This window comes from Acidovorax sp. LjRoot204 (assembly GCF_056175785.1).
Genome location: NZ_JBGFFF010000024.1, coordinates 1 through 40515 on the forward strand (window position 1 = coordinate 1; position 40515 = coordinate 40515).

A 40515-nucleotide genomic window follows, 5' to 3' on the forward strand; every position below is an offset into this window, starting at 1 on the left:
CGCCAGCGCAGAGCGAGTTCCACGGCGCACCCCGCAACCGCCCCGCCGCAGGTTTGCCCCGTCGCACAGCGAAGGGGTCGCAGACTGGGGGTCGCCTTTCTTTTGGGTACTTTTCTTTGGCGAAGCAAAGAAAAGTACCTCGCCCGCCGGGGCGACTCCCGGCCTCCGCCTTCAACAAAGGCATGCCACCCAATCAGCGCACAAGAACCAACACTACAAAATCAATAGCTACCAGCCCATATCCTACTAGCGCATCCAGCCAACAACAACCCAAACCATCAATCCCCCACCTCCAACCTGCGCCCATACTGCACCAGGCTCGTCTGCTTCAACGCCTTCATCATCACCTTCGCCGCCGGCGACAACAGCCGGTCCGACCGCGTGATGATTCCGAACGCATCCATATGGCACGGCATCGCCAGCGGCAACACCGTCACGATCCCATGCGCCGCGTAATAGCGCGCCACATCCTCCGCCACCACCGCAATCATGTCGCTCTGCTGCAGCATGCGMGTGATGAASAGCAGSGCCGATGTCTCCACCGTGTGCAGCGGCGGCGCCAGCCCGTCCTGCTGGAACATCAGGTCAAACCGGTGCCGCAACACGCTGCCCGCCGGCGGCACGATCCAGCTGGCCGAGACCACGTCGCGCAGCGTCAACCCGCTCATGCTCGACAGCGGGTGGCCCGGGCGCGTCATGGCGCAAACCAGCTCCTCCGTCAGCGACTCATAACGCAGGTTCTCCTTGTCGTGCTCCTCGTACAAGCGGCCCACCACGATGTCGAGCTTGCCCTGCTCCAGCCGCTCCAGCAGCACGGGGCTGGTTTCGATGTCCAGCGAAATGCGCAGGCTGGGGTGCTCCTGCTTGACCTGTGCCACGGCGGCGGGCAACAGGCTCAGGCCCGGTGAGGTGATGGCGCCAATGCCCACCTGGCCGTAGTGCCCGCGCTTGAGCGCACCGATCTCGTCGTGCGCCTGGTTCAGGTTGGCCAGGGCCATGCGCGCGTGGCGGATCATCGTTTCGCCATACCAGGTGGGTCGCATGCCGCGCGGCAGGCGGTCAAACAGCGACACCTCCAGCACATCCTCCAGGTCCTTGAGCAGCTTGGAGGCGGCCGGCTGGGTCATGCTGAGCACCTGGGCGGCGCGGTGGATGTTGCCCTCTTCGGCCAGGGCCACCAGCAGCAGCAGTTGGCGCGTCTTGAGGCGGGCGCGGATGAACCAGTGGTTGTAGGTGCTCATGGAAGGGGGACGAGAAAAGGGAGGGGTTTTCCAGAATGCAAAGAACGATATGTATTTTGTCTAAAAAACGATTGGATTGATATCGAAACCTTCCATAGACTTCGCCGCAACTGCAACAAAGGCCTCTCTCCATGAAGCTCGGCGACCTCCAGCTCAGCCCCCGGCACCTGATCAACGGCCGGTGGGAAATCGGCACCACCACCGGCATCAGCACCAATCCGTCGGACACCCGCGAGGTGGTGGCCGAATACGCCCGCGCCGACCGCAACCAGACCGAGCTGGCCGTGCGCGCTGCGGCCGACGCCCTGCCCACCTGGAGCCAGAGCACACCCCAACGCCGCGCCGACGTGCTGGACATGATCGGCAGCGAGCTGCTGGCACGCAAGGACGAGCTGGGTGCGCTGCTGGCGCGGGAAGAAGGCAAGACGCTGCCTGAAGGCATCGCCGAGGTGGCGCGCGGCGGGCAGATCTTCAAGTTTTTTGCGGGCGAGGCGCTGCGCATCCAGGGCGAACTACTCGCCTCGGTGCGCCAAGGCGTGCAGGTGGACGTAACCCGGGAGCCCGTGGGCGTGGTGGGCATCATCGCGCCGTGGAACTTCCCGTTCGCCATCCCGGCCTGGAAGATCGCCCCGGCCCTGGCCTACGGAAACACCGTGGTGTTCAAGCCCGCCGAGCTGGTGCCCGCCTGCGGTTGGGCGCTGGCCGAAATCATCAGCCGCAGCGGCCTGCCCGCCGGTGCCTTCAACCTCGTCATGGGCAGCGGCCGCGAGGTGGGCCAGRCGCTGGTGGACCACCCGCTGGTCAACGCGCTGAGCTTCACCGGATCAGTCGCCACGGGCGACCGCATCCTGCGCGCCGCCAGCCAGCGCCGCGCCAAGGTGCAACTGGAGATGGGCGGCAAGAACCCGCTCATCGTGCTGGCCGACGCCGACCTGGACCAGGCGGTGGACTGCGCGCTGCAGGGCTCGTATTTCTCCACCGGCCAGCGCTGCACCGCATCGAGCCGCCTCATCGTCGAGGCCGAGGTGCACGACGCCTTTGTGGCGCGCCTGCGCAACCGGCTGGCCAGCCTGAAGGTGGGCCACGCGCTGGAGCGTGGCACCGAGATGGGCCCGGTGGTGGACGACAACCAGCTGGCACAGAACCTGGACTACATCGACATTGCGCGCAATGAGGGAGCGGAGCATGTCTGGGGTGGCGAGCGCCTGGAGCGCCCCACCCCAGGCCATTACATGAGCCCCGCCCYCTTTCTGGCCCGCCCCGAGCACCGCGTGGCGCGCGAAGAAATCTTTGGCCCCGTGGCCTGCGTGCTGCGGGCTGACGACTACGAGCACGCACTGGCCTTGGCCAACGACACGCCCTTTGGCCTGTGTGCGGGCATCTGCACCACGTCGCTCAAGCGCGCCATGCACTTCAAGCGCCACGCTGCCGTGGGCATGACCATGGTGAACCTGCCCACGGCGGGTGTGGACTTCCATGTGCCGTTTGGCGGCCGCAAGGAATCCAGCTACGGCGCCCGCGAGCAGGGGCGCTACGCCGCCGAGTTCTACACCATGGTCAAGACGGGCTACATGCTGGCCTAAGAAGGTGGGAAGGAACCCAACATGCCCGCTCATGTCGCCAGAACACTCCCGCTCGTCGTTGCAAATGCTCGCCATAGCCCGAGCTATGACTGCGCTTTGCGCCTAGAGCGGAAGCGTTTTGGCAACCTGCTCTGGCACGCTGGATCCCTTCCCACCTTCTGAACCATCCTTTATCGCATCGCTGCTTTTCCATCCCGCAACCGTCGTCAACCAACCATTACAGACAGGAGACAAGATGATGAAAATGAACCGCCGCACCGTTGCTGCCGCCTTGGCCAGCGTGCCCGTGGCCGCCCTGCTGCCCGGCGCCGCCTGGGCGCAAAAGCCCCTCGTGCTGGGCTTCAGCCAGGTGGGGGCCGAGAGTGAATGGCGCACCGCCAACACCGAGTCGATCAAGTCAGCAGCCAAAGAGGCCGGCATCGAGCTGAAGTTCTCGGACGCGCAGCAAAAGCAGGAGAACCAGATCAAGGCCATCCGCTCGTTCATCGCACAGAAGGTGGATGTGATTGCATTCTCGCCCGTGGTGGAGTCGGGCTGGGAACCCGTGCTGCGCGAGGCCAAGGCCGCCAAGATCCCCGTGGTGCTGACCGACCGCGCGGTGAACACCAAGGACACGTCGCTGTATGTGACCTTCATGGGCTCGGACTTTGTGGAAGAAGGCCGCAAGGCCGGCCGCTGGCTGGTGGAGAAGATGAAGGACCAGAAGGGCGAGGTCAACATCGTCGAGCTGCAAGGCACCGTGGGCTCGGCCCCTGCCATCGACCGCAAGAAGGGCTTTGAAGAAGTCATCAAGGCCGACCCCAAGTTCAAGATCATCCGCAGCCAGACCGGCGACTTCACCCGTGCCAAGGGCAAGGAAGTGATGGAAGCCTTCCTGAAGGCCGAGGGCAAGAAGATCAACGTGCTCTACGCGCACAACGACGACATGGCGATTGGCGCCATCCAGGCCATCGAAGAGGCCGGCATGAAGCCTGCCAAGGACATCGTGATCATCTCCATCGACGCCGTGAAGGGCGCCTTCGAGGCCATGATCGCCGGCAAGCTCAACGTGAGCGTGGAATGCAGCCCCCTGCTGGGCCCGCAGCTGATGAGCGCCGTCAAGGACATCAAGGCTGGCAAGGCCGTTCCCAAGCGCATCGTGACCGAAGAAGGCATCTTCCCGATGGAAGTGGCGGCGAAGGAAATGCCTAACCGCAAGTATTAACCCCCTGAGGCGGTGCGCGCCTTCCCCCTTTCTCTCGCATCGCTGCGCGATGCGGGAAGGGGGACGCCACCGGCCCGGCGGGGCGGCCCTTGGGCGGTGGCTCTGGCACTGGGCCACGACAGTTTCGTAAGGCTGTGACGCATCCAAGCGGCAATCAAATCAAAACAACATCAGGAGACAGACTCAAATGAAGCGTGCAATTTTCAAGGCCGTGCTGGCCACCGTGGCACTGGCTGCCATTGGCGCCACGTCCGTGGCATCGGCCCAGGACAAGGGCACCATCGGCATCTCGATGCCCACCAAGTCCTCGGCGCGCTKGATTGCCGATGGCGACAACATGGTCAAGGTGCTCAAGGACCGGGGCTACAAGACCGACCTGCAGTACGCCGAAGACGACATCCCCAACCAGCTCGCGCAGATCGAGAACATGATCACCAAGGGTGCCAAGGTGCTGGTGATCGCGTCGATTGACGGCACAACGCTGTCCAAGGCGCTGCAAAACGCGGCCGACAAGGGCGTGAAGGTCATTGCGTACGACCGTCTCATCAAGGGCTCGAAGAACGTGGACTACTACGCCACGTTCGACAACTTCCAGGTCGGCGTGCTGCAGGCCACCTCCATCGTGGACAAGCTGGGCCTCAAGCAAGGCAAGGGCCCGTTCAACATTGAACTGTTCGGCGGCTCGCCGGACGACAACAACGCCTTCTTCTTCTACGACGGCGCCATGAGCGTGCTGCAGCCCTACATCGACAGCGGCAAGCTGGTGGTGCGCAGCAAGCAGACCGGCATGAACAAGGTGGGCACGCTGCGCTGGGATGGCTCGGTGGCCCAGGCGCGCATGGACAACCTGCTGTCGGCCTACTACGGCAAGGACAAGGTGCATGCGGTGCTGTCGCCCTATGACGGCATCTCCATCGGCATTCTGTCCTCCCTCAAGGGCGTGGGCTACTGCACCGCCCAGCAGCCCTGCCCCGTGGTCAGCGGCCAGGACGCTGAGGTGCCTTCCATCAAGTCCATCCTCAAGGGCGAGCAGTCTTCCACTGTGTTCAAGGACACCCGCGAGCTGGCCAAGGTGGCCGCCAACATGGTGGACGCCGTACTGACGGGCAAGCAGCCCGAGATCAACGACACCAAGACCTACAACAACGGCGTGAAGGTGGTGCCCTCGTACCTGCTCAAGCCGGTGGCGGTGGACTCCTCCAATTGGAACGCGGTGTTGGTCGGCAGTGGGTACTACAAAGAGTCTCAGATCAAGTGAGCACGAGCGGCTTCTGCATGTAGAGCCGCCGCCTGCGAATGCTGCTGGGGCAGCGCAGGCGGCCTGCAACCGGGATGGGGCCCAAGGCCCCACCAACAGACTGAGAGACCATGCTTCTTGAAATGCGGAACATCCGCAAAACCTTCCCCGGCGTGGTGGCGCTGAACCAGGTCAACCTGCAGGTGCAGGCCGGGGAGATCCATGCCATCGTCGGCGAAAACGGGGCGGGCAAATCCACGTTGATGAAGGTGCTGTCGGGTGTGTACCCACACGGCAGCTACAGCGGCCAGATCCTGTTCGACGGGCAGGAGCGCGAGTTTGCGGGCATCCGCGACAGCGAGCACCTGGGCATCATCATCATTCACCAGGAGCTGGCGCTGGTGCCGCTGCTGTCGATTGCCGAGAACATCTTCCTTGGCAACGAAACCGCGCGGCACGGCGTCATTGACTGGATGGCCGCACACAGCCGCGCACAGGCGCTGCTGCACAAGGTGGGCCTGCGCGAGTCGCCTGACACACCGGTGGGCCAGCTGGGTGTGGGCAAGCAGCAGCTGGTGGAGATTGCCAAGGCGCTGTCGCGCAAGGTGCGCCTGCTGATCCTGGACGAGCCCACCGCCAGCCTGAACGAAAACGACAGCCAGGCCCTGCTGGACCTGCTGCTGGAGCTGAAAGCCCAGGGCATCACCTGCATCCTGATCTCGCACAAGCTCAACGAAATCTCACGCGTGGCCGATGCCATCACCGTGCTGCGCGATGGCAGCACCGTGCAGATGCTGGACTGCCGCGAAGGCCCGGTGAGCGAAGACCGCGTGATCCAGGCCATGGTGGGCCGCAAGATGAGCGACCGCTACCCCCAGCGCCAGCCACAAGTGGGCGACATTGTTTTTGAGGTGCGCAACTGGCGCGCCCACCACCCGCAGCGCAGCGACCGCGAGCACCTCAAGGGCATCGACCTGAATGTGCGGCGCGGCGAGATTGTGGGCATTGCGGGCCTGATGGGCGCAGGCCGCACCGAGCTGGCCATGAGCATCTTCGGCCGCTCGTGGGGCCAGCGCATCAGCGGCGAAGTGCGGCTGCACGGCCAGCCCATCGACGTGAGCACGGTGGAAAAGGCCGTGCGCCACGGACTGGCCTATGTGACCGAAGACCGCAAGGGCAATGGCCTGGTGCTGAACGAAGACATCCAGTTCAACACCTCGCTGGCCAACCTGCCGGGCGTGTCGTTCGCCAGCGTGATCGACAGCGGTCAGGAACACCGCGTGGCACAGGACTACCGCGAGAAGCTGCGCATCCGCTGCTCGGGCGTGGACCAGAAGACGCTGAATCTGTCGGGCGGCAACCAGCAAAAAGTGGTGCTGAGCAAATGGCTGTTCACCAGCCCCGAAGTGCTCATCCTCGACGAGCCCACGCGCGGCATCGACGTGGGCGCCAAGTAYGAGATCTACACCCTCATCGMCCAGCTGGCGGSCGAGGGCAAATGCGTGATCGTGATCTCCTCCGAAATGCCCGAGCTGCTGGGCATCACGGACCGCATCTATGTGATGAACGAAGGCCGCTTTGTGGCCGAGATGCCAACTTCAGATGCCTCGCAAGAAAAGATCATGCGAGCCATCGTGAGTGCCCCCCCTGAGGCGCTTCGCGCCATCCCCCCCAAGGGGGACGCCGCCCGTGCGGCGGGGCGGCCCTTGCACGGCGGCCGCGCGTAGCTGCAGCGCCCCTCTTCAGCGCCTGATGAACCGCACAACGCATTGAACTGATGACCGAAATGAGCCAGACCACCCATCCCCCCGCCAGCACGCTGGCCGACGGCAACCCGACAACTGCGGCGCGTCACGACAAGTCGCTGCTGCAGCACCTGCAGCACAACCTGCGCGAATACGGCATGTTGATCACGCTGGTGGCCATCATGGCCTTTTTCCAGTACATGACCGAGGGCACGCTGATGCAGCCCTTGAACCTGACCAACCTGGTGCTGCAGAACAGCTATATCGTCATCATGGCGCTGGGCATGCTGCTGGTCATCGTGGCCGGGCACATCGACCTGTCGGTGGGGTCGGTGTGTGGCTTCATCGGCGCACTGGCAGCGGTGCTGATGGTCGAATACAACTGGCACTTTGTGCCCGCCACGCTGGTGTGCCTGCTGTGCGGCGGCCTCATCGGCGCCATTCAAGGCGGGTTTGTGGCCTTCTCGCGCATCCCCTCGTTCATCGTCACGTTGGCGGGCATGCTGGTGTTCAAGGGCCTGGCGCTGGCGCTGCTGGCTGGTCAGTCGGTGGGGCCGTTCCCCTCGGCGTTCCAGATGCTCAGCTCGGGTTTTATCCCCGACCTGTTCAGTGTGGAGGGGCTGCGCCTGACCTCGCTGCTGCTGGGCGCGGCCGTGGCAGCGGCCCTGGCCGTGGGCGGCCTGCGCCAGCGCGCCAACCGGCTGCGCCACGGCGTGCAGACAGAGCCTGCGGGTCTGTTCATCGCACGCACGGTGGTGTTTGGCGGGTTGCTGGTGTACTTCAGCTACCTGCTCGCCTCGTACAAGGGCCTGCCCAACGTGCTCATCGTGATGGCGCTGCTGATCGTGCTGTTCGACTTTGTCACCAGCCGCACCACCGTCGGCCGCCGCATCTATGCCATGGGCGGCAACGAGAAGGCGGCCAAGCTCTCGGGCATCAAGACCGAGCGGCTCACRCTGTATGCCTTCATCAACATGGGCGTGTTGGCAGCCCTGGCCGGGCTGGTGTTTGCGGCGCGGCTGAACACCGCCACGCCCAAGGCGGGCCTGGGTTTTGAGCTGGACGTGATTGCTGCCTGCTTCATCGGCGGCGCATCGGCATCGGGCGGCGTGGGCAAGGTGATGGGCGCGGTCATCGGCGCCTTTGTGATGGGCGTGATGAACAACGGCATGTCCATCCTGGGCATCGGCATCGACTACCAGCAGGTCATCAAGGGCGTCGTGCTGCTGGCCGCCGTGCTCGTGGATGTCTACAACAAGAACAAGGCATGACGGTTTCCATGGACGCATCCACCGTTCACGCCCCCGCTGCCGCGCCTGTGCTGCAGCTTTCGGGCATCCACAAGCAGTTTGCGGGCATCACCGTGCTGCGCGATGTGCAGCTCAACCTCTACCCCGGCGAGATCCATGCGCTGATGGGGCAGAACGGTGCGGGCAAGTCCACGCTGATCAAGGTGCTGACGGGCGTGCTGGAGGCCAGCGGCGGGCAGATGCGGCTGGGCGGAAAAGCGGTGTGGCCGGACTCGCCGCTGGCGGCGCAGCGCCTGGGCATCAGCACSGTSTACCAGGAGGTCAACCTSTGCCCSAACCTCTCGGTGGCCGAGAACRTSTTTGCGGGCCGCTAYCCGCGCTGCGGCRYSGCGCAGGGYTTTCGCATCGACTGGGCCACGCTGCACCAGCGCGCCCGCGATCTGGTGGCGCGCATCGGCCTGCAGATCGACGTGACGCGCCTGCTGTCGAACTACCCCGTGGCCGTGCAACAGCTGGTGGCGATTGCGCGCGCACTCAGCATCGAATCGCGTGTGTTGATCCTGGATGAGCCCACCTCCAGCCTGGACGACGACGAAGTGCAAAAGCTCTTCGAGGTGCTGCGGCGCCTGCGCAGCGAGGGACTGGCCATCGTTTTTGTGACGCATTTCCTGAACCAGGTGTATGCCGTGTCCGACCGCATCTCCGTGCTGCGCAACGGCAGCTGGGTCGGCGAGTGGCTGGCCAAAGACCTGGGGCCACAGGCGCTGATCGCCGCCATGCTGGGCCGCGACCTGGCCGCAGCGTCGGAGCAACCCGCACCAGCGCCCTCCGTGGACAGCCGTCAAGCCACGCTGCTGCAAGCCGAGGGCCTGGGACAAGACACGCAATTGCAGCCGCTGGACCTGCAGATCCGCGCGGGCGAGGTGGTGGGCCTGGCGGGCTTGCTGGGATCGGGCCGCACCGAGCTGGCGCGCCTGCTGTTCGGCCTGGAGCAGCCTGACCGGGGCGCGCTGCGCATCGACGGGCAGGTGGTGAAGTTTGCCAACCCCATGGATGCGATCCGCCATGGCCTGGCCCTGTGCCCCGAAGAGCGCAAGACCGACGGCATCGTGGCGGAACTGTCGGTGCGCGAGAACATTGCGCTGGCGCTGCAGGCCCGCATGGGCGTGGGCCAATTCCTCTCGCGCGCCGAGCAGACGGCGCTGGCCGAACGCTATGTGAAGCTGCTGGGYATCAAGACCGMGAGYGTGGAMAMSCCCATCGGCYTGCTCTCGGGYGGCAACCAGCAAAARGCCATSMTYGCGCGCTGGMTSGCSAYCGAGCCGCGMCTGYTGATCCTSGACGARCCCACGCGCGGCATCGACGTGGCSGCCAAGCAGGAAATCATGGAMSAGATCCTGCGCCTGGCCCAGGGCGGCATGGCCGTTCTGTTCATCTCTTCCGAAATGAGCGAGGTGGTGCGCGTGGCGCACCGCATCGTGGTGCTCCGCGACCGCCACAAGGTGGGTGAGCTGCCTGCGGGCAGCAGCGAAGACGCCGTCTACGAACTCATCGCCGCAGAACATGCTTGAACGTCCCTCCTCTCCTTCCCTTTTTGCCGCGCTGATGCGACACCGCTTGGCGTGGCCCGCCGTCACGTTGCTGCTCCTGCTGGCCATCAATACGGCTTTCAACGCCAGTTTTCTACACATCGAATGGCGCGATGGGCACCTGTACGGCAGCCTCATCGACATACTGAACCGCGCSGCRCCGCTGGTGCTGGTKTCGCTGGGCATGACGCTGGTGATTGCCACACGCGGCATCGATATTTCGGTGGGCGCGACGGTGGCCATTGCAGCGGCCGTGGCAGCGTGGCTGATCGGCGGCTCGGTGTCGGGCACCGAGAGCCGGTTTCCACTGCCCGTCGCCATCCTGGGCGCCATCGGCGTGGCGCTGCTGTGCGGGCTGTGGAATGGCGTGCTGGTCGCCAAGGTGGGCATGCAGCCCATCATTGCCACACTGATCCTCATGGTGGCGGGCCGSGGCRTTGCSCAGCTCATCRCCGACGGGCAGATCATCACCATCTACTACAMGCCCTACTTCTTCATGGGCGGTGGGTACCTGGCAGGGCTGCCGTTCTCKSTGTTCRTMGTGGCCGCRGTSTTCGTGSTGCTSTACCTSGCCATCACGCGCACGGCGCTSGGSCTKTTCATCCAGGCAGTGGGCATCAACCCCACCGCGGCGCGGGTAGCGGGCGTGCAGGCGGGGCGGCTTATCGTGGCGGCCTATGTGTTCTGCGGCGTGTGCGCGGGCATTGCGGGGCTGCTGATCAGCTCCAACGTGAAGAGCGCGGATGGCAACAACGCTGGGCAGCTGCTGGAGCTGGACGCCATCCTGGCCGTCACGCTGGGTGGCACCGCCCTCACCGGAGGCCGCTTCAGCCTGGTGGGCAGCGTGATTGGTGCGCTCATCATCCAGACGCTGACCTACGCCATCTACTCGCTGGGCGTGCCGCCCGAGATCAACCTGGTGGTGAAGGCCGTGGTGGTGTTCATCGTGATGCTGCTGCAGTCGCCCGAGTTCCGGGCGCAAGTCGGCGCCCTGGCACGCCGCCCCGGCGCGGGAGCTTTGCCATGAGCGCCGTACCCAAAACCGCAGGCTTCGGCACCGTGAACCACCCTGCCCCACAGGCCACCGCCGCGCGCGCGCGGTTCAACCCCAAGTACCTGCCGCTGGCAGCCACCATCTCGCTGTTCGTGGCCATGGCCACGCTGGGTTCGGTGCTGTACACCGGGTTCTTCTCGGCCCAGGTGTTCCTCAACCTGCTGATCGACAACGCCTTCCTSATCRTCGTGGCSGTGGGCATGACSTTCGTGATYCTKTCGGGCGGCATCGACCTCTCGGTSGGCTCGGTGGTGGCGCTGACCACCATGGTGCTGGCCGCGCTGGTGGAACACCGGGGCTGGAACCCGATGGTCGCCATCCCGCTGGTGTTGCTGATGGGCACGGCATTTGGCGCGTTCATGGGTTTCCTCATCGAGCGCTTTCGGCTTCAGCCCTTCATCGTCACGCTGGCAGGCATGTTCCTGGCGCGGGGGCTGTGCTACCTGATCAGCATCGACTCCATCAGCATCACCCACGAGGGCTACTCCGAGCTGGCCCAGTGGCGCCTGCCGCTGTGGGAAGGCGCATCCCTATCGCTGGGGGCGCTCATCGCCATCGCCGTGCTGCTGGTTGCCCTGTTTGTGGCGCACTGCACGCCGTTTGGCCGCAGCGTGTATGCGGTGGGCGGCAGCGAGCACTCGGCTGTGCTCATGGGCCTGCCGGTGCGCCGTACGCTGATTGGCGTGTACACGCTGTCGGGCTTTTGCTCGGCACTGGCGGGCGTGGTGTTCACGTTCTACATGCTGTCGGGCTATGGCCTGCATGCCGTGGGCATGGAGCTGGATGCGATTGCCGCAGTGGTCATTGGCGGCACGCTGCTCACGGGYGGCGTSGGCTATGTGGCGGGCACGCTGTTYGGCGTGCTSATGCTCGGRATCATCCAGACCCTGATTTCCTTCGACGGCACGCTCAGCTCCTGGTGGACACGCATCGTCGTTGGTGTGCTGCTGTTCGCTTTCTGTCTGCTGCAGCGGCTGCTTTCGCGCCGCTCGGGCAAGGCCCGTTGACTCTTCATTTTTCCTCTTTCTCTCGCACCCCACCATGACCACCCCCAAGCGCAAACTCCGCTCCGCCGAATGGTTCGGCACGGCCGACAAGAACGGCTTCATGTACCGCAGCTGGATGAAGAACCAGGGCATCCCCGACCACGCGTTCGACGGCCGCCCCGTGATCGGCATCTGCAACACCTGGTCCGAGCTGACGCCATGCAACGCCCACTTTCGCAAGATCGCCGAGCATGTGAAGCGCGGCATCTACGAGGCGGGCGGCTTTCCGGTGGAGTTCCCGGTTTTCTCCAACGGCGAATCCAACCTGCGACCCACSGCCATGCTCACGCGCAACCTKGCSAGCATGGAYGTGGAAGARGCCATYCGCGGCAACCCSRTCGAYGCGGTSGTGCTGCTSRYGGGCTGCGACAARACCACGCCYGCRYTGCTGATGGGCGCSGCSAGCTGCGAYRTSCCSGCCATCGTGGTCACSGGCGGGCCCATGCTCAACGGCAAGCTCGACGGCAAGGACATCGGCTCGGGCACGGCCGTGTGGCRSYTGCACGAGTCRCTSAARGCCGGCGAGATCAACSWRCACCAGTTCYTCKCGGCCGARGSCGGCATGTCACGYTCSGCCGGCACCTGCAACACCATGGGCACGGCCAGCACCATGGCCTGCATGGCCGAGTCGCTGGGCACTTCGCTGCCGCACAACGCTGCCATCCCGGCCGTGGACTCGCGCCGGTATGTACTAGCCCACATGTCGGGCAAACGGATCGTTGAAATGGCGCACGAAGGGCTCACGCTCTCCAAAATTCTCACTCGCGAAGCCTTCGAGAACGCTATCCGCACCAACGCCGCCATCGGCGGCTCCACCAACGCGGTCATCCACCTCAAGGCCATCGCAGGCCGCATCGGCGTACAGCTGGACCTGGAGGACTGGACGCGCATTGGCCGTGGTACGCCCACGCTGGTAGACCTGCAGCCCTCGGGCCGCTTCCTGATGGAAGAGTTCTACTACGCGGGCGGCCTGCCCGCCGTGCTGCGCCGCCTGGGCGAGAACGGCCTGCTGCCCCACCCCAACGCACTCACCGTCAACGGCAAGAGCCTGTGGGACAACGTGCGCGAAGCGCCCCAATACAACGACGAGGTGATCCGCCCGATCAACAACCCGCTGATTGCCGACGGGGGCATCTGCATCCTGCGCGGCAACCTGGCGCCGCGTGGCGCGGTGCTCAAGCCCTCCGCCGCCTCGCCCGAACTGCTCAAGCACCGGGGCCGCGCCGTGGTGTTCGAGAACCTGGAGCACTACAAGGAACGCATCGTCGATGAAAACCTGGACATCGACGCAAGCTGCGTGATGGTGCTCAAGAACTGCGGCCCCAAGGGCTACCCCGGCATGGCCGAGGTGGGCAACATGGGCCTGCCGCCCAAGCTGCTGCGCCAGGGCGTGAAGGACATGGTGCGCATCTCCGACGCCCGCATGAGCGGCACCGCCTACGGCACCGTGGTGCTGCACGTGGCGCCCGAGGCGGCAGCCGGTGGCCCCCTGGCTGCCGTGCGCGATGGCGACTTCATTGAGCTGGACTGCGAGAACGGCCGCCTGCACCTGGACATCAGCGACGAGGAACTGGCCGCACGCTTGGCCGCATTGGCTGGCACGGACAACGGCGGACGCGGCGGCTACCAGCGGCTGTATGTGGACCACGTACTGCAGGCGGACGATGGTTGCGACTTTGACTTCTTGGTCGGCTGCCGGGGGGCTGCTGTGCCCCGCCACTCGCATTGATGTGCCCCACTGAGGCGCTCGTCACAGTCAATTGCTACAGATTCAATAGCTACCAGCGCCTATTCAACTAGCGCTAGAGGCATATTTCACTCAAATTCTTACCCGCACCGCCATGCCAGCCACCCATTCCCTCCAGAACCCTCGCTACCGCGGCATCTTCCCCGTGGTGCCCACCACGTTCCATGAAGACGGCCGCCTCGATCTCGACAGCCAGAAGCGCTGCCTCGACTTCATGATCGACGCCGGTGTGGACGGCGTGTGCATCCTGGCCAACTTCTCCGAGCAGTTCTCGCTGTCCGATGCCGAGCGCGAAGTCCTCACCCGCACATCGCTGGAGCACGTGGCGGGCCGCGTGCCGGTCATCGTCACCACCACCCACTACGGCACCCGCGTGTGCGCCGGGCGCAGCCGCGCCGCGCAGGACATGGGTGCGGCCATGGTGATGGTCATGCCGCCTTACCACGGTGCCACTTTCCGCGTGCCCGAGGCGCAGATTTACGAGTTCTATGCCCGCGTGTCGGATGCGATCCGCATTCCGATTATGGTGCAGGACGCGCCCGCCAGCGGCACCGTGCTTTCGGCCCCCTTCCTGGCGCGCATGGCGCAAGAGATTGAAAACCTGGCCTATTTCAAGATCGAAGTGCCCGGCGCCGCCAGCAAGCTGCGCGAACTGGTCCGCCTGGGCGGCGACGCCATTGAAGGCCCCTGGGACGGCGAAGAAGCCATCACCCTGCTGGCCGACCTGGACGCGGGCGCCACGGGCGCGATGACGGGCGGCGCCTTCCCCGACGGCATCCGCCCCATCATCGAGGCGCACCGCCAGGGCGACATGGACCAGGCGTTTGCGCTCTACCAGCGCTGGCTGCCCCTCATCAACCACGAGAACCGCCAGGGCGGCATCCTCACGGCCAAGGCCCTGATGAAAGAAGGCGGCGTGATCGCCTGCGAGGCGGGCCGCCACCCCTTCCCGGCCATGCACCACGATGTGCGGCGCGGCCTGATCGACATCGCACGGCGGCTGGACCCGCTGGTGCTGCGCTGGGCGCGTTAAGCAAGACACCCATGGTGCCTGCACGTTATCTGGTGCCCGCTGAAGCGGGCCTTATCGCCCTGGACTGGGGCACGAGCGCATTGCGGGCCTTCCGCATGGGCGCGCATGGCGAGATGCTGGAGACGCGGCACCGCCCCTGGGGCATCATGAACCTGCCACCCGCCACCGCGAGCGTGGCAGACGGCGAGCCCGGCGCCGCGTTTGAACGCGCACTGCAAGACACCTGCGGAGACTGGCTGGCCGCCACACCTGGCCTGCCCCTGCTGGCCTGCGGCATGGTGGGCAGCGCCCAGGGCTGGCGCGAGGCCAAGTACCTGCCGACGCCCACCTCGCTCGATGCACTGGCGCGGGGCCTGACGCTGGTGGAGCGGCGCGACGGCCCGCCGCTGCACATCGTGCCGGGCCTGTTGCAGCAGGGCGCGCTGCCCAACGTGATGCGCGGCGAAGAAACCCAGGTGCTGGGCGTGCTGGCGGGCCTTGCGCTGCCTGCGGATGCGCCCGTGCTCATAGGCCTGCCCGGTACGCACAGCAAATGGGTGCTGGCGCGCCAGGGGCGCATCGAGCAGTTCCACACCTTCATGACCGGCGAGTTGTTTGCGGCCCTGCGCGGCCACACGATTCTGGGCAAGACCATGCAGGCCGCAGCGGCACCCGACGACGATGCCTTTGCGCGCGGGCTGGAGGTGGCGCGGGGCAGCGATGCCGCGCTGGGACTGCTCTCGCACATCTTCAGCACCCGCACGCTGGGGCTGACCGGCGCGCTGGCGCCTACCGCGCAAGCGGACTACCTCTCGGGCCTGCTGATCGGGCACGAGGTGGCGAGCCTGAGCCGCGCACAGGATCAAACCCCAACAACACCACAAACGCTGGTGCTATGCGGCGAGCCCGACCTGTGCCGCCGCTACGCCGTCGCGCTGCAGACCCATGGCTTTGCCGCACCCACCATCGCCTCGCAGGCCACGGCCACCGGGCTGTGGCAGATCGCGCTGGCGGCAGGGCTGGTCGTTGCGCCCGCACCCTCCCCCTCACACCCCTTCACCGCCGGGAGCCTGGCTGCATGAACCCCATCGACAAAGCCCTGTTCCACATCCTGCAGCGCTGCGGACTCATCGCCATCCTGCGGGGCGTGCAGCCGCACGAGGTGGTGGCCATCGGCCACGCGCTGTACGACGCAGGGTTTCGCATCATCGAAGTGCCACTCAACTCGCCCGAGCCGCTGGCCAGCATCCGCGCGCTGCGCGATGCACTGCCCGCCGACTGCCTCGTGGGCGCAGGCACCGTGCTCTCCATCGATGCCGTGGCCGATGTGGCGGCAGCCGGCGGGCAGATCATCGTCATGCCCCACAGCGACCCCGATGTGATCCGGGCCGCCCGCGCTGCCGGCATGGCCTGCGCGCCAGGCGTGGCCACGCTGACCGAGGCCTATGCCGCGCTGGCAGCGGGCGCCAACATGCTCAAGCTCTTCCCTGCCGAGGCGCTGCCGCCCCATGTGCTCAAGGCCTGGCGCGCCGTCATCACGCCGCCCATGGCGCTGGTGCCCGTGGGCGGCATCGTGCCCGAGAGCATCGCGCCCTATGCCGCCGCTGGCGCCAGCGGCTTTGGCCTGGGCTCGGCCCTGTACCGGCCCGGCGACCAGGCCCCCGAAGTCGCGCACAAGGCGGCAGCGTTTGCGCGGGCGTGGCAGGCGTCCTTTGGCACCGCGCCCGCCACGGCCTGAACCGCCCCCCCACTCGTTCCAGCCAATCCAGCACTTCTGAACCGACTGCCCATCCCCCATGAAGATCACCCGACTCACCACGTTCATCGTCCCGCCGCGCTGGTGCTTCCTCAAAATCGAAACGGACGAAGGCATCACTGGCTGGGGTGAGCCCGTGCTGGAAGGCCGCGCGCACACCGTGGCCGCTGCGGTCGATGAACTGGCTGACTACCTCATTGGCAAAGACCCACGCCACATCGAAGACCATTGGACCGTGCTGTACCGGGGCGGCTTTTACCGGGGCGGCGGCGTGCACATGAGCGCACTGGCCGGGATCGACCAGGCCCTGTGGGACATCAAGGGCAAGGCGTTGGGCGTGCCCGTGTCCGAGCTGCTGGGTGGCAATGTGCGCAGCCACATCAAGGTCTACAGCTGGATTGGCGGAGACCGCCCCAGCGAGACGGCCGCCGCTGCCCAGGCCGCCGTGGCGCGCGGCTTCACGGCCGTGAAGATGAACGGCACCGAAGAGGTGCAGTACGTGGACAGCTACGACAAGGTGGAGCGTTGCCTTCAAAACGTGGCCGCAGTGCGTGAGGCCGTGGGGCCGAATGTGGGGATTGGCGTGGACTTTCAYGGCCGCGTGCACCGGCCCATGGCCAAGGTGCTGGTCAAGGAGCTGGAGCCCTACAAGCTCATGTTCATCGAAGAGCCTGTGCTGAGCGAACACGAAGAGGCGCTGAAGGAAATCGCCCGCATCTCCTCCACCCCCATCGCCCTGGGCGAGCGCCTGTACTCGCGCTGGGACTTCAAGCGCGTGCTGCAAGGCGGCTATGCGGACATCATCCAGCCCGACCCCTCGCACGCAGGCGGCATCACCGAGACCCGCAAGATCGCCAGCATGGCCGAGGCCTACGACGTGGCCCTGGCCCTGCACTGCCCGCTGGGCCCGATTGCCCTGGCGGCCAACCTGCAGCTGKATGCGGTTTGCTACAACGCCTTCATCCAGGAGCAGAGCCTGGGCATCCACTACAACCAGGCCAACGACCTGATGGACTATGTGTCCAACCCCGGGGTGTTTGCGTACCAGGACGGGATGGTCGCCATCCCCACCGGGCCGGGGCTAGGGATTGAGGTGAACGAAGACTATGTGCGCGAGCGGGCGCAGGAGGGGCACCGATGGAGGAACCCGGTGTGRCGGCACCGGGATGGGAGTTTTGCGGAGTGGTGAGGTGGTTGGGCGCCTTGTTATTGATGCGGCGCGGTTTACTCCAGAGTATCGATGGCGCTGTACCTCAGCTTGCCCAGGGCTTCGGCAGCCTCGGCTCGAACGGGGCTCATGAATGGATTGCGCCAGATCAACAGGCCAGAAGCAGTCGCCCAGTTTCATCTTTCGAACGCTTGCTGGTACGGGGATGACTCTGTCAGCTCAGAGAAAGTCAGAGCGGTTTGGGCAAATCACAGGCTGCAAAAAACGCCACACGAGCTTCATCAAGCACCTCGACAAGCTCGTCTGCAACAAACTGTCTGCTTCCGATTTCAAGCAAACCTTCGCCTTGCAACACGTGTGCCAGCCGGTAAGCCCGCTCTAACAAGGCTGCAGCCTCAAGCAACTCCTTTTGTCCGCTCATACTGTGTCAGTGTGCCTGGATCAGATTGGCAGCACCCAATCCGAGGAACACCATAAAAAGTGCCTTCTGGAAGACGGGGCCGACAAGGCGGCTACGTAGCAGCTCACCAAGCTTGAGCCCGCAAAATGCGCCGATCAATGCTCCACCGACTGCAATAGCAACAGACGACGAGATCAACCCCAAAGGGGCGGACATCTGCACTTTCACGGCGAGCGACAGAGTGGCCACGGTGAATGAAAGGCCCAGCGCTTGCACCATCTCGTCCTTGCCCAGCCGCAGCGTCTGCAAGTAGGGAACCCAGGGCAATACGAAGACGGCCGTGAGTGCCGTCACGAACCCGGTGGCCGCGCCTGTCGGCAGGCTGAGCCATTTGCTGGTGAGCGAAAGATCGGGCAGCTGAGGTCGCCACAAGCCCCAGATGCCATAGGCCATGAGAATCACGCCCAGCCAGCCCTTGGTCGTTTGTGCGGAAACGGCGTCCCCGAGACCGGGCGCGCTCACAGTCACGATCGCGATTGCCAGCCAACCGGGCCACAGCCGGGATACCAGCGAGCGCAGGTGAGGGCCACGGCATTGCGCGATATTGGTTGCCAGCGAGGGTATGACCAACAGTGCGGCGGCTTGCACAGGGGGCATCCACAGCCCGAGCAAGCTCACGGCTACTGTAGGCAGCCCCATGCCGGTGACGCCCTTCACACCACCGGCCAGAACGAAAACAACGACCACCATCAAGAGCTGCAATATGTCCATGCCCCATGGTGTGTGCATGGCCCAAGTGCTGTCCATCGGATAGCAGTGAACAGATCCTTCGCGTATTCCGTAGGATGGCGGTCATGAGTACCCCTAAGCGCCGCACCACGGATTACCGCGTTGATCCGTTTGACCTGCACCTCTTTGCCGCCGTGATGGAGCATGGAACCATCACTGCCGCTGCTTCGTCCGTGAATCTGTCGTTGGCTGCGGCCAGCGCTCGCCTCAAGGGTCTTGAAGACGCGACCGGTTCGCGGTTGTTGGAGCGGTCCAAATCGGGCGCAATACCCACCGATGCGGGACGCGCTCTGCTGCGCCATGCCAACCGCGTGCTGGCTGAGCTCGAATCGCTGCATGTAGAGATGGCGAGCTTTGGTCATGGATTGCGCGGGACCGTTCGGCTGCTGTGCAACACAGCCGCTATGTCCGAGAGCCTTCCGCGCACGATTGGCCAATTCTTGGTGAAGACCCCTGATCTTGATGTGGACGTGCAAGAGCTTTCGAGCGAGGCGGTCGTAGAGGCATTGCGCCGTGGCACCGCCGACCTGGGCATCGTCGCCGATTACGTCGACACCTCTGGGCTGCTTGTGCAGCCATGGGTCGATGACCGTCTGGTGGCACTCTTGCCAAAGCGCTGGTCTTTGGGCCGCCGCCGCTCCGTGGCGTATGGCGAATTGCTAGAGCATCCCTTTGTGGGTTTGGCCCGGGAGAGTGGACTCAGCCGCTTTCTGGCAGCACAGGCCAGTCGCAGTGGCCGGGTCCCGCGCCATCGGGTGCGTCTGGGCGGATTTGACGCTGTCGCGCAATTGGTAGCCGAAGGCGTGGGAGTGGCGGTCATGTCCGAGAGCGCGGCTGCGCGCTTTGCCAAGTCAGGCACCCAGATCCTAGGGCTATCTGATGCTTGGTCTCGGAGAAAGCTGCTCGTTTGCATGACCCCGGCAGGCAGCGAACTACCCAGCGTGAGCGCGCTGGGCAATGCGCTGATGACAGCGCGACAGCAGGTTGGGAGCCGGTGAGCAGAGGACGTTGGCAGGGTATGGGATAAGGATTGCTGTTGCCCGGTAGCCTGCTATCAGCGTCAGAACACTGACCGGCTGCAAACCCTGCGCTGCAGCCTCTCGCAACCGCTTCCAATTTTCCTGCGGCATAGACGGCCACGCGACAACAACTTCCGGTTGTTAGCCCAATGGCGGGCAGGACCGTCCTCATTCAGGCCCCTGGTGACTCATTGCTTCTCCCTCGGAATGTCAACGAGGGAATGCTCACATTTCAATAGCTGTTAGCACCCACCCATATTGCGCCAGGTGCCGATCAGACCCCCAACTCCTCTGCAACCCTGTTCTACCCTTGTCCAAAAAGCAGCCCCTGCCAGACACTGTGATTAAAATCAGTGCCACGCCAGCCCACCCACCCCGCCATGACGGTGCTGCCCTCCCCCACTTCGGACTCCCCACGCTCCGCCCCGATCACCCGCTTTCACCGCACGCGCCTGATGCAGATCTGGCGCTCGGCAGGCTGGCCGTGCAAGGATGGGCTGGAGATTGACCTGCTGGCTGCGGGCCTCATCAGTCTGCACATTGCGACCGATGGTTGCGAAACCCTGCGCCTCACCGACGAAGGCATCCGCACCCTGGCGCAGGCCCGCCAGCGTGGCGTGCGGGCGCTGAGCCTGCACGACCGGCTGGGGCAGAAGTTTGCAGCGCAGTTGCTGGCTTCGGGGCGCATCGTATGGACCGAACTGTCACTGCGCGCGGTGATCGACACCGTGCCGATGGGGGATGTAGTGCCGCCTGCGGCCACGGCCGATGCGCCCGCCAACACCGCGCCCGCCATGGCACCGCTGTGGGCCGAGGATGACCACGCCCCGGCTGCCCGCGCCGCTGCCAATGTGTGGCGCATGGCCCGGCCCGATCTGTTCTCGGTGCGCAATACCTCGGTGCCCGCCTACCTGCAGCCCATGGTGCACGAGGTGAAGGCGAGCCGGGCCGACCTGCTGTCAGACCTGCGGCACGACGCCAAGCGGCAGGCCTATCAGTGGCTGTGCGAGGAGTGTTACTACGTCTTCCCGGCAGGCATAGCCGAGCCCGAAGAGATCCCCGAGCACTTCGGCATCTGGGTGCTACATGGCAGTGTGGAGGACGGGCGCTTTGAGCTGCTGCGCCCCGCGCGGCACAACCGCTGCACCCTGCCCTTTTCTGTGTGGATGGCGCTGTGCAAAGCCACGCCGCTGCGCAGCGATGACGACATGGCTCAGACCCATTTGGGAGAGCCTGCTCCTCCCGCCACCGACACCCCGACCACCCCGCCATGACCTACACCGTGGCGGTGCGCGAGTTGTGCGAGTTCACCGCCAAGCAAGGCGACCTGGACCTGCGCTTTACGCCCGCACCCACCGCGCTGGAGGGCATGGCGGGTCATGCGGTGGCAGCGTCGCGCCGGGGTGCAGGCTACCGCGCAGAGGTGGCACTGAGCGGCAGTTACCAAAGCCTGCGCGTGCGCGGCCGGGCCGATGGCTACGACCCCGCGCAGCAACGCATCGACGAGGTCAAGACCTTCAAAGGGCGGCTGGACCGCCAGCCCGCATCGCACCGCCACCTGCACTGGGCGCAGGCCAAGGTGTATGGCTGGCTGCTGTGCGAGCAGGAGCAGCTGGCGCACATCGAAGTGGCGCTGGTGTATCTGGACGTGGGCACGCAGCAGGAGACGGTGTTCACCGAGCGTTGTAGCGCCGACGACTTGCGCCAGCACTTCGAGGCCCAGTGCCAGCGCATCATTGCCTGGGCCGAACAGCAGGTGGCCCACCGTGCCGCACGCGACGCGGCACTGACCACCTTGGCATTTCCGTTTGGCGACTTTCGCACCGGCCAGCGCCCGCTGGCCGAGGCCGTGTACAAGACGGCAGTGGCCGGCCGCTGCCTGCTGGCCCAGGCGCCCACGGGCATTGGCAAGACCATGGGCACGCTGTTCCCACTGCTCAAGGCTGCGCCTGCGCAGCACATCGACAAGGTGTTCTTCCTGGCGGCCAAAACCTCGGGAAGGCAGATGGCGCTGGATGCGCTGGCGCGCCTGTCCAACAACGCACCCGCACTGCCGCTGCGTGTGCTGGAGCTGGTGGCGCGCGACAAGGCGTGCGAGCACCCCGATAAGGCCTGCCACGGCGAATCCTGCCCGCTGGCCCGGGGCTTTTACGACCGGCTGCCTGCCGCCCGCGCTGCCGCCGTGGCCCCCGCCAGCGCAGACAAACCCGCGCCCGTCCTGCAACAAGCCCGTGTGCGCGACGTGGCCCTGCAGCATGACGTCTGCCCCTACTACCTGAGCCAGGAACTGGCCCGCTGGGCCGATGTGGTGGTGGGCGACTACAACTACTACTTTGACCAGGGCGGGCTGCTGCACGGCCTGGCCCAGGCCAACCAGTGGCGCACGGCGCTGCTGGTGGACGAGGCCCACAACCTGGTGGAGCGTGGCCGCAAGATGTTCACCGCCGAGCTGCACCCCGCCGCCCTGGCCCAGGCCCGCAGCAGCCCCACCGCTGCGCAGCACGCGCCCGTGAAGAAGGCGCTGGACAAGGTGCGCCGCGCCTGGGTGGCGCTGGACAAGGCGCAGACGGCCCCGTACACGGTGCTCGAAACCTTCCCCGACAAGCTGCTGGCCGCGCTGCAGCAGTGCACCACCACGCTCACCGAACACTTCACCGACCACCCCACGGAGCCAGACGGCGCGCTGCAAACGTTCTACTTCGATGCCCTGCACCTGCAGCGCATGGCCGACCTGCTCGATGCGCATTCGATGGTGGACATCACCCAGGCTTCTGCCGCCCACCACCAGCGGTCCTCCAAACCCGGCGATTCTGTGGTCTGCATCCGCAACGTGGTGCCCGCACCCTTCTTGCAGCCCCGGCTGCAAGCCGCGCACACCAGCACCTTGTTTTCGGCCACGCTGCAGCCCGCGCGCTACTACGCCGACCTGCTGGGCCTGCCCGACGATCATGTGTGGGTGGACGTGGAATCGCCCTTTGCCGCGCACCAGCTGCAGGTGCAGGTGGCGCGCCACATTTCCACGCGCTACCCGCACCGCGCGGCGTCCCTCGCGCCCATCGCGGCGCTGATGGCGCAGCAGTTTCGCGAGCGGCCCGGCAACTACCTGGCGTTTTTCAGCAGCTATGACTACCTGCAGCAGGCTGCCGCACTGTTTGCGCAGCAGCACCCCGATGTGCCGCACTGGTGCCAGTCGCGCCGCATGCTGGAGGGCGAGCAGCGCGATTTTCTGGCGCGCTTTACCGACAGCAGTCGGGGCATTGCCTTTGCTGTGCTGGGTGGCGCGTTTGCCGAGGGCATCGACCTGCCGGGCAAGCGGTTGATCGGCGCCTTTCTGGCCACGCTGGGCCTGCCGCAGGTCAACCCCGTCAACGAACAGATCCGCGAGCGCGTGCAGGCGCTGTTTGGCGCGGGCTACGACTACACCTACCTCTAYCCCGGCCTGCAAAAGGTGGTGCAGGCCGCAGGCCGCGTGATCCGCACGCCCAGCGACGAGGGCGTGGTGCACCTGATGGACGACCGGTTTGCGCAGGCCCAGGTGCGTGCGCTGCTGCCCGCATGGTGGCGGGTGGACTGAGAGGCTGAGCCACAAAAAAAGGCCGGTCACCCGTTGGGGACCGGCCTTGCAAAGGCCGCCAAAGCGGCACACAGAGAGTCAATCTTCAGGATGCAACGGGCTCCGTCACCACCAGCTCCTTGGCCTTGCCACGCTGGCGGAAAAACGCCACCGTTTGCCACAAGACGAATGCGGCGATCAGGCTGATCAGCGTGCCGCTGATAGGACGGTTGATGAACACCTCAAAGCTGCCGCGCGACAGCAGCATGGAGCGGCGGAAGTTCTCTTCGAGCATGGGGCCCAGGATGAAGCCCAGCATCAGCGGCGAGGGGTCCATCTCCAGCCGCATGAACAAGTAGCCCAGCGCACCAAACGCCACAGTGATGAACACATCGTCCAGGTTGTTGTTGATGCTGTAGGTGCCAATGCAGCAGAAGAACAAGATCGMSGGGAACAACACGYTGTACGGAATCTTGAACACCGASAGCCAGTAGCGCACCAGCGGCACGTTCAGCACCAGCAGGAAGCAGTTGCCGATCCACATGCTGGCSACCAGRCCCCAGAAGAGTTCGGGGTGGCCGGCAATCATGTTSGGSCCGGGCTGGATGCCCTTGATGATGAACGCGGCCATCATCAGCGCCATCACGGCGTTCTCGGGGATACCGATGCTCATCAGCGGGATGAAGCTGGTGCGTGCAGCCGCCTCGTCCGCTGCAGCCTGGCCGGCCACGCCTTCGATGCAGCCGGTGCCGATYTCGTGSCKGTACTTGCTGACCTTCTTGTCSAGCGCRTAGGCSGCRAACTGSGCGATSRYGGGGCCGCCGCCGGGCAGGATGCCCAGGAWSGAGCCSAYCACRCTGCCRCGCAGCGCGCTSGGGATGATSCGCTTGAAYTCGGSCCAGGTSGGMATGAGSTTGATCTTGCCGTTGAAGGGCGAGCGYTCYTCRCGSGAGTCSAGGTTCTTGGYGATYTCGGCRATGCCGAAGCAGCCSAGCGCRATGCTCACAATGCCCACGCCGTCGGCCAGGAACGGGGCATCCCAGGTAAAGCGGGCCAGGCCGCTGTTCACGTCGGTACCGATGGAGCCCAGCAAGACGCCCACCAGACACATGGCTAGGCCATTGAGCAGGCTGCCGGTGGTCACGAAGCTCACGCACACAAAACCCACCAGCATCAGCGCGCAGTAGTCGGCAGGGCCGAACAAAAAGGCCACCTCGCCCAGGCTGGGCGCCAGGAACGCCAGCACCACAATGGCCACCGTGCCCCCGATGAAGCTGGAGAACCCGGCGGTGAACAGGGCCAGCCCCGTTTTCCCTTTCAGCGTCATCGCRTASCCGTCGATRCASGCCACGATRCTGCTCGCATGCGGGATCTTCATSGTGATSGCGCTCACGCTGTCGCCGTACTGCGCACCGTAGTARATRCCGGCCAGCATGATSAGYGCGCCGGTGGTGTCGATGGAATAGGTCAGCGGCAGCAGCAGGCTGATGGTGGCCAGCGGSCCSAGGCCCGGCAGCARGCCCACCAGKGTKCCCACSGTGCAGCCSAKGGCGCAGWACATCAGGTTCTGCAGCGTCAGCGCGTGGCTGAAGCCAAACGCAAGGTTGTTCAACACTTCCATGGCGGCGACCTCAGTACAGCGGCAGGCTCACGCCCAGCAGCTTTTGGAATGCAAACGCGATGCCGACCAGCACCGCAGCGATCTTCAGGTTGCGCTTCCACGAGTACGACGTACCCGCAAACCCCGAGCAGAACACCAKRAASACGATGCCCGCGATCATGTTCACAAAGTGCGACAGCGCCGCAAAGCCACACAGGCTGCCCAGAATGATGGCGATGTTGCGCACCTGGAAGTCCATGGGCACCGGCGCCACCAGGCGCGCGCGCACCACGGTGATGACCCCGATCACAAACAGCATGCAGCTGACGATGAACGGGAACATGCCCGGCCCTGCGCGGCCGAGCGTCCCCAGCGAATAGCTCATGGACGGCAGGCCAAAGCCCAGCGCCAAAGCCATGAGGGCAAAGCCTCTGAGTAGATTGCGGTTGATCATGTAAAGGTTGTCTCCTGATAGGCTGGACGACCCCATCCGGCGGTGCAAACGGCGCGCAGGGCTGGGGTATGCTGACGGGCAGACTATCTCCATCGAACCTGATCGCAGGCTGATCTTGGCCATGCGTAATTTCACGTAGAACCCCGACCTCCATGCGCCTCCTCCTGGTGGAAGACGACCCGGTGCTCAGCCGCACCATGGCCCAGGGCCTCGARAACGCGGGCCACCGTGTCGAGCTGGCCCATACCGTCGAAGAAGCCCAGCACTGGTGGGCCGTACAGGCTTTCGACGCTGTGCTGCTGGACCTGAACCTGCCCCACGCTGCCCACGCGCGCAGCGGTCTGGGCAGCGGTCTCACCGCCCTGCGCAGCGCCCGTGCGCGCGGCGACCGCACCCCCGTGCTGGTGCTCAGTGCCCGCGACAGCACCGAGGAGCGCATTGCCGGGCTGGACGCCGGCGCCGACGACTATCTGGGCAARCCCTATGAACTCAAAGAGGTGGAAGCGCGCCTGCGCGCGCTGCTGCGGCGCGCCAGCGGCACCGCCGACATCGTCACCGTGGGCCAGCTGGTGCTGGACCGCCAGGCTCGCCGCGTCAGCGTGGCCGGGCAACCGCTGGAGCTGCCCGCGCGCGAGTTCGATTTGCTGTGGGAGCTGATGACCCCGCCCGGCCGTGTGCTGAGCAAGGGCGACTTGTCCTCGCGCCTGTCGGACGGCAGTGAGGTGGTGGGCGAAAACGCGCTGGAGGCCTCGTTCTCCCGCCTGCGGCGCAAGATTGCGGGCAGCGGCGCGGCCATCCGCACGCTGCGTGGGCTGGGTTACGTGCTAGAGGATGACGTTGGCCAGTCCTGAACCCGGCCCCGCACCGCTGCACCAGCAGCCGCCCGACCTGCGCCAGCGCATCGGCCGGCGCGTGCTGCTGTCGCTGGTGCTGATCTGGGGGCTGGGCAGCACGGTGGTGCTGGGCGTGGGCAACCACTTTGTGGCCGAGGCATTTGACCGAGCGTTGCTCGATGACGCACACGCCGTGGCCGCCCATGTGCGCGGCGGCCAGCCGACAGATCCTGCGCGCGCCCCTTTGCGGCTGGACCTCACGCCGCGCGAGGTGGGTCTGCTGCGTTTTGACCAGAGCGAAACCGTATGGTTTGCGGTGTACGCGCCCGATGGCAGCTTCATCGCTGGCGACCCTCACTTGGCGCCGGGTGTGGTGGCGGCGGGCAGCAGCCACGCCTTTTCGCAGCTTTCGCAAGACGGGCGCGAGCTGCGGCGCGCCACCTTGCAGATTGCGGGGCCGCCCTCTTTCACCGTCGTCATGGCGCAGACCACCGCCGAGCGCACGCAGCTGCTGCGCAGGCTGCTGGTGTACTCGGGCCTGGCCCAGCTGTGGCTGCTGGTGGTGCTGGGGTCGTGGCTGCTGCGTGGCATCGAGCGCGACCTGCATCCGCTGGGTGCACTGCAGGACGCCATGGACCAGCGTGACGCCGCCGACCTGCAACCCCTGCCGCCCGCGCTGACACAACAAGCCAGCACCAGCGACGTGCAACGTCTGGGTGTGGCCCTGGACGGCTTGCTGGCGCGGGTGCAGCAAAGCCTGCATGCGCAGCGCGAATTTGCGGGCAACGTGGCGCACGAGCTGCGTACACCGCTCGCAGGCATCCGCGCCCAGGCCGCCCACGCGCTGGCCCACAACGACCCGGCCGTCTGGCGCAGCGAAATCGAGGGCATCGCCCAAGCCGAGCAGCGCGCCAGCCGCACCGTGGACCAGCTGCTGGCCCTGGCCCGTGCGGCCGAGGGTGGCATCGCGCTGACGTTGCAGCCCTTGGCCTTGCACACGCTGGTGCGCGACGTGCTGCTGCGCTACCTGCCACGCGCCGATGTCCTGGGGGTGGACCTGGGCGCCGAGGGGCTGGACCACGCCGTGGTGGTGCGGGGCAACACAGCGCTGGTCGAAGGCATCCTGAACAACCTGCTGGACAATGCACTGCGCTACGGGCGCGGCACGCCGCCCCGCATCACCGTGGCACTGCATACCGAGCCTGGCTTTGGCGTGCTGCGCGTGACCGACAACGGCCCCGGCGTGGACGCCACGCTGGCGCAGCAGCTGCAACAGCGCTGGGCGCAGGGCGACCAGGGCCAGCGCCTGGGCCAGGGTGCGGGACTGGGCCTGGCCATCGTGGCGCGGTATGTGCAGCTGATGGAAGGACGGCTGGAACTGGCTGCAGCCCGCGACACAACCGACGGATCTGGCTTGGCGGCCAGCGTGTGGCTGCCGTTGGCACCCGATGCGCCTGCCCCCTCCGGCACGCTCCCCACATCCCCATGACGAGCCCGCCCAACCCAGCACTGACCGAGGCAGAGCAAGCGGCTTTCCTGCAGTCCATCGCCCGCGTGCGCAGCGCGGCCGGGCGGGCCTTGCGGGCGGTGCAGGCCCACGCCATGCAGGGCGCAGCAGCCCATGGCACCGACGCCATTGCCGCCACCCAGTCCGCCGAGGCCACCGAGCCCGCTGCCCAGGCCGCCGTCGATTTCATCGCACAACTGCACAAGGGCCTGGATACCGTGGCAGAACAAGCCCGCGCCACCGGCCCCCAGCCAGCGTGCCAGGCGGGCTGCGCCCACTGCTGCCACCTGCGCGTGGAGGCGACGGAGCCCGAAGTGCTGCACATCGCCCAGCACCTGCGCACGCTGCCCGGCGCGGACCAGGCCACAACCCTGCTGCGCCTGCAGCAGCACGTGGCGGCGGCAAGCGCGGGCAGCACACGCCAGCCCTGCAGCTTCCTCGTCAATGATCAGTGTGCCATCTACAGCGTGCGCCCTGCCGCCTGCCGCAAGGCGCATTCCTTGTCGGCTGCGCACTGTGCAGAGCAATCGCCCACCATCCCGCAAAACCTGCGCCTGCTGGTGGACGCCGAAGCGCTGATGGCCGGCACCGCCCTGGCCTACCGCGACCAGCCCTTGCCCGCGAGCGCCCACGAACTCAACGCCGCCGTGCAGGCAGCCCTGGGCGGCACACCGCTCCACGCACCCAGCGCTCTGCTGCGCTGGTACCGGGGTGACGAAGGCGCGCTGGCCCTGCCCACCACATTGCCGTAAAAGCCCACGCGCCTTGATGTCCGTCAAGACCCACCGCAACCAGCCGCCCACAATGCAGCCAGCCCCGCAGCCGCCTGGCCGTGCGGCCGAACTTCTCGACGACCCCCCGCCTCACGCCTGATGACCCAGCCCACCCTCCGCTCCTGCGCCCCCCTCCACCTGGCAGCCGCTGCCGCCATGGTGGTGGGCCTGGCAGGCTGCAGCAAGCCCGAAGCCACCGGCCCCGCCACCACCAGCTTCGATGCCATCACCACCGCGTGCACCCAGTTCCTGGCCGCACGGCAACCCCATGTACTGCCTGGCGCCGCGGGCGACTGGACCCTGACCGGCTACAGCCCCGCCCTGGTCCAGCCCGAAGTCACTCGCACCGAATCCACCGTGACACCCTACGTAGGCAAGCTCGTCATCAAGGACAACGAGGCCCAGGCCCACGCACCCACCGAAGCCGCCGCCCAGGCCATCACCCTCACCCCCGCGCACCTGCTGTCCAACCGCACGCACACCTTCATCTACAGTTTTGACGGCACCCAGTGGCGCTGGCAGAACGGCCAGCGGCTGACCAAGATACCGGGGCAGAACGACCGGCTGGAGGCCGTGACGCTGGCGGATGTCTCGGCGGCAGGGCCCAGGGGGTTTGCGGGGTGCTTACCGCGTTGAGTCGGATCAATTCGCTCTCTTTTTGATATCAAAAACCACATGATTCACTAGCGCTTCAGGCTGTTTTTGATCAAATTACGCATCAAAACAGCACAGCGCCGCCCACCTCCGCCTCGTGCAGCCTGGTGCCGCACGCCAGCCCTCAGGGCCGTCGCGCAGCCAAGCCATTCACACCGCTCATTCCAGGTCGGCATCCAGCCGGGCTATCAGGCCCTGGGCGTTCAGGGTGATATCGAGCTTGCCGATCTCGTGACCAAAATCCCCCGTGAAGTCCACCCGCACCCTCGCGCGCTGCGGCCCCAGGCGTTGCATCGACAGGAACCGGGTCACCGTCTGGTAACCGACGAAGTACTGTTCGACATAGCGGCGTATTCCGGCATGGCCATCAAAACGGTGGCCCGTGGAGGGGTCGTCGATCACGGCATCGTGTGCAAAAAGGGCGAGCACCCGCTCCACCGCCAATGCGTTGGTGGCCGCGATCAGCGCATCCGCCACGTGGCGCAGGTGTTCGTGCGTGGGGACCACCGCACCATGCCGCAGGCCTGCTGCGTCGCCCCTGCTGGCTGGCCCGCTGGCGCTTGCTGCCAAAGGTTGACCCGGCTGGCTCATGGCAGCACGCTCACCACCACCTTGCCACGGGCGTGGCCGCTGGCGACCAGGGCGTGTGCCGCTTCGGCCGTATCCAGCGTGAAGCTGGTGGGGTCGAGCAATGGCTCCAGTTGCCCCGCTTCCGCGAGCAAGGTGGCCTGCTCCATGATCTCGCCGTGGTGTTCACGGAACTCCCCCGTCAGAATGGGAAGTAGCGTGAACACCCCAGAGAAAGTAGCACCCCGGAACGACAGCGGCGCCAGCTTGTGGGTGCCCCAGCCCAGCGACGTCACCACGTGGCCCGAGTAGCGGCGGACGGCCACAAACGACGCATCCAGCACTGGCCCACCCACGGTGTCGTAAACGATATCGAAGCCCTGGCCGTCGGTGAACGCGTGGACATAGGCCTCGACCGAAGTCGTTTCATGGTCAATCGGCGTGGCGCCCAGGGACCGGATGTAACCGGCCTGCGCCGCCGTGCCCGTGGCGAACACTTCGGCACCCCGCGCGCGGGCCAGCTGCACCGCCACATGGCCCACGCCCCCGGCGCCGCCATGCACCAGCACCTTGTGCCCGCTGCGCACGTTGGCGCGGTCCACCAGTCCTTCCCAGGCGGTGATGAAGACCAGCGGCAAGGCCGCTGCCTGGCGCATGGTCAGCCGGCCTGGCTTGTGGGCCAACAGCCGGGCATCCACCGCCGCGTATTGCGCGAGGCTGCCTTGCAGCCCGCCGATGCCGCCGGTAAAGCCATACACCGCATCCCCCACCTTGAAGCGAGAGACGCCCTGCCCCACCGCCTCCACCACGCCGGCGAGGTCCATGCCCAAAACGGCGGGCAGTGGTTGCTGGGCGTGCTCGGCGGCGCCCACGCGGATCTTGGTGTCCAGCGGGTTCACGCCGCTGGCGTGGATGCGGACCAGCACCTGGCCCGCCGCGGGCTGGGGCCGGGGCAGCAAGGTGGGGGTCAGTGCGCCGTGGGGGGATGCGAGCACCAGGGCCTGCATGGTGGGGACGGGAGAGGTGGACATGGCGTTTTCCTTCGTGGGGTTGAACAGTGCCGCCAGTTTTCACCTTTCGCTTTTGAATGAAAAGCCACAAGATTGAAACCTTGTCATTCACTTTTGTATGATCCAGCCGATGAACTGGGATGACGTACAGGTGTTCTTGGCCATTGCCCGGCACGGCACTCTGGGTGCGGCAGGCCGCGCCCTCCAACAAAGCCAGCCCACCATGGGCCGCAGGCTGAAGGCGCTGGAGCTTTCTCTGGGCCACACCCTGTTCCAGCGGACCTCCGAGGGCTTCGTCCTGACCGACGAAGGAGCCGCCGTGCTGCGCCACGCCGAGGGCATGGAAGCGCAGGCGCTGTCGTTCTCCCGCCAACTGGACGGCGCAGACCAACAGCTGGAAGGCGCGCTGCGGGTATCGACCTCTGACTGGTTTGGACTGCATGTGCTGGCGCCGCTGTGCGCCGCGTTCACCAACCACCACCCCCGCGTCAGCATCGAACTCCTGACCGATGCGCGCCTCTTCAGCCTGGCGCGCCGCGAGGCGGACGTGGTGGCGCGCATCGTTCCTTTTGACGAGCCCGACGTCATACAGCGGCGGCTGATGCATGTGCCCTATGCGCTGTACATGCAGCGGGGCGCAGACATGCCCACGGACGGTGCGGACGTCCGCCTCATCACCATGGACCTGGGCTTCAGCGAGATGCCGGACGCGGCCTGGTTGCGCGAGGCCTTTCCTTCGGCGCGCATCGCGTTTCGCAGCAACAACCGGCACGTGCAGGCCGTGGCCTGCGCATCGGGCGCGGGCCTGGCCGTATTGCCTTGCCCGTTGGGTGACTCGCACCCCGGCCTGCAAAGGGTGGAGGTCGCCCCAGCGCCGCCAGGGCGCGATGTGTGGCTGGGTTACCACCGGGACCTGCGCCGGGTGCCCCGGCTGCGCGCGCTGGTGGAAATGCTGATGCAAGCGCTGGGCCCTGCTCAGGGCGATGCAGGCGACCAGGGCGGCTGACAAAACGCCGGGAGCGCCGTCGCAGCGTTTGGCTGATGGCGGTCAGCGACCCAGCCCCGCCCCAACGGCCAGCACATGCTCGATGAGGCTGTGACACGGGTGGCTCTGGTGCGCCAGCACATCTGCCTTGACCAATATGCCCAGCGGCCCCACCGCCTGTGACTTCCACGGCAACACCGCCAGCTCTCCACGCTGAACCAGCGGCCGCAGCAGGCTGGCGGGCGCGCACATCAGCATGTCGCTGTCGGCCAGCATGGCGTATGCAATCTCGGTCGAACGGCTCGACACGCGGCACAGCTCGGGCACACCACCCAGTTCATCGAAGAGGCTCTCCACCTGCTGGGGTCCCAGCCCGGTCAGGGGTGGGGCCAGCCAGCGCTGCGCCAGCAGCTCTGCGGCCGTGACGGTGGCCTGCCGGGTCAGAGGATGCTCCGGGCGACAGGCCACCACAAACCCATCCTGCAGCGCGGCGCAAAACGCGAACCCTTGCGGCAGCGGGGTCGGTTCGCGGCAGATGGCCAGGTCCAGCGTCCCCTCCTGGATGCTCTCCAGCAAATTGTCGATCGTGACCTCGTGGACATCGATGGCCGCATCCGGGTGTGCGGCAACGTAGGTCGGGATGGCCATCGTGAGCAGGCCGTTGATGCCCGCCGCAATGCTGCCGATGCGGATCAGCGCGGACGCTGCGCCCTGCTGCAACAGCGCAGCATTGCCTGCGGCGGCCTGGAGCGGAACCAGCGATGCGCGCAACAGCGGCAGGACCGCCTCTCCCAGGCGGGTCAAGCGCATGCCCTTGGAGTGCCGCTCGAACAGAGGGCCGCCCAGAGAGCTTTCCAGCTCGACCAGCGCATGGGTCGCGGCGGGCTGGCTCAGGCCAATGGAGGAAGCAGCCCGGTGCAGGCTTTGCAGGTCGGCGATTGCAATGGCCAGCTGCARGTGCTTGAGGCGTACCCGCCCCAGGATGCGGTTGAACAGGACGGAAGGCGTCAAATCCGGCATGGCTTATTCAAAAACTGAATTCACTTGAAAAAGAAGCATTGGCCTTGCGGCGCCTGCTATGGAACGATCGCGCGCTGGCAAGGGGCAAACCCACGCCAGATGCATTCAATTAACGAATCTTATTCCCGCACCAGCCCGCCGCTGGATGCGAGAGATCTCAGGAGACAAACCACCATGCCATCACCTCAGCGCCAGCCCCTGCGCACGATCACCTTGCGCTCCACCCACTTCCTGCTCGCTCCGGTCGTGGGCGCCATCCTGGCCATGGGCCAGGCACAGGCCGCAGACACCCTGGACACCGCCTGCAAGACCACCGCCGAATGCCAGGCACAGGTCGCCAAGATCCAGGGGCTGGTCAAGGGGGACGCCACCAGCGCCTTGTCCAAGTCGCAGGACACCTTCTACTGGTTTGGCCGCATCAACATGGCATCGACCGTGGTCAACGTGGAGCAAGGCATCATCCCCAAAGCCCAGGCGGGCCGCATTGCGAGGGGCGTGGAGTTGTCGATCACGCAGGCGACGGCCCCGGGCGGCAAGCGCCCCACCGATGTGCTGCAGGTCGAGAAGATCATCACGGACGCCGTGGGTCCAGAGGCCACGCTGATCCACACCGGGCGCAGTCGCCAGGACATCCACTCCACCCTGAACGCTGCGCAGTTGCGCCTGGAGATGCTGGACTTTGCCGATGCCCTGGACCAGGTGCGCGCACGGCTCATCACCATCGCACAGGCGCATACCGCCACCTATGTGCCCGCCTACACCAATGGCGTGCAGGCCATGCCCATCAGCTATGGGCACTACCTCATGGCGTTTGCCGATTCGTTCGCCCGCGACTCGGCACGCATCCGCGAGGCCTATGCCCGCATCAACCTCAGCCCCATGGGCACGGCGGTGCTGGCCAACTCCAGCTGGGGCATCAACCGGGAGCGCCTGGCGCAACTGCTGGGGTTTGACGGGCTCATCGTCAACTCGCTGGATGCCGGGCAGATCAGCACGTATGACATCCCGATCGAGGCCACGTCCATCGCCAGCTCCACCGCCATCCGCGTGGGCGCTTTCATGCAGGATGTGCACACCCAGTACCACCAGACCCGGCCATGGCTGCTGCTGGCCAGCTCCAAGACCTACACCAGCAGCGCCATGCCGCAAAAGGCGAACCCGGGCATCATCCAGAACACCCGCGCCAAGGCCAGCGATGTGGTGGCGTCGGCCCAGGCATCGCTGTGGCGCGCCCATAACGTCACGCCCGGCATGATCGACTACAAGAACACCTGGAGCCCCGCTAGCGCTAAGACTTTTGTCCAGGGCGTGGAGATGCTGCAGCAGTTGGCCGATGTGCTGGACTCTCTGCGCATCGACCCAGCCCGCGCACTGGACGAACTGGAATCCGAATGGACCACGTCGATGGAGCTGGCCGAAACCCTGCAGCGTACCCATGCCATTCCGTTCCGGGTGGGTCACCACTTTGCGTCGGACGTGGTGGTGTATGCCAAGGAACGCAACATCCGGCCCAAGGACTTTCCGTATGCCGAAGCCGTGCGCATCTACCGCGAAGCGGGCAAAAAGTACGACATCAAGGACCAGCGCCTGCCCCTGACGGAGAAGGAATTCCGCCGCGCCCTGTCCCCCGCCGAGATGGTGCTGACCCGCACCGGCACAGGCGGCCCCCAGCCCCAGGAGGTCGCGCGCATGGTGGCCGCTGCCAAGGACACGCTGGCCAAGGACCGCGCCTGGTCGGGTGAAGCCCGGCAGCGCCTGCTAGCCGCCGAGGCGGCGCTGAACGCGGCGTTTGAGGGCGTGAAGTCGCTGCCCTGAGCATGCGGGGCACCAAGCTGACCCCACTCAGCGGACCAACGCGGGCTGCGGGGTACCGGGACCACCGCCACGGCGTTGGGCCAGCGCAATGAGGATGTGAATCCCGGCAGCCAGTGCCACGAGCACCACGGCACCTACCCCCCACAGCGCCCAGGCCAGGAACGTCACCGCGCCTGCCAGAGCTGGCACCGCCTCCAGCACGGCCTGCACGATGGGGCCCGCGGAGGAGACCAAAGCCTCCCACTGCCCCATCAGCTCGGGAGGCATCCAGGCCTTGAGCCAGGTGGGCAACAAGATTACATCCGCCACCGTGCGGCCCCCTGCCAAGGCGCCCGCACTGGACACCACCCACACGGTGACTGCATGCAGAGCCCAGCACGCCAGCGACCACAGGGCCAGCAAGGCCAATGAAAGAAACCAGTTGATTGCGTAGAACATGCAAAACCTCCTTGAGTTGCACAAATGGCAAGCGATGAGTATGGGCAAACCGGCGTGACATAGACACCAGCCCGGGCCGCACCTAGCATTCGGTTTTCTCGAACCTGAGGCCACGCATGCTGAACTACCGCCACCTGTACTACTTCTGGATGGTTGCCAAGGAAGGCGGCTTTGCCCGGGCCGCAGACCGGCTGGAGATGGCAGTGCAGACCATCAGCGCCCAGGTGCGGGACCTGGAAAAGTCGCTGGGCCACCAGCTTCTCAAGCCCTCGGGGCGCGGTGTGGCGCTGACCGAAGCCGGGCAGGCCGCGTTCAGCCGGGCCGAAGAGATTTTTCAACTGGGTCAGTACATTGAAGAAGAAGTGCGTGAGGCCGCCACGGCCCGTGTGGCGCGGTTGTCGGTGGGGCTGTCGGACGGTATCTCCAAACTGGCAGCCCATGCGCTGCTGGAGCCGGTGCTGGCAACGCCCCATCTGCGGCTGGTGTGCCACGAGGGAGAGTCGGACGAACTGCTGTCCGAGCTGGCCCTGCACCAGCTGGACGTGGTGCTGGCCGGGCAGGCAGCGCCGCGCATCCCGCAGCAACGCCTGACCAGCGAACGCATCGCGCGCTCGCCGCTGCAGTGGTACGGGCCGGCATCGCAGGTCAAGAAGGCAGCGCGCGACCGCTTTCCCCAATCACTGCAAGATTTGCCGGTGCTGCTGCCCACACACCACGCGCCGTTGCGTGCCACGCTGGATGCGTGGTTTCAAGACCTGGGTCTGCAACCACGCGTGGTGGGTGAGTTTGAGGACAGCGCCTTGCTGGCCGTGTTTGCAGCGCGGGGGCTAGGGGTATTTCCGGTGAGTCGGTTAGGTGCGCAAGATGTGGGGCTGGTGCGTGGGCTGCGCCTGTTGGGCGAATGCCCGCAGCTCTTTGAGGAAGTCCACGCCATCTGGTCGCGCCGGGGGCAGCACCACCCTCTGGTGCGGCAGTTGGTGGATGCTTCTGCCGGGCTGGGCACAGCCTAGCGGGCTTCCCGCGCAACCAGCATCCCCCTTGTTGATGCTTGCACTTGCAGCCGCAGCCGCAGCCGCGTCAGACAGCATGCGCCAGCTCGTAGCGGCCGAGCTCAGTGGGCATGAAGCCCGTTTGCCAATACTGGCGCGCTGCATTCATCAGCCACCACTCACTCTGTGCCAGGTGACTGTCAGCCGTAGCGGCTGCGTAAGCGAACTCCAGGGCCTTGCGCCGCTGGGCGGGGTCGGTCACCTCAGCGAGCAACAAAGTCAGCGTGGGGCCATCAATGCTGGCGATCAAAACGCGCTGTTCATGTATACCCATCCACAGGTCCTCGCACAGGCCGTGCAACACCTTGGCAAAGCCGCCGCGCGGCAAGCCCAGGTCCTGCTCTATGTGAAGCCCATGCAAGGCATCCAGCTCGGACCGGCTGACATGGCCATCCGATATCAACAGCAAGGCGATGACTCGGGCTACCGCTTCGGGGCTATTGCGGGGATAGCTACGCATTTCTGATTTCCTTGATATGGGGTACGTGCAATGACAAAGGTGACAAGCAAGCAATGGTTGACCCAGCGCGCCGCCCTAGCGGCGATAGCGTGAACGCGGCTGCCAGCCGTCGCGGTATTGGGCTTGCACCCGCAGCGGCACTTTGACCGGCACGCGCCGCAGCACGGGTGCCCGAGCCACGGCAACACGGGAGAGCCAGCGCACAAGGCGATGACGCAGGGAGAAAATGAGCGATGAGATTCCAGACCAGGGTTTCACGGACGGCTCCTTTGAGGCGGAAAACTGCGAACAGGAAGAAGCCTTTAATGTGTGCCCCCCATCCGCTGAAAAGAAGCAGGTTTTCTCTGACATACACATCCAGAAAACCGATGTGATTCATCGGCAGAGAAATCGCAGCCGAAGCACAGAATTTTCAGAGATTCAACGAAGTAATTTCCTGCTGGTTGGCCGCCAAGCTGCGGGCTACGGTGTCATCCTCAACTCAGGAGATCGCAAATGCAGATTCTTTTCAGAACACGCCACCCCGAAGCCGCACTGATGCGTGATGCCGTGGAGCGTCGCGTTCGCTTTGCCTTTCGGCGGCTGAACGCTCTGGTGCCACGCGCTGAAATCAAGCTGGATGATATCAACGGTCCCCGGGGCGGCCCCGACAAGCGTTGCCAGATCGCCCTGCGCACCGACGGAGCTGGGGCGGTCGTGGTGTCTTCGGTGGCCAAAGACTGGCGCTGCGCACTCGACGAAGCACTGGCCAGCGCCRCCCGCCTTCTTCTGCGTACCTGGCGGCGCAGCTCGACACCCCGCAGGCAACGGCGGGGCGACGGGGTCGTAGGCGTCGAAGGACAAGGCAGCGCGACTGCACACCTCCCATAAAGCGACCTGGCTGCGACGCCCGACATGGCGGTGGAAGGCATGTGCAGGCTCATGCCCTCATGCCGTCATCACTGCGGTGGACACGGGGATGTGCGGCTGCCCTGCCCCCGGGCCTACCCAACCCGGGCGCATCAAGAGCCCTACGAGGCTCCTCCATCCACGCTTGCGGAATGCACAACCGCCTGCTCCACAACGTCCCGTGTCAGCGTGGGTACAAAGCTCTGAATGAAGCTGTAGGCATACCCGCGCAGCCAGGCACCTCGCCGCAGACCCAGCCGGGTGAGGTTGACCTCGAACAGATGGCCCGCGTCGATGAGCCGCAGGTGGCGGTCGCGCTCTTCATCGACCGCGATGGACGCGACGATGCCCACGCCCATGTCCAGCTCCACATAGGTCTTGATCACGTCAGCGTCCATGGCGGTGAGCACGATGTCGGGCGCAATGCCTTCGCGCGCAAAGGCCTCGTCGATGTGCGCACGACCGGTGTAGCCCAGCTCGTAGGTGATGATGGGGTATTGCGCCAATTGCTCCAGCGTCACCGGGCCGGGCAGGTCCAGCAAGCGGTGGCCCGGGGGCACCACGATGCTGTGCGTCCAGCGGTAGCACGGCAGGGTGACCAGGGCGTCGTAGCCGGCCAGCGCCTCGGTGGCCACGCCGATGTCGGCCTCGCCGGACAACAGCATCTCTGCCACCTGGCGGGGCGAGCCCTGGTGCAGGTGCAGCGACACCTGCGGGAACAACGCCCGAAAGTCGCGCACCACCTGGGGCAGCGCATAGCGCGCCTGCGAGTGCGTGGCCGCCACCGACAGGCGCCCCTGCGCGCTGTCGCTGAAGTCCTGGCCGGCACGCCTGAGGTTGTCGGCCTCCAGCAGCAGGCGCTCGACTGTGGGCAACAGCACTTCGCCAGGCGGGGTCAGGCCCGTGAGGCGCTTGCCCGCCCGCACAAAAATCTCCACGCCCAGCTCTTCCTCCAGCTCGCGGATCTGGCGGCTCACCCCGGGCTGCGAGGTGTGCAGGATGTGTGCCACTTCGGTCAGGTTGAAGCCCCGCCGCACGGTTTCGCGCACAGAGCGCAGTTGCTGAAAGTTCATGGATAAAAGCCGGTCTCACAATGTCGATGTGACTGCCACCGCGCGGGACCGTGTTGGCGACGGCCCCATGCGTTCCGTAACCAGACAGCCCGTAGCGCAGGGCCTGTAAACACTATGTTTTTAATATCATCAAGCGCATATTTCACTAGCGCATCAGTCACTTTTCTTTGGTTTTTTGCCCGTGCGGGCCTTACATGCCCCGCTGGGACAGGTCGGGCACATAGCGGTCGGCCTGGATGTCGGGCGACAGCCCGTGGGTGATGACCTCGTCGGTGATGGGCAGGAACTGCGCATTCCACTGCTCCCACGCCGCGCTCAGGCGTTCAAACACTTCGGGGTGCTTGTGGCGCAGGTTGGCGCGCTCCAGCGTGTCGGCTTCCACGTCGAACAAAAACTCGTTGTCGTTGATGCGCAGGTACTTGAAGCGGCCCTCGCGCACGGCGCGCTGGCGCTGCGACTTGTAACGCCAGAACAGAGTGCGCGGGTGCGCAGGCGCATGGCCCTCCAGCACGGGCAGGATGCTCTCGCCGTCAGGCGGGTAGTCGGCATGGGGCGCCACGCCCGCAGCGGCCAGCAGCGTGGGCAGCCAGTCCATGGTGGCGGTGACCTGGTCGCTCACCTGCGGGGCAATGCGCGCAGGCCAGCGCAGCAGCGTGGGCACGCGGATCCCGCCTTCGAGCAACTCGGTCTTCTGGCCGGTGAAGGGCCACGTCTTGGAAAAGCGCTCGCCGCCGTTGTCGCTGGTGAAGACGACGATGGTGTTGTCGGCCAGGCCTTGTGCCTTGAGCGCATCGAGCACCTGGCCCACCGCCTTGTCGAGCGAGCGCACCATGCGCGCATAGGTGGCGAGGTTGCCGCCGTCGTAGTGAAAGAGGTCTTTCAGGCCCAGCGATATTTCTTCGTCCTCCGGCCCCACCCAGGGCCAGTGGGGCGCGGTGAAGTGCAGCGACAGAAAGAACGGCTTGGCCGCGCTGCGCTCGCCGATCCAGCGCGTGGCCTCATCGGCCAGCAGCTGGGTGTAGTAGCCCACGCGCTCCACCGGCACCTCGCCTTCGTACAAATCGCGCGCCACGGCATCGCCCACGCCGGGCTTGTGCGTGAAGTAGTCGATGGCACCGCCATAGTTGCCAAAGAAGCGGTCGTAGCCACTCTTGAGCGGGCCGAAGGTGGGCAGGCTGCCCAGGTGCCACTTGCCAATCAACGCCGTGTCATAGCCCGCATCGCGCAGCAACGATGGCAGCGTGGGGTGCTCCGGCGGCAGGCCGTGCACATGGGCCTTGCGCACCAGGGGTTCCTCCAGCCCGCCGCGCAGGCGGTACTGGTAGCGCCCGGTGATCAGCGCAAACCGCGTGGCCGAGCACACAGCCGAGTTGGCATAAGCCTGGGTAAAGCGCACGCCCTCGCCCGCCAGCGCATCGAGGTGCGGCGTGGTGAAGTCGGCCTGGCCGTACACGCTCAGGTCGGCCCAGCCCAGGTCGTCGGCCAGGATAAAGACGATGTTGGGCGCTTGGGTGGAAGCGGAGGCGGCCACATTGGTGGTGATGCTCATGCAGCCCCCTTGGCCTTGCCGGCGGCATCGGTCTCGCGCCACTGCTTGTCGAGCTTGAGGTCCTTGACGGCCTGCTGCACGAAGGCGGGCTGGAACCAGGCCTTCACGTCAAACGTCTGGCGGATCAGCCCCAGCTTGACGCCGTCATCCAGCACGCCCTGGTAACCAGCGATGAAGCCCTCGTCGAGCAGCGGCGAATATCGGGCGTTCAGGTTGTCGCCCGCCAGCTCCTCGCGGAACGACAGCTCGGGGTTGCCGCTGTTGTCGGCGTAGAGCTTGATGAGCGCATCGCGGTTGCCCTCTTGCGAAGACCAGTGGGCGGCGCGCACAAGCTGCGTGACCAGGCGCTGCGTGAGCTGCGGGTTCTGTGCGGCGAAGTCCTCGGTGGCCAGAATGCCGGAGTTGATGGTGTAGTCCGGCCCACGGCCCTTGGTGCTCAGCGCAATC

Annotated in this window: 37 protein-coding genes and 1 pseudogene; 25 read left to right on the forward strand and 13 right to left on the reverse strand. The window is 65.8% G+C overall.

From position 1 onward, the window contains the following. Positions 1–278 precede the first annotated feature (278 nt). Complete coding sequence (locus AC04MI_RS07060; protein ID WP_063462989.1) at positions 279–1241, reverse strand: LysR substrate-binding domain-containing protein; 963 nt, start codon at positions 1239–1241, stop codon at positions 279–281. Between the two features lie 131 nt (positions 1242–1372). Here AC04MI_RS07060 and AC04MI_RS07065 point away from each other — a divergent pair, with 131 nt between their 5' ends. From AC04MI_RS07065 to dgoD, 13 genes are all read left to right on the forward strand, one after another. Next, positions 1373–2824 (forward strand): aldehyde dehydrogenase family protein, encoded by a 1452-nt coding sequence (locus tag AC04MI_RS07065; protein WP_476497440.1) that lies wholly within the window; start codon positions 1373–1375, stop codon positions 2822–2824. A gap of 238 nt (positions 2825–3062) precedes the next feature. Then, the gene (locus AC04MI_RS07070) at positions 3063–4028 is read left to right on the forward strand and encodes an ABC transporter substrate-binding protein (RefSeq protein WP_137746565.1); all 966 of its coding nucleotides are present in this window, start codon (positions 3063–3065) and stop codon (positions 4026–4028) included. A 187-nt stretch (positions 4029–4215) separates the two neighbouring features. Beyond that, positions 4216–5286, forward strand: coding sequence for a multiple monosaccharide ABC transporter substrate-binding protein (gene chvE / locus AC04MI_RS07075; protein ID WP_476497442.1), 1071 nt, complete (start codon positions 4216–4218; stop codon positions 5284–5286). Positions 5287–5396: 110 nt separating this feature from the next. Continuing rightward, positions 5397–6992 (forward strand): multiple monosaccharide ABC transporter ATP-binding protein, encoded by a 1596-nt coding sequence (mmsA, locus tag AC04MI_RS07080; protein WP_476497443.1) that lies wholly within the window; start codon positions 5397–5399, stop codon positions 6990–6992. Between the two features lie 59 nt (positions 6993–7051). After that, complete coding sequence (mmsB, locus tag AC04MI_RS07085) at positions 7052–8281, forward strand: multiple monosaccharide ABC transporter permease (protein WP_476497444.1); 1230 nt, start codon at positions 7052–7054, stop codon at positions 8279–8281. Next, positions 8278–9831, forward strand: a complete 1554-nt coding sequence (locus tag AC04MI_RS07090; protein ID WP_476497445.1) for a sugar ABC transporter ATP-binding protein — start codon at positions 8278–8280, stop codon at positions 9829–9831. Before mmsB ends, AC04MI_RS07090 begins: the two co-directional genes overlap by 4 nt. Next, positions 9824–10876, forward strand: coding sequence for an ABC transporter permease (locus AC04MI_RS07095; RefSeq protein ID WP_476497446.1), 1053 nt, complete (start codon positions 9824–9826; stop codon positions 10874–10876). The genes AC04MI_RS07090 and AC04MI_RS07095 overlap by 8 nt, the downstream gene beginning before the upstream one ends. Beyond that, positions 10873–11910, forward strand: a complete 1038-nt coding sequence (gene yjfF / locus AC04MI_RS07100) for a galactofuranose ABC transporter, permease protein YjfF (protein ID WP_476497447.1) — start codon at positions 10873–10875, stop codon at positions 11908–11910. Before AC04MI_RS07095 ends, yjfF begins: the two co-directional genes overlap by 4 nt. A gap of 34 nt (positions 11911–11944) precedes the next feature. Then, on the forward strand, positions 11945–13678 hold the full coding sequence (locus tag AC04MI_RS07105; protein ID WP_476497449.1) for an IlvD/Edd family dehydratase: 1734 nt from the start codon (positions 11945–11947) through the stop codon (positions 13676–13678). 112 nt (positions 13679–13790) lie between these two features. After that, a complete protein-coding gene (locus AC04MI_RS07110; protein WP_476497450.1) occupies positions 13791–14729 on the forward strand; it encodes a dihydrodipicolinate synthase family protein in 939 nt (312 codons plus the stop codon). An 11-nt stretch (positions 14730–14740) separates the two neighbouring features. Further along, complete coding sequence (locus AC04MI_RS07115; protein ID WP_476497451.1) at positions 14741–15790, forward strand: 2-dehydro-3-deoxygalactonokinase; 1050 nt, start codon at positions 14741–14743, stop codon at positions 15788–15790. Beyond that, a complete protein-coding gene (locus AC04MI_RS07120) occupies positions 15787–16446 on the forward strand; it encodes a 2-dehydro-3-deoxy-6-phosphogalactonate aldolase (RefSeq protein ID WP_116749616.1) in 660 nt (219 codons plus the stop codon). The genes AC04MI_RS07115 and AC04MI_RS07120 overlap by 4 nt, the downstream gene beginning before the upstream one ends. Before the next feature lie 58 nt (positions 16447–16504). Next, complete coding sequence (gene dgoD, locus AC04MI_RS07125; RefSeq protein ID WP_476497453.1) at positions 16505–17653, forward strand: galactonate dehydratase; 1149 nt, start codon at positions 16505–16507, stop codon at positions 17651–17653. Between the two features lie 208 nt (positions 17654–17861). Here dgoD and AC04MI_RS07130 read toward each other — a convergent pair whose 3' ends face one another. Both AC04MI_RS07130 and AC04MI_RS07135 read right to left on the reverse strand, forming a co-directional pair. Continuing rightward, positions 17862–18053 (reverse strand): hypothetical protein, encoded by a 192-nt coding sequence (locus AC04MI_RS07130; RefSeq protein WP_056067526.1) that lies wholly within the window; start codon positions 18051–18053, stop codon positions 17862–17864. A 6-nt stretch (positions 18054–18059) separates the two neighbouring features. After that, entirely contained in the window at positions 18060–18821 is a 762-nt protein-coding gene (locus tag AC04MI_RS07135) for a sulfite exporter TauE/SafE family protein (RefSeq protein ID WP_476497455.1), read from the reverse strand. A 65-nt stretch (positions 18822–18886) separates the two neighbouring features. On the opposite strand from AC04MI_RS07135, the gene AC04MI_RS07140 reads away from it, so the two are divergent. From AC04MI_RS07140 to AC04MI_RS07150, 3 genes are all read left to right on the forward strand, one after another. Next, the gene (locus AC04MI_RS07140) at positions 18887–19819 is read left to right on the forward strand and encodes a LysR family transcriptional regulator (protein ID WP_476497456.1); all 933 of its coding nucleotides are present in this window, start codon (positions 18887–18889) and stop codon (positions 19817–19819) included. Positions 19820–20220: 401 nt separating this feature from the next. Next, positions 20221–21114: a hypothetical protein gene (locus tag AC04MI_RS07145; RefSeq protein WP_476497457.1), complete on the forward strand. Its 894-nt coding sequence runs from the start codon at positions 20221–20223 to the stop codon at positions 21112–21114. Beyond that, positions 21111–23414: an ATP-dependent DNA helicase gene (locus AC04MI_RS07150; protein ID WP_476497458.1), complete on the forward strand. Its 2304-nt coding sequence runs from the start codon at positions 21111–21113 to the stop codon at positions 23412–23414. The genes AC04MI_RS07145 and AC04MI_RS07150 overlap by 4 nt, the downstream gene beginning before the upstream one ends. Positions 23415–23499: 85 nt before the next feature. Here the strand turns inward: AC04MI_RS07150 and AC04MI_RS07155 are convergent, their stop codons facing one another. Together AC04MI_RS07155 and AC04MI_RS07160 are read right to left on the reverse strand one after the other, a co-directional pair. Further along, positions 23500–25014, reverse strand: coding sequence for a tripartite tricarboxylate transporter permease (locus AC04MI_RS07155; RefSeq protein ID WP_476497459.1), 1515 nt, complete (start codon positions 25012–25014; stop codon positions 23500–23502). 10 nt (positions 25015–25024) lie between these two features. After that, positions 25025–25447 carry a tripartite tricarboxylate transporter TctB family protein gene (locus tag AC04MI_RS07160; RefSeq protein WP_476497461.1) on the reverse strand — a complete coding sequence of 141 codons (423 nt, stop codon included), beginning with the start codon at positions 25445–25447 and terminating at the stop codon, positions 25025–25027. A 152-nt stretch (positions 25448–25599) separates the two neighbouring features. Here AC04MI_RS07160 and AC04MI_RS07165 point away from each other — a divergent pair, with 152 nt between their 5' ends. The 4 genes from AC04MI_RS07165 (at position 25600) to AC04MI_RS07180 (ending at position 29196) form a co-directional block, all read left to right on the forward strand. Next, entirely contained in the window at positions 25600–26298 is a 699-nt protein-coding gene (locus AC04MI_RS07165) for a response regulator transcription factor (RefSeq protein ID WP_056067514.1), read from the forward strand. Continuing rightward, the gene (locus tag AC04MI_RS07170) at positions 26279–27769 is read left to right on the forward strand and encodes a sensor histidine kinase (protein ID WP_436078598.1); all 1491 of its coding nucleotides are present in this window, start codon (positions 26279–26281) and stop codon (positions 27767–27769) included. Before AC04MI_RS07165 ends, AC04MI_RS07170 begins: the two co-directional genes overlap by 20 nt. Next, positions 27766–28539: a YkgJ family cysteine cluster protein gene (locus AC04MI_RS07175; protein ID WP_436078597.1), complete on the forward strand. Its 774-nt coding sequence runs from the start codon at positions 27766–27768 to the stop codon at positions 28537–28539. The genes AC04MI_RS07170 and AC04MI_RS07175 overlap by 4 nt, the downstream gene beginning before the upstream one ends. A gap of 120 nt (positions 28540–28659) precedes the next feature. Continuing rightward, on the forward strand, positions 28660–29196 hold the full coding sequence (locus tag AC04MI_RS07180; RefSeq protein ID WP_436078596.1) for a hypothetical protein: 537 nt from the start codon (positions 28660–28662) through the stop codon (positions 29194–29196). Positions 29197–29373: 177 nt separating this feature from the next. Here the strand turns inward: AC04MI_RS07180 and AC04MI_RS07185 are convergent, their stop codons facing one another. Together AC04MI_RS07185 and AC04MI_RS07190 are read right to left on the reverse strand one after the other, a co-directional pair. Continuing rightward, the gene (locus tag AC04MI_RS07185; protein WP_436078595.1) at positions 29374–29805 is read right to left on the reverse strand and encodes a nuclear transport factor 2 family protein; all 432 of its coding nucleotides are present in this window, start codon (positions 29803–29805) and stop codon (positions 29374–29376) included. After that, complete coding sequence (locus tag AC04MI_RS07190) at positions 29802–30812, reverse strand: zinc-dependent alcohol dehydrogenase family protein (RefSeq protein ID WP_436078594.1); 1011 nt, start codon at positions 30810–30812, stop codon at positions 29802–29804. Before AC04MI_RS07190 ends, AC04MI_RS07185 begins: the two co-directional genes overlap by 4 nt. A gap of 109 nt (positions 30813–30921) precedes the next feature. On the opposite strand from AC04MI_RS07190, the gene AC04MI_RS07195 reads away from it, so the two are divergent. After that, positions 30922–31797: a LysR family transcriptional regulator gene (locus AC04MI_RS07195; RefSeq protein ID WP_436078593.1), complete on the forward strand. Its 876-nt coding sequence runs from the start codon at positions 30922–30924 to the stop codon at positions 31795–31797. Between the two features lie 42 nt (positions 31798–31839). On the opposite strand, the gene AC04MI_RS07200 is transcribed toward AC04MI_RS07195, so the two are convergent. Further along, positions 31840–32796, reverse strand: coding sequence for a LysR family transcriptional regulator (locus tag AC04MI_RS07200; RefSeq protein WP_436078592.1), 957 nt, complete (start codon positions 32794–32796; stop codon positions 31840–31842). 174 nt (positions 32797–32970) lie between these two features. Between AC04MI_RS07200 and AC04MI_RS07205 the strand changes: the two genes are divergently transcribed. Then, positions 32971–34611, forward strand: a complete 1641-nt coding sequence (locus tag AC04MI_RS07205) for an argininosuccinate lyase (protein ID WP_436078591.1) — start codon at positions 32971–32973, stop codon at positions 34609–34611. A gap of 27 nt (positions 34612–34638) precedes the next feature. On the opposite strand, the gene AC04MI_RS07210 is transcribed toward AC04MI_RS07205, so the two are convergent. Beyond that, entirely contained in the window at positions 34639–35049 is a 411-nt protein-coding gene (locus AC04MI_RS07210; protein ID WP_056067500.1) for a hypothetical protein, read from the reverse strand. A gap of 116 nt (positions 35050–35165) precedes the next feature. Here AC04MI_RS07210 and AC04MI_RS07215 point away from each other — a divergent pair, with 116 nt between their 5' ends. Beyond that, positions 35166–36059, forward strand: a complete 894-nt coding sequence (locus AC04MI_RS07215) for a LysR substrate-binding domain-containing protein (RefSeq protein WP_436078590.1) — start codon at positions 35166–35168, stop codon at positions 36057–36059. Between the two features lie 67 nt (positions 36060–36126). On the opposite strand, the gene AC04MI_RS07220 is transcribed toward AC04MI_RS07215, so the two are convergent. Then, positions 36127–36558 (reverse strand): tellurite resistance TerB family protein, encoded by a 432-nt coding sequence (locus tag AC04MI_RS07220; protein ID WP_436078589.1) that lies wholly within the window; start codon positions 36556–36558, stop codon positions 36127–36129. A 226-nt stretch (positions 36559–36784) separates the two neighbouring features. Here AC04MI_RS07220 and AC04MI_RS07225 point away from each other — a divergent pair, with 226 nt between their 5' ends. Both AC04MI_RS07225 and AC04MI_RS07230 read left to right on the forward strand, forming a co-directional pair. Beyond that, complete coding sequence (locus AC04MI_RS07225; protein ID WP_436078588.1) at positions 36785–37096, forward strand: hypothetical protein; 312 nt, start codon at positions 36785–36787, stop codon at positions 37094–37096. Further along, a complete protein-coding gene (locus AC04MI_RS07230) occupies positions 37054–37428 on the forward strand; it encodes an HPF/RaiA family ribosome-associated protein (RefSeq protein WP_476497464.1) in 375 nt (124 codons plus the stop codon). Before AC04MI_RS07225 ends, AC04MI_RS07230 begins: the two co-directional genes overlap by 43 nt. 140 nt (positions 37429–37568) lie before the next feature. On the opposite strand, the gene AC04MI_RS07235 is transcribed toward AC04MI_RS07230, so the two are convergent. The 3 genes and pseudogenes from AC04MI_RS07235 to AC04MI_RS07245 all read right to left on the reverse strand — a co-directional run. Then, positions 37569–38519 (reverse strand): CysB family HTH-type transcriptional regulator, encoded by a 951-nt coding sequence (locus tag AC04MI_RS07235; RefSeq protein ID WP_056067492.1) that lies wholly within the window; start codon positions 38517–38519, stop codon positions 37569–37571. 190 nt (positions 38520–38709) lie between these two features. Then, complete coding sequence (locus AC04MI_RS07240; protein ID WP_436078586.1) at positions 38710–40068, reverse strand: sulfatase family protein; 1359 nt, start codon at positions 40066–40068, stop codon at positions 38710–38712. Next, positions 40065–40515, reverse strand: a pseudogene (locus tag AC04MI_RS07245) (ABC transporter substrate-binding protein); the annotation flags it as partial. The gene AC04MI_RS07240 and the pseudogene AC04MI_RS07245, both read right to left, overlap by 4 nt.

Excerpts from the sequence above, each read along its gene's own strand:
- AC04MI_RS07235 (WP_056067492.1), bottom strand. The coding sequence starts at position 38,519 with ATGAACTTTCAGCAACTGCGCTCTGTGCGCGAAACCGTGCGGCGGGGC.
- AC04MI_RS07210 (WP_056067500.1), bottom strand. The coding sequence starts at position 35,049 with ATGTTCTACGCAATCAACTGGTTTCTTTCATTGGCCTTGCTGGCCCTG.
- AC04MI_RS07175 (WP_436078597.1), top strand. The coding sequence starts at position 27,766 with ATGACGAGCCCGCCCAACCCAGCACTGACCGAGGCAGAGCAAGCGGCT.
- AC04MI_RS07145 (WP_476497457.1), top strand. The coding sequence starts at position 20,221 with ATGACGGTGCTGCCCTCCCCCACTTCGGACTCCCCACGCTCCGCCCCG.
- AC04MI_RS07225 (WP_436078588.1), top strand. The coding sequence starts at position 36,785 with ATGAGCGATGAGATTCCAGACCAGGGTTTCACGGACGGCTCCTTTGAG.
- AC04MI_RS07135 (WP_476497455.1), bottom strand. The coding sequence starts at position 18,821 with ATGCACACACCATGGGGCATGGACATATTGCAGCTCTTGATGGTGGTC.
- AC04MI_RS07205 (WP_436078591.1), top strand. The coding sequence starts at position 32,971 with ATGCCATCACCTCAGCGCCAGCCCCTGCGCACGATCACCTTGCGCTCC.
- AC04MI_RS07185 (WP_436078595.1), bottom strand. The coding sequence starts at position 29,805 with ATGAGCCAGCCGGGTCAACCTTTGGCAGCAAGCGCCAGCGGGCCAGCC.
- AC04MI_RS07115 (WP_476497451.1), top strand. The coding sequence starts at position 14,741 with ATGGTGCCTGCACGTTATCTGGTGCCCGCTGAAGCGGGCCTTATCGCC.
- AC04MI_RS07170 (WP_436078598.1), top strand. The coding sequence starts at position 26,279 with ATGACGTTGGCCAGTCCTGAACCCGGCCCCGCACCGCTGCACCAGCAG.
- AC04MI_RS07120 (WP_116749616.1), top strand. The coding sequence starts at position 15,787 with ATGAACCCCATCGACAAAGCCCTGTTCCACATCCTGCAGCGCTGCGGA.
- AC04MI_RS07140 (WP_476497456.1), top strand. The coding sequence starts at position 18,887 with ATGAGTACCCCTAAGCGCCGCACCACGGATTACCGCGTTGATCCGTTT.
- AC04MI_RS07070 (WP_137746565.1), top strand. The coding sequence starts at position 3,063 with ATGAAAATGAACCGCCGCACCGTTGCTGCCGCCTTGGCCAGCGTGCCC.
- AC04MI_RS07215 (WP_436078590.1), top strand. The coding sequence starts at position 35,166 with ATGCTGAACTACCGCCACCTGTACTACTTCTGGATGGTTGCCAAGGAA.
- AC04MI_RS07190 (WP_436078594.1), bottom strand. The coding sequence starts at position 30,812 with ATGTCCACCTCTCCCGTCCCCACCATGCAGGCCCTGGTGCTCGCATCC.
- AC04MI_RS07195 (WP_436078593.1), top strand. The coding sequence starts at position 30,922 with ATGAACTGGGATGACGTACAGGTGTTCTTGGCCATTGCCCGGCACGGC.
- AC04MI_RS07110 (WP_476497450.1), top strand. The coding sequence starts at position 13,791 with ATGCCAGCCACCCATTCCCTCCAGAACCCTCGCTACCGCGGCATCTTC.
- AC04MI_RS07220 (WP_436078589.1), bottom strand. The coding sequence starts at position 36,558 with ATGCGTAGCTATCCCCGCAATAGCCCCGAAGCGGTAGCCCGAGTCATC.
- AC04MI_RS07240 (WP_436078586.1), bottom strand. The coding sequence starts at position 40,068 with ATGAGCATCACCACCAATGTGGCCGCCTCCGCTTCCACCCAAGCGCCC.
- AC04MI_RS07130 (WP_056067526.1), bottom strand. The coding sequence starts at position 18,053 with ATGAGCGGACAAAAGGAGTTGCTTGAGGCTGCAGCCTTGTTAGAGCGG.
- AC04MI_RS07180 (WP_436078596.1), top strand. The coding sequence starts at position 28,660 with ATGACCCAGCCCACCCTCCGCTCCTGCGCCCCCCTCCACCTGGCAGCC.